The organism is Sanguibacter sp. TS_SC_8, assembly GCF_055361235.1.
In genome coordinates this window covers 3,201,528-3,258,252 of record NZ_CM143955.1, presented here as the reverse complement: position 1 = coordinate 3,258,252, position 56,725 = coordinate 3,201,528, and the positions used below count along the sequence as shown (strand labels likewise).

The window sequence follows — 56,725 nt, the reverse complement described above, 5'->3', positions numbered from 1 at the left end:
GCGATCAAGTCGCACAACGGCGCGTTGTCGACGAGCTTGAGCGCCTTGGGACGGCGGCGCTCCTGGAACGCCGTGCGATGGGCGACCGAGGCGTAGTAGACGCCGTCGGGGCTGGTGTTGCGCTTGACCTCCCGCCAGATCACCGACTTGTTGCGACCCGCGAGCCGGGCGATCTTGGCGTAGCTCCAGCCGTCATGCAGGCCCGCCTGGATCATGCCGCGCTCGGCCAGCGTCACCTCCCGGCCCCCAGGCTCAGCAGGAGGAACCGGACCAGCCAAACCACCAGTGGCACCACGCGAGATCTCCATGCCACCAGACTGAGCCCACCACCTCGAGCCACTGGCCGGATGAGCCCCGACACGCTGAGCAGCGACCTGAACGGACACCCCCGAACACACCAGATCCACGAACTTCGTCCGAGTCCCAGCAGGGAACAACTTGACCATCACACGCTCCATTCAGACGAGCGTTGCTCTGACCATATGACTTTGCCTGGCGAAAACGGGGCGGAAACCGTGCACCGAGCGGAGGGGACGGGGTGTGAGCGAGGCTCGGGGGGAGGTGGCAGGCTATGGACCATGACTTCGGGTTCTTCTTCCTTCGTGACCGCGCCGGATCTCCTGGCTCCCAACTCCGCTCCGACGGGCGCTCCGGCGGTCGCTCCGGGGAGGGAGCGGGTCGCGGCGATCGACTGCGGCACCAACTCGATCCGCCTGCTCGTGGCTGACCTCGACCCGGTCGCCGGGACCCTGACCGACGTCGTGCGGCTGATGGAGGTCGTGCGGCTGGGCCAAGGCGTGGACAAGACCGGCCGGCTCGCACCCGAGGCCCTCGCCCGGACGCTGGAAGCGACTGCCAGGTACGCCCAGATCTGCCGGGACCTGGGCGCTGCGCGGATCCGGTTCGTGGCGACGTCGGCCTCCCGGGACGCGGAGAACCGGCAGGACTTCGTCGACGGGGTCGTCGCCGCGATCGGCGTCGAGCCCGAGGTCGTCTCGGGGGAGGAGGAGGCTGCGTTGTCCTTCCGCGGGGCGACCAGCGTGCTCGGCAGCGAGCACGTCGGGCCGTTCCTCGTCGTCGACCTCGGCGGCGGCTCGACCGAGCTCGTGCTCGGTCAGGACCTCCCCGACCAGGCCCTGTCGATGAACGTCGGCTGCGTCCGGATGACCGAGCGGCACCTGGTCACCGACCCGCCCACCCCTGAGCAGGTCACCGCCGCGCGGGCCGACGTCCGCGCCGCTCTCGACGAGGCAGCCGCGGTGGTCCAGCTCGGGCAGGCCCGGACGCTCGTCGGGCTGGCCGGGTCCGTGACGACCGTCACCGCGCACGCGCTCGGCCTGGAGAAGTATGACCGCAACCGGATCAACGGGGCGGTGCTGACCGTCGAGGCGACCCTCGCCGCCTGCGAGGATCTGCTCGCCCGCACCCGCGACGAGCGGGCCTCCCTGGGGTTCATGCACCCTGGCCGGATCGACGTCATCGGCGCCGGGGCGCTCGTCTGGTCCGAGGTGGTCGCCCGGGCGCGCGACGACGTCGCCGCGGCCGGCGGGCAGCTCACCACCGTGGTCACGAGCGAGCACGACATACTCGACGGCATCGCGTGGTCGCTCGCCTGAGACCCGCACTCCCACCGTCGAGCGCACGGACCCCGGCAACCGGGGTCCGTGCGCTCCGTTGTTCCTGGACGAGCGGCGAACGGTGACCCGCGACCCACGAACGGCGATGCCTGACGCCCGGCGAACGGCCCCGGGCGGCCCACTCCACCCCAGGTCCTGCGCATCGCAAGGTACGACACGCCGCGCACTACTTCCCTCTAGCCACTAGTGCGGTGTGCGTAGTACCGTGTGGTGCGCGGATAGGCCGCGGCGTCGGGACGTCCGGATATCTGGACGTCGGACGCCGAACCGGCCCCCGCGCTCCGGTGCGCGGACCGTGCGCCGTCTCGGCTCAGGAGGGCAGATGGACACCACTCAGCTACTCAAAGGTGTGCTCGACGCCGCGGTCCTCGCGGTCCTCGACGACGCCGACGGCTACGGCTACGACGTCGTGCGCCGGCTGCGCGGGGCGGGCCTGGAGGAGGTCGGCGACGCGTCGGTCTACGGGACGCTCCGGCGCCTGTACTCCGCGGGTGTGCTCAGCAGCTACGTCGTCCCCTCGGACGAGGGCCCGCACCGCAAGTACTACGGCATCACCCCCCAGGGCCGAGCGATGCTCGAGACCCAGCGCAAGGAATGGCACATCTTCTCGGGTGCGATGAGCGCCCTCCTCATGAAGGGAGCAGCATGATGACCGCCGCCGTCCTGTCCGACCACGTCGCCGCCTACGCGGCCCAGGTGCGTGCGCACCTCGCCGACCTCAGCTTCGAGCAGATCGAGGACCTCACCGACGGCCTCGAGGCCGACCTCACCGAGGCGCTCGAGGACCCCGAGGCACGCCCGGTCACCGGTGAGATCCCGCTCGCGGGCTCCCGCGGGGCCGCCACCGCGACCGGCGCGGCGCCGGCGCCCGTGCCGGCCCTGCCCGACGCCGCAACGTCGATCATCAACCTCACCGAGCGCTTCGGCCCGCCACAGGCGTACGCGGAGGAGCTGCGGTCCGCGGCCGGGCTGCCCGCGCCGATCCCGGCCACGGCCGAGAAGCCTGTGCGGCCGTCGTTCGTCGACCGGACGCGGACGCGGCTGGCCGCACGCCGCGCGCAGCTCGTCGCGCAGGCGTGGTGGCCGGGAGTCCGCGCGACCGGAGAGGCCCTGCGACCGGTGTGGTGGGTGGCCCGCGGGTGGGTGCTCTACAACGTTGTCGTCACGATGGTCTCCGGCACGGCGAACGTGTACTTCGTCCCGGACAACCTCTTCGGGATCCTGCTGCTGCTCGGCGTCGTCGCGGCCAGCGTCCAGCACGGCCAGGGCCGGTGGACCCTCCAGGGCAAGGGGCGTACGGTCCTGACCGCGGTGAGCGTGGTGGCTGCAGTCGGGCTGTTCCCGACGCTCATGACGGCGACCGCGCACAGCACGCAGGTCGACTACATCAACAACGGGTACTACGAGTCACCCGAACCGGTCGCCGACGGCGTCTACGTCGACGGTCAGCCGGTGACGAACCTCTTCGTCTACGACGCCGACGGCCAGCTCGTCGACCAGGCCCAGGTCGTCGACGACAAGGGCCGACCCGTCCGGGTCGACCGTGACGGGGGTCTGTGGGACGAGAGCACCGGCACGAGCAGGTACTGGAGCCCGGCCGAGGACGCCTACGGCCGCGAGATCTGGAACGCCTTCCCGCTGCGGATGTGGAGCGACCAGGACGCCGAGTGGAGTGACGAGACCCAGGGCTGGGTCCTGCCCGACGGCGTGAGTCCGCCGGTCATGCCGCCTCCCTTCGCCCAGCTCGCCCCACTCGAGCGCGACGAGGGTGAGCCCGCGACCGAACCCGAGGTCGAGGGGTCGGCTGCGCCCGCCGACCCCACCGACCCGGCCGCACCCGCCGACCCCACCGACCCGGCCGCGCCCGCCGACCCGGCAGCCCCCGCCGCACCCACCGATCCGGCCACCGGCGTCGTCCCCGGAGACGGCCTCTGACCGGCTGTGACCGACTGCGACCGCGCGTGACGGGCACTGTGCCGGGGATCACGCGGTCGCGGCTTCGACGGATCTGACAGATCGCAATATGCTTGAGCCATGCCTCAGACTGACCAGAGCTCGGATTCGCCTGCCCAGAGTGCCTCCCCGGCAGCCACCGCGCCGCGCCCGCGCAAGGTCCCGCGCATCGTCGTGCTGGGTGGGGGATCGGTCGGTCTGTACTCCGCTCGCCGCCTGCGCAAGCGTCTGGGACGCCGCGAGGCCGCGATCGTCGTCGTCGACCCACGCCCGTACATGACCTACGCGCCGTTCCTGCCCGAGGTGGCTGCAGGGTCCATCTCCGACACCGACGCCGTCGCCCCGCACCGCCGTGCGCTCAAGCACGTGGACACGCTGCAGGGCAAGGTCACCAACATCAACCACGGCGGACGCAAGATCGAGATCACCCCCGAGGTGGGCGAGATCTACGAGATCACCTACGACCACCTCATCGTCGGTCTCGGGTCTGTCGCACGCACCCTCCCGATCCCGGGGCTGGCCGAGCAGGCCATCGGCTTCAAGCACGTCGAAGAGGCCGTTGCCGTCCGCAACCAGATCCTCAACCGGATCAACCTCGCCAGCTCCACCTGGGACCCGGGCCTGCGCAAGCGGATGCTCACCTTCACCTTCATCGGTGGTGGGTTCGCCGGCATCGAGGCACTCGCCGAGACCGAGGACATGGCCCGTGCGGCCGTCAAGAACCTCACCGGCGTCGAGCAGTCCGAGGTCCGCTTCGTCATGATCGAGGGCTCGGACCGCATCCTGCCCGAGCTCACCCTCGAGATGGCGAACTACGCCCTCTCGGAGATGAAGAAGCGTGGCATCGAGTTCCACCTCTCCACCTTCCTCAGCTCCTGCACGGACGGCCACGTCGTCACTTCGACCGGCGTCGAGTTCGACTCCGACACGATCGTGTGGACCGCCGGCGTCAAGGCCAACCCCGTCCTGGGGACCTCTGACCTGCCCCTCGACCGGATGGGTCGGCTCACGGTGCTGCCGACGCTGCAGGTCGTCGACGCCGAGGGCACCGTCGTCCCGGACGCCTGGGGCGCCGGCGACTGCGCCGCGGTCCCCGACCTGTTCAACCCGGGGGAGTTCTGCCCGCCGAACGCCCAGCACGCGATCCGCGAGGCCAAGGTGCTCGCAGACAACCTCTACGCGACCCTGAACAGCGGCGAGGTCAAGGAATACAGCCACAAGAACCTCGGCACCGTGGCCTCGCTCGGCCTGCACAAGGGCGTCGCGATCCTCTTCGGCAAGGTCAAGCTGCGCGGCTTCCCGGCCTGGGTCATGCACCGCATGTACCACGTGGCCGCCATGCCGACGGCGAGCCGCAAGATCCGCATCACGACCAACTGGGTCGGCACATGGCTGCTGCGCCGCGAGGTCGTCTCCCTCGGATCGATCCACGACCCGCGAGCGGAGTTCCGCGCGGCGTCCGCGCCCGCCAAGGCCAAGGACGCCCCCGCGGCTCCGGTCGCCGAGGCGAAGAGCGCAGCCGACACGACGCCCTGATCGAGCGTCGATGACGGGGCCACACCGCACGCGGTGTGGCCCCGTTGTTGTATCGTCCAGCGTGGCGCCTGCGCGCCGCCGGCCCCCATAGCCCAATTGGCAGAGGCAGCCGACTTAAAATCGGCACAGTGTGGGTTCGAGTCCCACTGGGGGTACCAGACGCCGCTCTGACCTGCGGATACGACCTGCGGATACGACCTGCGGATACGCAGACGGCTCGACGCCGCGGTCCGGGGAGCAGGATCAGGCGGCAGCCGCGAGCTCGCGGATCGTGATCCCCGAGAAGGTCGCCGTGCCCCCGTCTGAGTAGAACGAGATCCCGGTGTCGCCGTCGGCGAAGTGCACCTGCTGAGAGAGCACGGTGTGCCCGGCGTTGACGAACACCTCGACGCTCTGGGTGTCGACGAAGATGCGCAGATGGACAGACCGCGCGTTCTCATCGATCGGCGCGGCAGCTCGCGTGAACGGCGCGAGCGAGAAGCCGGCGAGGTTCGACGGTCCGCGGTCGACGTACAGCTCGTCGCCGTACTTGCCGATGTTCGTGTGACGAGAGCCGTCGGCCGAGCGGCCGACGGAGATGCCGACGTTCGTCGCGGAGCTCCACGAGATGTCCAGCTCGAGCTCGTAGGCGCGCCCGCTCCACGGCAGCACTGTGGCGCCGGTGACCACCTGGTCGGGGAGAGTGGTGGTCGCGGTGACGTAGTTCCGCAGCGCCTCCACGGGGCTGCTGAGCAGGCTGTACCTGCCGCCCGACTGATGCTCGAGCCTCAGCTCGCGCACGATCGAGTTCTGGCCGTTGTAGCCGTCGGTCGCGTCCGTGGGAACGTCACGCGCCGCGTACTTCCAGTTGTTCATCCAGGCGATCGCCAGGCGGCGCTCCTGCGGAGCGTCGACCGACGGCCAGGTCACTGCGGCGTACCAGTCCCAGCCCCAGTCGAGCCATTGCGGGGTGAGGTCGTCGGCGATGAACTGCTCCCCGTCCCACGTGCCCATCCAGTACGCATAGGTCATCGGCAGGCCGACGCCGTAGGCGTCCATGCTCGCGGCGAGCACCCAGTGCCGTGTGCCGTCGCCGGCGGTCATCTCGAACAGGTCGGGGCACTCGATCCCGCCGAGCGCGTGGTTGGGGAAGTCGAAGTTGCGCCGCAGCTGCCAGTCGCGCAGGTTCGGTGAGGTGTAGAAGCTCGCGTACCGGGCTCTCCCGATCACGCACACCCACTCGTTGCGGGTCGCGTCCCAGTGGATCTTGGGGTCGCGGCACCACTCGGCGTTGTCGATCTGTGCCTGCGTCGTCGCCGTCCGACCGTCGGTGTTGATGATCACCGGCTCGGGGAGCGCGGTGAAGGTGAATCCGCCGTCGGTCGAGGAGTAGAGGTACTGCTCCTGGTACTTGCGGATACCGTCGGTGGGCTGCGTCGCCAGAGCGATGACGGCTCCGGCGCCGAAGCCGGCCGTGTTGGCGGTGTCCACGACGGCGGACCCCGACCACACCGGGAAGTCGGGCTGCAGCGGCATGACGGTGCCGTGGTGGGTGAAGGCCACGCCGTCGCTCGTGGAGGCGTGGTCCCAGCCGCCCGGGCCGTTGTTCTGGCCGGAGTGGAGGTAGTACAGCTGGTAGGCGCCGTTGGTGTGGACGGGACGCTGCGGGTCGCACAGCCAGCCGGTCGGCGGCGTCATGTGGTAGCGGGCGCGCAGCGAGCCCTGGGCCTGTGCGGCGGCGACGGCGGCCGGCAGGGCACCGCTCATGAACAGTGCGAGCGCTCCTACGCTGGCCCCTTGCAGGATGCTGCGTCGTGAGATGGGATACGTCATCGTTGATGTCCTCTCAGAGCCGGCGGGCGCGACGGTGCGCCCGCCGGGGTGCGGCGGTGGTGGGAAATGCGGTGGTGGGTTGGGCGGTGGTGGGACAGGCGGTGGTGGGACAGGCGGCGGGATGCAGCTCAGGGGAGCAGCTCAGCACCGACGGCGAGAAGCTGCGCGGATGGTTCGTCCGGCGCCGGCACGTCGACCACGGTGACCGTGACAGGGCCGTGGTGCTCGGTGTCCAGAGCCGCGGTGATGGTCCCCGTGCCGAGCATGACGAGGTTCGACACGGTCGTCTCCCCGTCGCCGACGAAGATCTCCAGCAGCGGGCCGTCCAGGCTCAGCAGCAGGCGTCCTCGCTCCGCGCCGGTCACTGCGCCGGTCAGCGCGACCGTGGAGGTCGACGGGAAGTCGGGATGCACGACCTGCGCCGCGAGTCCCCCGCGAGTGACACGGAGCGTGCGTGAGGCAGGGAGGTGCTCGACCTCGACGTGCGCGTCGGCGTCACCGCGCAGACGCAGTCGAAGGGTGCCGGTGGCTGCGGGATCCCATCGGAGCTCGACGAGCGAGTGGCCGCTCAGGGTGAGCTGGGCCGGTTGGGCGGCGCCGGACAGCGTGGCCGGAGTCACCCGCGCGAGGTGCGCACGGACGAAGGTGGGGGGCTCCTGCACGAGGCACGGCGCGCCGTCGATCTGGCGCAGTCCGAGCCGGCGGGGGAGCGACATCGCTCCCCGCCACGGCGCTGACGGAACCGCGGACGCGTAGCGCCAGTTGTTCATCCAGCCGATCATGATCGCCTCGCCGGAGGGCGCGCTGTCGAAGGTGACACCCGCGTAGAAGTCCCGGCCGTGGTCGAGTCGCGTCAGGCCCTGCGCCTGCGAGGTGAAGGCAACTCCGTCGAAGTGTCCGACGACGTAGCTCATGGACGAGCCGCTGGGGTCCGCGTCGTCGCCGACCGGGTTCGTGCTGAGGAGCAGCACCCAGCGGACGTCCTCCGGATGGCCGTCGACGGCCAGCGGGACGATGTCCGGGCACTCCCAGACGACACCCTCGTCGCCGAGCGGGCCGAAGTCGCTCAGGTACTCCCACGACCGCAGGTCCTGGGAGGAGTAGAACAGCACGCGCCGTTCCTCGGCCTCGACCGCGAGCAGCACCCACCGGAATCCGCCGTGCGCGTCGACGACACGGATGACCTTCGGGTCACGGAAGGACCGGGTGCCGCGGTCGAGCACCGGGTTGCCCGCGTCGATGTCCCAGGTGAAGCCGCCGTCGTCGCTGGTCGCTCTCGACTGCGCCTGGTGGTCGTCGTCGTAGGCGCTCGTGTAGAGCGCGGTCAGACGCGCGTCGTCGGGCCCTGACACCACGACCGATCCTGAGTAGATCTGCTCGCCGTCCTGATACGGCAGTGCCACCGGATGCTCGGTCCACGCGTGCAGGTCGGGGCTCGTGGCATGGCCCCAGCTCATGTTGCCCCAGTCCGAGCCCTCCGGGTTGTACTGGAAGAACAGGTGCCACAGGCCGCGGTGGTGCACGAGCCCGTTGGGGTCGTTCATCCAGTTGCGCTGCGGTGTGAAGTGGAAGGTGGGTCTGGGCACCGGGCCGCTCGTAGTTCGCACGGGGTCTCCTCTCAGACCGAGAGTCGCTGGATCGGCGGGCAGGGGATGAGGTGCGGGTGGGGGTCCGCGTGCGTCTCGAGGCCGAGCAGCACGCGCACGCCCGCCGCGCCGAGCTCGTAGTGGGGGAGGGCGACCGTCGACAGGGGCGGGCGCAGGTGGGCGGCGATGACGTCCTGGTTGTCGAAGCCGATGACCGCGACGTCGTCCGGGATGCGGAGGCCGTGCTCGCGGAGCCCGTCGTAGAGGCCCATCGCCACCCGGTCGTTGTGGCAGAAGACCCCCGTCGCCCGTGAGGCGATGATGGCGGGCGTCGCCGCGTACCCGCCCTCCTGCCCGGGAGCAGCGGGGAAGACCAGCGACTCGTCGAACGCGATGTCTGCGGCGTCCAGCGCAGCGCGGTAGCCGGCCAGGCGCCCGGACTGCGCCGGTGAGGGCGTCGTCGTGTTGATGAACGCGATCCTGCGGTGACCGGCGCGGAGCAGCACCTCGGTCGCGGTGCGCCCGCCCTGGAGCTCGTCGGGGACGACGGCGGGGAGCCCGCTGCCGTCGGCGAAGCAGTCGACGAGCACGGTGTCGGTCTGGTAGAGCATCGGCGGGACGACGATCTCCCGGTGGTACCAGGTCGAGTAGAGGATGCCGTGCACCTGGTGCTCGAGCATCATGGCGATCGCGTCGTCCTCGACTGCTGTGTTGCCGTCGGTGTTGGCGACGAGCAGGACGTACCCGTGCTTCCACGCCTCGTCCTGTGCGCCGTGGATGATCTGGCCGGCGAACGGGGTCGTGGCGATCGCGTCGGCGACGAGCCCGATGAAGCGCGAGGTCCCTTGGGAGAGCGTCTTCGCGAGCGCGTTCGGTCGGTAGCCGAGCTGCACGACGGCCTCCTGCACCCGGTGCCGGGCACCTTCTCCGATGCGGGCACCGGGTTTGTCGTTCACGACGTGCGACACCGTCGCCACGGACACTCCCGCTGCCTTGGCGACGTCCCGCATCGTGACGGCGGAGGTGTTTCTTCCGCGCTCTGGACCGCTCATCCCTTTGTCGCTCCGCTCTCGAGACCCTTGATCATCGCTTTGTTCAGCACCAAGAACACCAGCAGAAGCGGTGTGACAGTGACGCACACGGCGGCGAACGTCGCTGTCCAGTCGGTGTTACCCATTGCGCCAATGTAGTTCTGCAGGCCGAGCGGGATCGTCTTCAACCCGTCGGACAGCACAAACGTGTTGGCGAAGATGAAGTCGTTCCAGATGAAGATGGAGTTCACCAGCACGACGGTGATGATCGTGTTCACCGACAACGGGAGGGTGATCTGGGAGAAGATCCGATAGGGACCGGCCCCGTCGAGAGACGCAGCCTCATACATCTCCCGGGGGATGTATTCATAGAACGAGGAGAACAGATAGACAGCCATGGGGAGGGCAAAGGCAGCCAGCGGGATGATCATCGACAGGTGCGTGTCGAGCAGCCCCACTCTCGAATAGTCGATGAACAGCGGGACGAGGGCGATCTGGACGGGCACGATGATCCCGAGCAGGAACAGCCCCCGGACGAACCCGCTGAACCGGAAGCCGAGCACCTGCAGCGCAAAGGCCGCCATCATGCCCGCCACGACGATGAGGGCACTCGCCCCGAGGGTGATGATGAGGCTGTTGAGGATGTTCAACCCGAGGTTGCCGGTGGCGAACGCCCGCGTGTAGTTGTCGAGGGTGTACTCCGACGGAAGCGCGAACGGGTTGCCGCCGGCGAAGTCTGCTGCCGTGCGAAAGCTCGTCAGCAGCAACCACAGGAGCGGGTACACCTGGACGACGACGATCGCCACGACCGTCACGGTGAGCAGCGTGCGCTGCACGCGGAGTCGAGGAGACCGGGCGGGGGCCCGGCGCAGGGTGGGCTGCGCCGGCGGTGTGGGCTGTGCGGTCGCGGTGAGCACGGGCGCGGTCACGAGTCGTCCCTTCGACGGAAGAGCAAGAAGATGATGCCGACGGCGACAAGGCACTCGGCGACGATGAAGACGGAGATCGCGCTGGCGTAGCCGTAGTCGGTGTGGACGAACGCGGTCTTGTACATGTACGTCGTGAGGAGCTCGGAGGACTGTCCGGGACCGCCGTTGGTGAGCAGGTACGGGATGTCGAAGCCGCGCAGCGCGAACGTCGTCGCCATGACCGTGGTGGTGATCCAGACGGGACGGATGTAGGGGAAGCGGATGCTCCAGAACACCTGCCACCACGATGCGCCGTCGAGCCGCGCAGCTTCCTCGAGCTCGCTGGGCACCGCGATGAGCGCGGCATAGATGATGAGCATGTACAGGCCGGTGAAGCGCCAGCCCTCGGGGATCGAGACGGCAGCAAGCACGGTGTCCACGTTGGAGAGCCACGCGGTCTGCAGGTTCTCCAGGCCGATCCAGGCGAGGATCTGGTTGAGCAGGCCGACCGGTTCCAGCGAGTAGATGCGCTGGAACAGGAGGGCGATCGCCACCGTGGAGATCACCGCGGGCAGCAGATAGAGCGTCTTGACGAGCTCGCGTGCCCGGGGGAGGGCCGTGAGCAGCCCGGCGACGACCAGTGCCCCACCGAGCTGGAGCACCAGGCAGATCACCAGGTATCCGAGCGCGTTGACGAACGACGTCCAGAAGACGTCATCGCGGGTGAGCATCTTGACGTAGTTGTCGAGACCGACGAACGACATGTCGGTGATGCCGTCCCACTTGAAGAGGCTCAGCACGAGCGACTGCCCGATCGGCAGCAGCACGGCGAAGCCGTACACCAGCAGCGGTGGGAGGAGGAACACGAGCACCGACAGACGCGAGCGGCGAGGAAGCATCGACGTCCGCACCGGCTTGCGCGCCGGCGGGTGGGCCGGCTTGCGCGCCGGCGTGCGTGCCCCCTGCCGGGGCAGGCGCGAGGAACCCGCGCCTGCCCCGGCTTGTTCGAGCTCAGTCATCGCAGGTTCTCCGCCAGAGCCGCGTCCATGGTCGCGATGAACGTGTCGGGGGTGATGTCGCCCTGCACCAGGAGGGTCAGCTCCTGCTGGAGTCGCGTGTTCGTCGCCGGGTCGAGCTGGGTGTCCCAGGGCATCGCGATCGCGGCGCCGACTTCGTCCGCCTGGGCCACGGACCGGGAGTACAGATCCGTCGCGCCGGCGGGGATCGTCGTCTCGGCGGTCGTCGTCGGTGACAGGGCGCCGGTGGACGCGTAGAGCTCGGGGTAGCGCTCGAGGGCGAAGGCGAGGAAGTCCCGCACGAGCGGGTCGTACGTCTGGGCGTTGACGGCCATGCCGATGCCCGACGGCGTGACGAACTCGTTGTCGGCGGTGACGGCGCCGTCGATGGTCGGCAGCGTGAAGTAGTCGATCGAGTCCCGCACGTCAGGGTTGAGCGCGTCCGTGGCGAGGTTGCTCAGCTCCCACGTGCCGATGTTGTAGACGGCGGCCTGACCCGAGGTGAACAGGGCCTGGGCGTCGGCGTACCCGGTCGAGGAGAATCCTTCCGCGAAGCAGCCTGCCTGGCCGAGGTCGTACAGCCACTGTGCGGCTGCCTGGCCGGCCGGGTCGGCGAAGGACGCGTCGCCGTTCTTGAGGTCCTGGATGTAGTCGGTGCCGGTCATGCGGAACGGGTAGTACGCCATGTACCGCTCCAGCGGCCACTGGTCCTGGCCGTCGAGGGCGATGGGGGTGATCCCCTCGGCGCGCAGAGCCGTGCACATCGCCGGGAAGTCGTCGAGCGTCGCCGGGATCTCCACGCCGGCCTGGTCGAGCAGCGCGGAGTTGTACCAGAAGACCTCCAGCTGGAACTCGAACGGCAGCATGTAGAGGGAGCCGTCGTCGAAGCGCTGGTAGTTCAGGGCTGCCTCGCGGTAGTCGTCGGCGATCCCGAGGTCGTCGAGCAGGACGTCGATGTCGACCATCCGGTCCTGGCCGGCGAGCTTCTGCGCGAAGGGCGTCGCGTCCGTGTCGAAGAACTCGGGCAGCTTGTTGGCGGCGGCCAGGGTCTCGTACTTCTGGATGTAGGAGGGGCGATCGGGAGTCGTGATGAGGTTGAGCGAGAAGCCGGGGTGGTCCTTCGCGTACTCGTCGGCGATCTGTTCCATCGCTGTGATGACCCCACCGTCCGCCGGGCGGGACAGCAGCCAGGAGATCTCGCGGGGGACGATCTCCCCTTCCGGGTTGACGTCGGTGGGGTCGGCGCTGGTCGATTCGCCCGCGCACGCGGAGAGCGCGAGGGTGGTGGCTGTGATTGCGGTGATGAATGCTGCTGTGCGTGTGGTCCTGGGCATGGTCGGAATCTCCTTTGATCTGACGCCAATGGGGTGTGCTGGGGTGGGGCTGCTCACGTCGCGGCCAGAGCGGCGGGTGCAGTCTCGTTCGGTGTGGTGCCGCCGTCGTCACGGGTGGAGACGGAGAACTGGGTGAGGGTCACGACGCCCTCGCCGACGAACGCGCCGAGGCGGCCGGTCGGCCGGTCGTACAGACGCGTGCTGAGCACGGTGGCATTGTCGACGGTGGCGACGCAGATGTCGCCGTCGACGATCACCTCGAGCTCGTGCTCACCGGGGCTGAGCACGCAGGGGCGCTCGAGCTCCACGGCGAAGGGGACGTCTCCGGAGATCTGCCACTGCTCCGTGCCGGTCGCGCGACGCGGCCAGCGGTCGAGGACGAGCCGCCCGCGCTTGGGCTCGAGGCGCAGGGCATACGCCTCGTCGCCGTCGGGGCTTGCGCGCAGGAGGACTCCGCACTCGGTGGTGTGCTCGCTGATGTCGAAGCGGGCGACGAGCCGGAAGCTCGCGGCAGCATCCACCGACGTCAGCACGTCCGCGTAGCTGTCCGGGGCGTACAGCGTCGTCCCTGCGGCGATCTCGTCGACCGGACGGGCGAACGTCTTGCGAAGCTCTGCGGTCGGGTGGAAGGCGAGAGTGCCGTCCTCGCGCTGCTCTGCTTCCAGGACGGAGAGGGTGCCGGCCCACTGCCAGGCCCCGTCGTCGCAGCTTCCCTCACGGGAGGCGATCCAGCCGAAGAAGAAGCGACGGCCGTCCCGCGCGGCGGACTTGGCGGCGTAGTACGCGCGCCCGTCGAGCGAGTCGTGCTCGGGGACGATCCAGGGGCCGTCGAGGCTGCGTGCCATCCGATAGCGCGTGGTGAACGCGTCGCTGAACTCGGAGTAGACGAGGTACCACCAGTCGCCCCACTGGAACACCTCGGGGCATTCGAGCGCGAGGTAGCGGCGCGGGTCCCAGAACGGCGCGGCCGGCTCCCAGCTGGTGAGGTCGCGGGAGGTGCACTGGGCGATCACGCCGCGTCGACGCGCCGGCCCCTCAGCGTGACGTGCGGTGATGAGCATCCGCCACAGCCGTGCGTCGGCGTCCCAGAAGACGAAGGGATCACGCCAGTCGGCGGTCTCGTAGCCGCTGGTCGCGCCGAAGGTGTCCGCCGGGTGGTGGTCCCACGAACGCATCCCGTCGTGGCTCGTCGCGTGCATGACCACCTGTAGCGCCAGACCGTCACCGCCCGTCTTGACGGGGTTCTGGCCGGTGAAGAACGCGTGGTGGGTCCCGTCGCCGTCGACCACGATGCTGCCGGTGTAGACGTTGAACCCGTCGGAGGCGGGACCGCCCGAGGCGAGGGCCTCGCCGGCTTCGTGGAAGTCGACCAGGTTGTCTGTCACGATGCGGTGCCACGGCATCCCCTCCTTGGGGACCTTGCGCGTCTCGTGCAGGTAGAAGAGGTGGAACTCCCCGTCTTCCTCCCAGGGGATGACATCCCCCACCCAGGCGCCCTCTGGCCTGTAGAACCCTCGTTGGTCCGTCATCGTCACCCCGTCGTTGGTGGTTAACCGCTTACGCATGACCCTAAGGGCGTCGATCCGGATTGGTCAAGCGGTTAAGCACGGGGTTATCAAGTTGTGATCAGCGGGCGAAAGTGACGGTCGACCACCGGGCCGGCCCGGTGTCGCCAGCGCAGGACGCCAGTCTGTGTCACCGTGATCTCGCGCACCGATCGTTGACCTCCGGAGGCACCCCATGGACACCACCTACGCGGACCTGCTGCCCGTCCTCGTCGTCGCCCTCCTCAGCCCGCTGCTCGTCGGTCTGCTCCCGGTCCGTGCGCGGGTCCCGCAGGTGGTCCTGCTGCTGGTCGGCGGCGTGGTCATCGGCCCCGAGGTGCTGGACCTGTCCTCCCCGGACTCCGTGGACCTGCTCTCCGACCTCGGCATGGGCTTCCTCTTCCTGCTGGCCGGGTACGAGCTCGACCCGACCCTCACGCGCCAGCGGACCGGGCGCCTCGCGCTCGGCGCATGGAGCACCTCGCTCGTCGTCGCCGTCGCCCTGGTCTTCGTGGTCACCGCACCGGACGGCGCCCATGCGCTGGCCGCCGGGTCGATCGCGCTGACCACGACCGCACTGGGCGTGCTCATGCCGGTCCTGCGCGACGCCGGCCAGCTCGGCACCCCCTTCGGCAAGACCGTCTTCGCGGTCGGAGCGGTGGGTGAGCTCGGCCCGATCGTGGCCATGGCTCTGCTGCTCGGGACCCGGCGCAGCGGCGCCGCGGCGGTCCTGCTCATCGCCTTCGCCGTGGTGGCGGTGCTGCTGGCGCTCCTGCCCGGGACGATCCGGTCGCCCCGGATCGCCAGGGTGCTGCTCCGGTCCGAGCACGGCACCGGTCAGACGACGGTGCGACTCACGCTCGTCCTGCTGGTCGCGCTGCTCGCGGTCGCGGCGAGCCTCGGCTTCGACGCTGTGCTGGGTGCGTTCCTGGCGGGGATGATCCTGCGCCGCTGGGCCCCGGGCGACGTCGCCCGGCTCGAGGAGAAGCTGGACGTCATCGCGTGGGGGGTGTTCATCCCGGTGTTCTTCGTCAGCTCGGGGATGGGCCTGGACATCGACTCGATCGCCGCGCAGCCGTGGATGCCGTTCGTGTTCCTCGCCCTGCTGCTCGTGGTGCGCGGGGTGCCGGTGTTCGCCTGGTTCCGCCGGGACCTGGTGCGTGGAGAACGGGTCCAGGTCGCCGTCTACAGCGCGACGGCGCTGCCGCTGCTCGTCGCGATCACCGGGCTGGCGGTCGCCGACGGTGCCATGTCGAGCGCGAGCGCCGCGGCCCTCGTCGGGGCCGGAGTGCTCTCGGTCCTCGTCTTCCCGATGGCTGCGCAGCGGCTGGGCAGCCGGGAGCGCGAATCGCTGGAGGTGCCCCCGGCGTGACCGGGGTGACCGGACGGGTCAGCCTGCGGCGTCGGACCAGTGCACGGGACGGTCCAGAGCGGGTGGGATGCGCGTCGCCGCGTCGCCGCGGGCAGCGGTGAGCTGGGGCTGGGTGAGGTAGAGCGCGTCGGTGAGGGTCGCGCCCCGCAGGTCCGCGTCACGCAGGTCCGCCCCGATGAGGTCGGCCCGGCGCAGGTCCGCGCCACGCAGGGAGGCGCCGATGAGGTACGCCCCGCGCAGGTTGGCCCCCCGCAGGTCCGCTCCGCTCAGCTTGGCGCCGATGAGGTCGGCGCCGCGGTGGTTCTTCGGCCGGCCGGGCGCGCCCGCGCGGACCAGCTCGCTCGCCCGGGTGAGCACGACGTTGACCTCCTGCCGGTGGGCGTCCACGTCGAGGGCGAGCAGCGCCTCCGGCCGGGCGGCCGCCAGCTCACGGGTGGTGGTCGACGCCGCGCGCAGGGCGTCGTGGACGGGTGCGGTGGCCACGCGGGAGAGGGCGTCGGTGAGGTACCAGATCAGCTCGTGGAGGTGGCGCACGACCGGGAAGACCTCGAACATCTCGGTCATGGTCGCGGGGGCCTCACGCCAGCTGACTCCCGCGTAGATCACCTGGGCGACCTGCTGCCCGGCGCCGAAGCAGTCGTAGACGGTGCAGCCGCGAAAGCCGCTCGGGCGCAGCCGCGCGTGGATCCCGCAGCCGAAGGCCGGCTCGAGGTTGGGGCACGGGGTCCCGGCAGCCTTGGTGATCGCGAAGTCCGAGGACCGCGCGAAGGGCAGGGCGACGCAGCACAGCCCGAAGCAGCTGCCGCAGTCCCCGCGGAGCTCACGGCGTGCCGCCTCCTCGTCAGTATCGGACATCGGGCTCCTCAGTCGTGGGCCGGAGCCCGTGGACCTCCATCCTCCCAGCCGCCGGAGGCGTCCTCGTGCATGGGCGGGCAGGTCTCGCCGCGCTCGACGACCGGTTCGAAGTGCCACAGCTCGTTCGCGTACGTCCGGCACAGCCCATAGTCCTGCGACCGCGCGTCCAGCCACAGCGCGCCCTCGGTCGGGCCGACGTCGATCGCCAGGCCCGCCACGTGGGCCGAGGCCTCGGGCGGCAGCACCCAGCGTCGGGCCGCCGCGGCCGACCCGTGGTGCTCCACGGCTGCGTCGACAAGCGTCTGCTGCTCGTCCGCGCTGCGCCACCCCGAGGTGAGGGTCAGGCTGACGCCGTCCCGCGCGGCGTCGGCCGCGGCCTCCTCGAAGGTCGCCTGGAGGTCGGCGTCGAGGCGCACGGCTGGCCCGGAGCTCGTCCCGGAGGCATCGCCGGCAGCCTGCTGGCTCGTGCCGGCCCCGGTTGGGGACGCGCCCGTCACCGTGCCGGTGAACAGGAGGACGGCAACGACGACGAGACCGACGACGAGGCCGACGACGAGGCCCGACAGGATCCAGTGTGCGTGGGGCGAGGCGCGACGGGGCGAGGTACCGGTCGAGGGTCGGCCGGGTGGGACGGGGCGGGACGAGGTGGCCATGAGGTTCATCCTGGTCTGCGCGCCTTGCCCCGCACATCGACCTCAGGGCTGAACCTACCGGCGCCTGGCCGCACTCGGCGATGTTCTGGCTGGTCAGGCAGTCCACCCGTGGGTGGACGGCCCCGGTCCGCCGGTCCTCCCTCGGGACGTCGCCACAGCGGGCCCAGACCCGTACGGTGGTCACCGTGACCGACTCCCCACCTGCGGCGGCGCCCCGGCAGGCACAGCCGCCGTGGGTGCGCGACGCGCTCGTCGCGGTCGGCGCGGGGGCGGTGTGGTTCCTCACCCTCCGCCTCGCCGACCAGAGCGGCTACTGGCACCCCCGATGGATCAGCATGTACTGGTGGGCCGGTGCCTGGATGATCTTCGCGCTCGCCGGCCGTCGCACGATCCCGTGGACGGTCTTCTGGCTGACGATGCTCTGCTACCCGCTCGGCTACCGCGCCGGGCTGCAGTCCGACTTCCATCTGCTGCCCCTCCTCATCGCAGCCTTCGGCGCCACCCACGCGGCGCAGGTCAGACCGGCAGTGGCGGTCGTGGTCGCTGGAGGCGCCGGGCTCCTGCTGCGGTTGTCCGGCGGCCCGGCGCTCCCCTCCGGGCGGGGCCTGTGGGTGCTCGGCTTCGACTTCAGGGGCCGTCCGTCCACGGTCCTGGTCGGGCTCGCCCTCACCACCGGGGCGGTGGCCCTCGGAGTGGTCATGCACCGGCTGGCGCTGAGCTCGCAGTCCCTGCGGGAGCAGAACGCCGAGCTCCAGCGGTTGCACGGGGTGGTCGCCGAGCAGGCTGTCTCGGCCGAGCGGCTGCGCATCGCCCGCGAGCTGCACGACGTCGTCGCGCACCACATGAGTGCCATCGTCATCCGGGCGCAGGCCGCGACCAGGGTCGCGCCCAACCAGCCCGACGCCCCGCTGCTGGCCACCGAGTGGATCGCGGGGGCGGGCAAGGACGCTCTCAAGGCGATGCGGACGATCGTCGACATGCTGCGGGAGACTCCCGGGGAGGGCGGGATGCTGACCCCCGCGCCCCGGCTGGACGACCTGCGCGGAGCCGCCGAGCGGATGGCGCAGGCCGGGCTCGACGTGACGGTCACGATCCCGGAGGTCGCTCTCCCGCTCGGGCCGGCCGCCGAGCTCGCCCTCGTGCGGATCGCCCAGGAGTCGCTCACCAACGTGCTGCTGCACTCGACCGCGACGACGGCGACGCTCTCGCTCAGCCGGCGCCCCCGGCACGTCGTGCTCACCGTCCACGACCCCGGTCCGGCGCGACCGCCCACGGATGCCGGCGCGGCCCGGGCCGGCAACGGTCTGCGCAACATGGGGGAGCGGGCCGTGACCTGCGGCGGGAGGTTCGTCGCCGGTCCCGACACCGGCGGCGGCTGGATCGTCCGCGTCCACCTGCCCAAGGAATCGTGACGCACGCACCGAGACTCGATCTGCACCCGAGATGGACGCCCCGAGACGCACCACCCGAGAGAAGGAGCCCAGATGACCCGAGGACCCGCGCGGGCAGCACGCCCGACCATCGTCAGCGAGGTGGCCACCCGCCCCAGTGTCCGTGTCGTGGTCGTCGACGATCAGCCGACCATCCGGCTCGGCCTGACGATGATCCTCGACAACGAGCTGGACATCACGGTGGTCGGGGAGGCCAAGGACGGGCAGGAAGCCCTCGACGTGGTCCGCGCGCTGCGTCCCGACGTCGTCCTCATGGACATCCGGATGCCCCGCCTGGACGGCGTCGAGGCCACCCGCCTGCTCACCGACGACCCCACCCTCGCCGGTGTCCGGACCATCGTGCTGACGACCTTCAACGACGAGGAGTACCTCTTCGGGGCACTGCGCGCCGGGGCCAGCGCGTTCCTGCTCAAGGACGTCGACCCGGCGACCCTGATCACCGCGATCCACCGGGTGCACGCGGGGGACTCCCTGCTCGACCCGTCGGTCACCCGGTCCATCATCGAGCGGTACGTCGAGCTCGTCAGCCGCGACTCGGGCTCCCGGCCACCGGTCTCACCCTCCGCCCGCGCGCCCGCGCACCCCTCCGGCCCGACGCCGATGGACAGCATCAGCCCCCGCGAACGCGATGTGCTGCTGGCCGTCGTGGCCGGCGGCAGCAACCGCGACATCGCCGCCAGCCTCTTCCTCACCGAGGCGACCGTCAAGAGCCATGTCCGGTCGCTGCTCACCAAGCTCGGCCTGACCAGCCGCGTGCAGCTCGTGGTCGCCGCCTATGAGAGCGGGCTGGTCAACCGGTCGTCCCCGGGCTGAGGTCCTCGAGCGGCGTGCCTGGATCGGTCAGGCGCGCCAGGTCGAGGCCGCGCCCGGAGGCGATGAGGGCCTCGATCGTGGGATTGACGTCCCACACGTTGACGTTCATGCCGGCGACCACGCGGCTCCCCGCTCCCTCAGGGATGACCCAGAACGCGATGAACTCCCCACCCGCCCTGTCCCCGCGGTAGACGAGCTCGGCACCGCGCATGAGGTCGCCGTAGCCGGAGAACTCCATCCCCAGATCGAACTGGTCGGAGTAGAAGTAGGGCACCCGGTCGTAGCTGACGGGCTGGTCGAGCATCGAGCGGGCGGCTGCCGCCCCCTGGTGCTCGGCGTTGGCCCAGTGCTCGATCCGCAGGTGCTTGCCCAGGACCGGGTGGAAGGCCCGGGCCACGTCACCCGCCGCCCACACGTCCAGCCCCGCGCGCAGGCTCGCGTCGACGACGATCCCGTCGTCCTCGACCAGGCCCACCCCACGGGCGAGGTCGGTGTTGGGCACCGCACCGATGCCGACCACCACGACGTCGGCAGGGATCTCGTCGCCGTCGCGCAGGAGCACCCCGGACACCGCGCCGTGCGCGGAGTGCGGGGCGTGGTGGACCCCCAGGTGAAGACCATTGTGGGTGCCGGTGAAACCGACCACGTCGACCCCCGTCCGCAGGTCGACCCCAGCGCGGGTGTGGACCTCGGCGACGTAGGAGCCGATTTCGGCGCCCAGGACGGGCTCGAGCGGAGTGGCCTCGCGGCCCAGCACCGTCACCGCGTTGCCGTAGCCCCGCGCCGCCGCGGCCACCTCGAGCCCGATCCAGCCCGCCCCGACCACGACGACGCGTCGCCCGCCGCCGGCCAGCTCGGCGCGCAGCTGCTCCGCGGAGGCCAGGGTGCGCAGGTAGTGCACCCCGGTGAAGGCAGGGAAGGACTCCGCCGGCAGCCGGCGCGGGGAGGACCCGGTCGCAAGGAGGACCCGGCTGTACGCGAGACGTGAGTGGTCGTCCAGCTCGACCACGTGCTCGGTGACATCGATCCTGGTGGCGGAGCACCCGCGGCGAAGCTCGACGTCGTGGTCGGCGTACCAGGACTCCGGCTCGACCCAGGTGTCCTTGCGCTCGGCCGCGCCGGCGAGGAGCTCCTTGGACAGCGGCGGGCGGATGTAGGGAACCTCGTCCTCGCCGGCGAGCAGCACGAGCCGACCGTCGAAGCCCTCCGCGCGCAGGGTCCGTGCCGCGCTCGCCCCGGCCAGCCCGCCCCCGACCACGAGGAATGTGTCGGAGGTGCGTCCCTCGGTGTTCATCTCTGGCTCCTGACCGTCGGTGTCCATCGTCGCAACACCTGTCCTGACCGCAACCTGACGATCTCGCCACGGGTGTCCGGTGAGCGGGCTGTGTGCCTAGGATCGGTCCATGGGTGACACAGGGGCGGGGCCGGTCGTCGTGGTGATCGAGGACGACGCCGACATCCGGGCGCTCGTCGGCTCGGTCCTGGTCCGAGGAGGCCACCAGGTGCACGTCGCCGGGTGCGGTCTCGAGGGCCTCGCCCTCGTGGCGGCGGTGCGGCCCGCTCTCGTCACCCTCGACCTCGGGCTGCCGGACATCGACGGCTACGAGGTGCTGCGCCGGCTGCGGGGCGACCCCGACACCGCTGACCTGCCGGTCCTGCTGCTGTCCGCGGCCGGCTCGGGAGTCGACCCGGGGGAGCCCTGCGCCTATCTCCCCAAGCCCTTCCGGTCCAGCGAGCTCCGAGCGGCGGTGGCGGGCATGATCAGGCGTCGTGGCGGGGGAGCGTGACCTGGATCGTCGTGCCCTCGCCGAGGACGCTCGTCAGGTCGATCGTGCCGTCGTGACCGTCGACGATCGCCTTGGAGATGACCAGACCGAGGCCGACGCCAGGAATCGCGTTGTCCCGGGCCGAGTCGGCCCGGAAGAACTTGGTGAAGAGCATGGACACGTCGTCTGCGCTGATACCGATCCCAGAGTCGGCCACAGTGACGACGCTCGCGGAGTCGGTCGCCTCGACCCGGACCTGGACGGTCCCCCCGGGAAGGGTGTACTTGATGGCGTTGGAGAGCAGGTTGTCGAAGACCTGGGACAGCCGGCCATGGTCCCCGGACTGGACGGGGGTGGGGTTGATCTCCAGCTTGAGGGTGACGTCGGCCGCGCTCGCCCGGGGCCGGAAGGACTCCAGCGCACGGGTGGTGAGCTGGTCGATGCGCACGTCGGTCATCCGGAACCGCAGCGACCCGGACTCGGCCTGAGCCGTGGTGAGCAGGTCGGAGACGAGCAGCAGCAGCTGTTCGGCGTTGCGGGAGATCACCGCCAGGTGCCTGACCACCTCGGGCGGCAGGTCGTAGTCGCCGTCCTCCTGCCCGTCGTCGATGAGTGAGAGGTAGCCGATGATCGACGTCAGCGGGGTGCGCAGCTCGTGGGAGACGGTCGCGACGAAGCTGTCCTTGGACCGCATCGCCGCGTGCATCTCGGTGACGTCCTGGAAGGCGATGACCGCTCCGTCCGGGGCGCCGTCCTCGTCGAGGATCGGGCGTGAGGTCACCGAGACGATGCGCCGCTGCAGCGGTTCCCGGCCCATCGCCACCTGGACGTCGGTGAGCATCTCGCCCTCGATCGTGCGGCGGACCGGGCGACGGGCAGGCGGGATCGGGACCGCGGTGTCGACGTCGTAGAGGAAGTGCCCGGCCTCGGTCCGGTCGACCGCGTCGTCGGGGGAGGCGAGGTCGTGGAACTGCAGCTGGCGACGGTTGTAGAGCACGTCGTTGCCGTGGGCGTCGATGGTCAACAGGCCGATGTCCACGGTGTCGATGATGGTCTCGAGCAGCTGGGACGCCCGGCTCGCGGACTTCGCGTTGGCCCGCAGCTCGGCCTGCTGGATCCGCCAGTACTCCGCCACCACCGCGACGGCAGCTCCGAGCATCATGAGGATGAAGGGCAGCAGCAGAACCCGGAACCAGTACCTCAGATCGAAAGGGTTGTCGGTGGCCAGCTCGGGTGTGACGAGCACGGCAACCGTCGCCACGGTCCCGATCAGGACACCTTTCCAGTGGAGCTGGTAGGACAACCACACGACCGGGAAGATGCACAGGAGCCCGAGCGACCCGATGGTCTCCACGGTGGGGCTGCGGGTCAGGCCGATGGCGAGGAAGTCGAGGATCGGGATCGCCAGGATCAGCAGGGCAGTCCGCCGCGGCCACGGCACGGCGACCGCGGTGACGGTCGCGGCGAGACCGACGGCCGCGCCGACGAGGAACTCCGGGGTCTCGAAGGCGGCGGGTGAGGTGAGCCGCACGAGCACGAGCACGACGAGGAAGGTGAAGGCGAACGGGAGCTGGTGGGCGATGACGGCTGACCGGGGGGAGCCGCTGAACGCGCGGTTGACGAATCGGGAGAGCGCTGAGACGTGTGGCACGGGCCTGAGCGCTTCGCTGGTCATCGCCTGAGTCTAGGTGCAGGCGCACCGGCAGCCCGGCGGGCCATCGGGCCCGCTGGCCCGAGCCTGGAGCCCTGCTACCCGGCGGCCGCCGCGCGACCGGCCTGGCGACCGGAGAAGAGGCACCCGCCGAGGAAGGTGCCCTCGAGCGAACGGTATCCGTGCATCCCGCCCCCACCGAACCCGGCCGCCTCCCCGGCCGCGAACAACCCCGGGACAGGGCCGCCGGCGTCGGACAGGACCCGGCCGGCCAGGTCGGTCTCCAGACCGCCGAGGGTCTTACGGGTGATGACGTGCAGCCGGACGGCGATCAGCGGCCCGGCCGCCGGGTCGAGGATCGGCCCGGGCGCGGCCACCCGGACGAGCCGGTCGCCGAGGTAGCTGCGAGCCCCGCGCACCGCGGTGATCTGCGCGTCCTTCGAGAAGGGGTTGACCAGCTCACGGTCGCGCGCCTCCACCACCGCGCGCAGGCCGGCCTCGGTGATGAGGGTGTCCCCGGTGACCGCGTTCATCCCCGCGGCCAGCTCAGCCAGGGTCTGCGCGACGACGAAGTCCTCGCCGTTGCGCTTGAACGCCTCGACCGGGGCGGGGGCGCCTTTCCTCAGGCGCCCGAGCACCCCCGCGACGCTGCGCCCGGTGAGGTCGGGGTTCTGCTCCGACCCGGAGAGCGCGAACTCCTTCTCGATGATGGTCTGGTTGAGCACGAACCAGCTGTAGTCGTGACCGGTCGTGCGCAGGTGCGCGAGCGTGCCGAGGGTGTCGAAGCCGGGGAAGAGCGGCACCGGCAGCCGGGCGCCGGTCGCGTCGAGCCACAGCGAGGACGGCCCGGGCAGGATCCGGATGCCGTGCCCGGGCCACACCGGGTCCCAGTTCGTGATCCCCTCGACGTAGTGCCACATGCGGTCCCGGTTGATCACCCGCCCGCCAGCCGCCTCGGTCAGGGCGAGCATCCGCCCGTCGACGTGGGCGGGAACGCCGGTGATCATGTGCGCGGGCGGGCTGCCCAGGCGGTCCGGCCAGGCCGCCCGCACGAGCGCCTGGTCGCCGCCGATGCCGCCGGAGCACACGACGACGGCCCCCGCGCGCAGCTCGAAGTCCCCGGTGACCTCCCGGCTCGAGGACTCCCCGCGCCTGGCCGTGGTGCGCGCGAGGCGCGCGCCGTGCACGCCGGTGACCACGCCGTCGTGCACGGTCAGGCCGTCCACGCGGTGGCGGAGCTTCACGGTGATGCGGCCGGTCTTGGCGTGGTCGAGCAGCCGGGCGACGAAGGGCTCGCAGATCCCTGGGCCGGTGCCCCAGGTGATGTGGAAGCGGGGGACGGAGTTGCCGTGCCCCTGCGCGGTGTAGCCGCCGCGCTCGGCCCAGCCGACCACGGGGAAGAAGCGCACGCCCAGGGCGTGCAGCCAGGCGCGCTTCTCCCCGGCGGCGAAGTCCACGTAGGCGCGGGCCCATTCCCGTGGCCAGTGGTCCTCGGGCCGGTCGAAGCCGGCCGACCCGGTCCAGTCCTGCCAGGCGAGGTCGACGGAGTCCTTGATGCCCATCCGGCGCTGCTCGGGGGAGTCGACGAGGAACAGCCCGCCGAAGGACCAGAAGGCCTGTCCGCCCAGGGACTGCGGTCCTTCCTGGTCGACGACGGTCACCGTGCGGCCTGCGTCGGCCGCCTCCGCGGCGGCGACGAGCCCGGCGAGACCTGCTCCGACGACGATGACGTCACTGGCATCCGACATGGCGCCCAGTAGATCGCGCGCGAGCCGATGTGGCAAGCGTTCGATCTGCTGGGCGCCTGACGGGCGGTGCTGGGTGCTGGGTGCTGCGGGGTGCTGCGGGGCGGGTCAGGCGTCGCGGCGCTTGATGAGCACCGCGGCGACGACGGTGGACACGACCGTCCAGGCCACGAGGATCGAGAAACCGGTCCAGGTGGAGTGCGTGCTCAGGCCGGGGGGAGAGAACGCAGAGTCCCCGACGTTGGGCAGGTACTTGACGAGCTCCTTGAGCGGGTTCCACGGGATGAGCGGCAGGAAGGTCGGCAGGATGAGCAGCAGCCCGACGACGATCGAGATCCCGGCGGCGGTGTTGCGCACGATCGCCCCGATCGCCAGGGAGAACATCGTCATGAAGGAGATGTAGAGCGCGGCGCCGAGGAGCATCCGCAGCACGTGCGGGTCACCCAGGCTCGCACCGAGGGTGGTCGAGGACAGGATCGCCTGGACCATGACGAAGGAGATCGCGATCGAGACGAGGGACACGAGGAAGGACGCGACGCCGAGCACGACCGTCTTGGCCAGCAGCGCGGGCACCCGGGTCGGTGCTGCGCTCAGGGTCGAGCGGATCATCCCGGTGGAGTACTCCGAGCCGATGCTGATGACACCGAGGACGACGTAGACGAGCTGGGCGAAGTAGATGCCGACGATCGGGGCCATGGCACCGACCGCGACGTCAGACCCGTCGAAGACGTTCTCGCTCTTGGAAGCGAAGGCCATGATCGCCGCGAAGCCGATGACGAGGACGGCCGCGACGGACATCGACCAGATGGTCGAGCGGACCGTGACGAGCTTGATCGACTCGCTGCGCAGCAGTCGGGGGAAGGTGACGGTGAACTTCGTGGTGGGACCCGCTGCCGGGCGGGCCAGGGTGGTGGAGCTCATCACTTTCCTCCGGTGAGGGTGGTGGTCGGGCGGGGGGCGGCAGGAGATCCCGCCGGGGTGGTGGGGGCCGAGTGGTACTCGACCGAGTCGGCGGTGAGCTCCATGTACGCGGCCTCCAGCGTGGACTCGACCGGGGTGAGCTCGTGCAGCACGACTCCGGAGGACGCGGCGAGCTCGCCGATGGCGGCGGCGTCGGCCCCGTTGACGTAGAGCAGGCCCGGCTCGCTGCTGGTGACCTGCGCTCCCGTGGGAGCGATGAGCTCGGCCAGCAGGGTGGCCTGCGGGCTGCGGACCCGCACCCCGTTGCCCGACGCCGCCGCGAGGATCTGGGAGACCGGGGCGTCCGCGAGGATCTTGCCGCGGCCGATGACCACGATGTGGTCGGCGGTCAGCGCCATCTCGCTCATCAGGTGGCTGGAGAGGAAGATCGTCCGACCCTCGCTCGCGAGCTGGCGGACAAGCTGGCGGACCCACACGACGCCCTCGGGGTCGAGCCCGTTGACCGGCTCGTCCAGGAGGAGGGTGCGCGGGTTCCCGAGCAGCGCGACGGCGATGCCCAGGCGTTGGCCCATGCCGAGGGAGAAGCCGCCGACCCGCTTCTTCGCCACGGACTGCAGGCCGGTCATCTCGATGACCTCGTGCACCCGGGACAGCGGGATCCCGTGGGTCGCGGCCATCGCGCGCAGGTGGTTGTAGGCGCTGCGGCCGGTGTGCACGGCCTTCGCGTCGAGCAGCGCACCGACCTCGGTGAGCGGTGACCGGTGTGCGGCGTACGGCTTGCCGTTGACGGTGACCGACCCGTGGGTGGGTCGGTCGAGCCCGACGATCATCCGCATGGTGGTCGACTTGCCGGCACCGTTAGGGCCGAGGAAGCCGGTCACGATCCCCGGCGCGACCGTGAAAGAGACCCCGTCCACGGCGGTCTTTGTCCCGTACCTCTTCGTGAGGTTCTGTACCTCGATCATTGGATCTCTCTCCCGTGTGTGGTGCTCCGCAGACGGAGCGGGGCGACAAGACCATCCTTCAAGGCGCAGGGCGGGGCCGCCACCGCCAAGCGGCCGAGCCTGAGTCGGTCATCTGGCCAGATCCGGGCACGGGAACGTTGGCACGGCATTGTTCGTTGACTACTCTTGAAGAGCACAAACATCCGGCCAGCGAGAATCCCTCGGCTGGCGCTACGGCGTCGGACCGGAACCGCGACCAGGAGGCACGAGTGGGAAATCCAGTCTTTGCTAACAGCGACGCGTTCGGCACGAAGTCGAACGGCACGACGCTCAACGGTGCGCCGCTGAACGGTTCACCGACCGGGCAGGCGCCCCAGTACGGGCAGTACGGAGCCGGATACGCGGCCACCGACGCCGCCACGCTCGGCACCATGTACGACGCGCCCTCGGCCACGACCGCCCAGACCGGACGGCTGACCTACGACGACGTCATCATCAAGACCGGCGGGCTGCTCGCGCTGCTCGTCGCCGTCGGTGCCGTCGCGTGGGTGATGTTCCCGGAGATGTGGTGGGCCGGCGCGATCGTCGGTCTGGTCCTCGGTCTGGTCAACGCCTTCAAGCGGGAGCCCAGCCCGGTCCTCATCGTCGGCTACACGATCGCCCAGGGTGTGTTCCTCGGTGGGATCAGCGCGATGTACGAGTCGCAGTGGGACGGCATCGTCCCCCAGGCCGTGCTCGCCACGGTCTGCACCTTCGCCGCCTGCCTCATGCTGTTCCGCTCCGGGCGCGTCCGCGTCACGCCGCGGTTCACCCGGTGGCTGCTGTTCGGCCTCGTCGGCTACCTGGTCTTCTCGATGGTGAACATCGTCCTCATGTTCGCGAACGTCGGCGGCGGCGAGTTCGGCCCGCTGCGCTCCGGCCCCATGGGCATCATCGTGGGCCTCATCGCGGTCGGCCTGGCCTCGGCCTCGCTCATCGTCGACTTCGACGCCATCCAGCGCGGGGTGCGCAACGGCGTCCCGGCGAAGTTCGCCTGGTCGGCCGCCTTCGGCCTCATGGTCACGCTGATCTGGCTGTACCTGGAGTTCCTGCGCCTGCTGGCGATCTTCCGCAACTGAGCCTCGCTCGGAGCTTGACCCCCCATCAACGAGAGGTACCGACACATGTCGATCGAACTTCCCCAGGCCACCGGTGGATTCGGCGAGAAGCCGCAGATCACCTTCCCCACCGGCGGTGCCCCTGAAGGCCTGCAGGTCAAGGTCCTCGTCCAGGGCGACGGCGCGGAGGTTGCCGCCGGAGACAACATCGTCGTGCACTACCTGGGTCAGTCCTGGGACGGCGCCGTCTTCGACAACTCCTACGATCGCGGGGCCACGATCGACTTCCCGATCGGCCTCGGCGCCGTGATCGGCGGCTGGGACCAGGGCCTCGTCGGCCAGCTCGTCGGCTCCCGCCTCCTGCTCTCGATCCCGCCCGAGCTCGGCTACGGCCAGCGCGGCGTCCCCCAGGCCGGCATCGGAGCGGGCGCCACGCTCGTCTTCGTCGTCGACATCGTCGGCGTCGGCTGACCCAGTCTCACCCGGCAGGTTCCCTGCCGACCGCATGCGGCCGTCCTCCCCTCCGGGAGGGCGGCCGCACGTCGTCGTGCGCGGTCTCACCGCGCGCCCCTGTCGGCGCGGTTCTCACCGCGCGCCCCGTCGACGCGCGCGCGTGCGCCTCCGCCGCGTCACCCTCCGCCGAGCTCGTGAGCCCCTCGCCGAACTCGTGAACCAGGCCCGCTTCACGCGTCGAGACGACCGTGGCTCACGAGTTCGGCGCCTGGCTCACGAGCTCGGCGGGGGCGGTCGGCGAGCCGGGGGGGCGCGGGCTCGGCGGGGCGGTCGGCGCGCGGGGCGCGGGGTCGGGGGCGGAGGGTCGACCGAAAGGCCGACCCGGCCGGTGAGATATCAGCCTGTGGTGTGATGCGGGGAGAGCATGCGATACGTCAGGCTGGACCGGTGAACAAGGCTCTGGGGGGATTTGTACGGGTGGCGACCGCCGTCGTCGTGCTCGCGATCGGTGCGACCGTGCTGGCTGGATGCGGTGAGGCCGCGCCGCTGGTGCGGCTCGACCCGGTGGCCGGCCCGCCGCCGGTGGTGCAGGCGCAGGCGCAGGCCGACCGGCTGGTGCTCATGCTGGCGGCGCTCGAAGACCGGTACATGGCCGCGCCGACTGTGGAGACCGTCGGCCTCGCCGACGACCCGAGCGAGGTAGCGCCCTTCCTCTCCGCCCGCGCCACCGCCGACGAGGCCCCGGTCGAGCTGTCGCGACACTTCAACCTCGCGAACCAGCCCTTGGGGCTGATCGAGGCCCACGCCGCCTTCCTCGAGGACCGCGCATCGGCCGGTCCGCGCCCGGTCACGGTCGACGTCGAGGCCACCGCGGTCGAGGTGGTCGGGACGAGTCCTGCCGAGGAGCCGGTGGCGCGCGTCGTGGTCGAGACCACCTACCGCTACCTCTCCGGTCCGGACACCGTCACCTCGGTCGAGTACGCGGTCGCCTGGGCACCGGCTGTCGGCGGCGGGGTCGACGCCCACGGCACAGCGGTCCGTGGCCCCTACTTCGACGGAGTGCGCCTCACCGAGATCCTCCCGCTGTACGACGACGCAGGTGCCCCCGCGCTCGACAGCGGGGTGGGCACCACCTCACCCACCAACACCGTCCACGGCTACGTCCGGGCGCTCACGCACGGGTCTGACGCGAACATCACCGACCTGGAAGGGCCGGTGCGCTCCTCGGACGACTTCCGGGTGATGCTCCGGGAGCGCCTCTTGTCCGTGGGTCGCTACTCCGTGATCGAGGTCCCCTGCGCCCGGATGGGAGCCGCCCACGTGATGTTCGTGATCCAGGACGGGGTGCCCGGCGCGCTCCGCCTCGACGTGACCATCGGACCGGACGGTCCCGTGGTGGTCCCGCAGCTGTGAGGGTGGATACCGTGGACGTATGAGATACGCGGAGCACATCAGTGAGCTGGTCGGCAACACCCCCTTGGTGAGACTGGGCGTCGTGACCGCGGGGCTGTCCGCGACCATCCTCGCCAAGGTCGAGTACGTCAACCCCGGTGGGTCGGTCAAGGACCGCATCGCGCTGAAGATGATCGAGGCCGCCGAGGCGAGCGGTGAGCTGCGCCCGGGCGGCACGATCGTCGAGCCGACGTCGGGGAACACCGGCGTCGGGCTGGCACTGGTGGCCCAGCGCAAGGGCTACCGGTGCGTCTTCGTCTGCCCCGACAAGGTCTCGGTCGACAAGCGCGACGTGCTCAAGGCCTACGGCGCCGAGGTCGTGGTCACCCCGACCTCCGTCGCCCCCGACCACCCCGACTCCTACTACTCCGTCTCCGACCGGCTGGTCGCCGAGATCGAGGGGGCCTGGAAGCCGGACCAGTACTCCAACCCGGCCGGCCCGGCCAGCCACTACGAGACCACCGGCCCGGAGATCTGGGCCGACACCGACGGCCGGGTGACGCACTTCGTCGCCGGGGTGGGCACCGGCGGGACGATCACCGGGACCGGGCGCTACCTGCGGGAGGTGTCCGCCGACCGCGACGCCGGTGAGGTCCACGTCGTGGGGGCCGACCCGGAGGGGTCGGTGTACTCCGGCGGCACCGGGCGTCCCTACCTCGTCGAGGGCGTCGGCGAGGACTTCTGGCCGGCCGCCTACGACCCGACCGTCCCGCACGAGATCATCGCCGTCTCCGACGCGGACTCCTTCACCATGACCCGGCGCCTGGCCCGGGAGGAGGGTCTGCTCGTCGGCGGCTCCTGCGGGATGGCGGTGGTCGCCGCGCTGCGCCTGGCGCGCCGGCTCGAGGACGAGGACCCCGTCGCCGCGGCCGCGGCGGTCGTCGTCGTGCTGCTCCCGGACTCCGGGCGCGGGTACATGTCGAAGATCTTCTCCGACGCCTGGATGCGGTCCTACGGGTTCATCGGCGCCGAGCAGGGCGTCACCGCAGGGGACATCCTGCGCGGCAAGTCGGGCGCGCTGCCCGACCTCGTCCACACCCACCCGACCGAGACCGTCCGCGACGCGATCGAGATCCTGCGCGAGTTCGGGGTCTCCCAGATACCCGTCGTGCTCGCCGAGCCCCCCGTGGTCATCGGCGAGGTCGCCGGCTCGGTGAGCGAGCGCGAGCTGCTCGACGCCGTGTTCTCCGGCGGGGCCCAGCTCACCGACACGGTCGGGGCGCACATGGCGGCCCGGCTCCCGCTCATCGGGTCGGGGGAGCCGGTGGACGCCGTCCGGGCCGCCCTGCAGACCGACGACGCCGTCATGGTCATCGACGGCGGCCTCCCGGTCGGCGTCCTCACCCGCCACGACCTCCTCGGCTTCCTCGCCCACTAGGGGGGTCGGGGATAGCCTGGGGGGGTGACTACCTCTCGCGAGCATGCTGACTGGTCCACCGCTGGGTTCGCCACCCGGGCTATTCACGCCGGGCAGGATCCTGACGCCTCGACGGGGGCCGTCGTGACCCCGATCTACCAGGTCTCCACGTACAAGCAGGACGGCGTCGGCGGGCTGCGCGGGGGGTATGAGTACTCCCGCTCGGGGAACCCGACCCGCACGGCCCTCGAGGACGCCCTCGCCGCGGTCGAGCTCGGGTCGCGGGCTTTCGCCTTCTCCTCGGGGCTGGCCGCCGAGGACACCCTGCTGCGCGCCGTGCTGCGCCCCGGCGGGCACCTGGTCATCCCCGACGACGCCTACGGCGGCACCTACCGGCTCGTCGCGCGGGTGCTCAGCGACTGGGGCATCGAGCACACCCCCGTCAACACCTCCGACCCGGCCGCCGTGGCCGCCGCCATCCGCCCCGGGAGGACCGCCGCGGTGTGGGTCGAGACGCCGTCCAACCCGCTCCTGGGCGTGAGCGACATCCCCGCGCTGGCCGACGTCGCGCACGCCGCCGGCGCGCTGCTCATCGTCGACAACACCTTCGCCACCCCCGCCCTGCAGCGCCCGCTCACCCTCGGGGCCGACGCCGTGGTGCACTCCACGACGAAGTACATCGGGGGGCACTCCGACGTCGTCGGCGGTGCGGTCGTCACCGCGGCAGGCACGGTGCTGCCCGGGGGAGCGACCGGCCCGACCGGCTCCCAGACCCTCGCCGACGCGGTCGGCTTCCTCCAGAACGCCGCCGGCGCGATCGCCGGCCCCTTCGACTCCTGGCTCACGCTGCGCGGGCTGAAGACGCTGGGCCTGCGGATGGAACGACACAGCCAGAACGCCGGGGAGATCGCCCTCTTCCTCGAGGCGCACCCCCACGTGCGGTCCGTGCTCTACCCGGGCCTGCCCAGCCACCCCCAGCACGCCCTCGCGGCCCGGCAGATGTCGGCCTTCGGCGGGATGATCTCCTTCCGCACCGGCTCCCTGGAGAGCGCGCTCGACGTCGTCTCCCGCACCACGGTGTTCACCCTCGCGGAGTCGCTCGGGGGGGTCGAGTCGCTCATCGAGCACCCCGCCAGGATGACCCACGCCTCGGTCGTCGGGTCGGCGCTCGAGGTGCCCGAGGACCTCGTGCGGGTCTCGGTCGGCATCGAGGACGTGGCTGACCTGCTCGCCGACCTCGAGCAAGCGTTGAGCCGGTGACCGCCGAGGTGGACGCCGTCGCGCAGGCGATCAGCCTGACGCTCGAGGCTCCCGCACCCAAGGCGCGCGTGAAAATTACCTACTGCACGCAGTGCAGGTGGCTGCTGCGGGCGGCGTGGATGGCGCAGGAACTGCTCACCACCTTCGCCGACGACCTCGCCGAGGTGGCGCTCGTACCCACCACCGGCGGGGTGTTCCGGATCGCCGTCGGCTCCGAGACCATCTGGAACCGCAAGGTCGACGGCGGGTTCCCCGAGATCACCGTGCTCAAGCAGCTCGTCCGGGACCGCGTCGCGCCCGGGCGCAGCCTGGGGCACTCCGACGCGCATGCCGCGGCTCCCGAGACGCCCGGGACTCCCGCGACTCCCGGGCCGGAACGCACGGACGGCTAGCTCCCCAGGGGGAGCCAGCCGTCCGGTCGTGCGGGTTGTGCTGTGCGTGCTGGGGTCAGGAGCGACCGGCAGAGCTGTTGGTGGCGCGGCGCTCGGCCTTGGCCGCGAGCTTCTCGTCACGTTCGCGGACGCGCTGCTCCTCGGCCAGGACCTCGAGCTGGACCTTGCGCTCGCGGACGAGCCAGTCCGGCTCGTCGTCGCGGATCTCGTTGATCTCGTCGGTGGTCAGCGCCTCGCTGACGCCGCTGCGAGCGAGTCCGGCGATCGAGACGCCGAGGCGCGCGGCGACCGTGGGACGCGGGTGCGGTCCGTTCTGGCGGAGCTCGACGAGCCACTCGGGCGGGTTGGCCTGCAAGACGTTCAGTTCTTCGCGGGAGATCACGGTCTCCTGGAACTCCTGGGGTGTCGCAGGCAGATACACGCCCAGCTTCTTGGCCGCAGTGGCGGGCTTCATGGTCTGGGGGGTCTTCTGGGACGTCATGGTCTAAGGGTATCGATCTTTCGGCGGGTAGCCTGACTGTGTGCACAACGACTCTCAGGACGGCCCGCTCGACCCGGCTCCCGACACCCAGGACCAGGATTCCCACGACGATCCCACGAGCTCTGCAGAGCCCTCGGCGGCGGCGTTCCGGCTGGCCATCGCCCCCGGAGTGACCCCGGCGAAGTGGGTCGGCGTCTGGCGCGAGCGCCTCGCGGACGTGCCGCTGCAGCTCGTCCCGGTCGACGTGCTGGACCGCGGCGCCGTGCTGCGGGCGGGGGACGTGGAGGCTGCGCTGCTCCGCCTCCCCATCGACCAGGAGGGCTTGGGGGTCATCCCCCTGTACACCGAGGTCCCCGTCGTCGTCGTGCCCCTCGACCACGCGATCGCGGCCTTCGACGAGGTGAGCGTGATCGACCTCGCCGACGAGGTGTTCCTGCACCCCCTCGACGACCTGCTCGAATGGGACACGACGCCGGGCCGGGCCGCCGCCGAGCGGCCAGCGACGACGGCCGCGGCGATCGAGCTGGTGGCTGCCGGGATCGGCGTCGTCGTCGTGCCGCAGTCGGTCGCGCGGGCCCACCACCGCAAGGACCTCACCTACCGCCCGGTGACCGGAGCCCCGTCCTCCCGGATCGGTTTCGCCTGGGTGGAGGAGAACATGACCGACCTGGTCGAGGAGTTCATCGGGATCGTGCGCGGCCGCACCGCGAACAGCTCACGGGGCCGCAGCGCCACCGTCGTCGAGCCCGTGGGTGAGTCCGGGGGGAAGGGGTCGAAGCCCAAGGTCCGGACGAAGGCCCAGGAGAAGGCGTCCGCGGCGCGTCAGGCCGCCGACCGCAAGGCGGCCGGAGCCCGCAAGGCCGCCGCCCGCGGCGGGAAGCTCACCGGCAAGCGGCTGGGCAAGCGCGGGAACCGGTAGCAGCGACGCACCGCGTCGGGCCGGCGTCAGGCGGACCGTGCGGTGTCGGCGGTGTCAGGCGACCTCACAGCCCGTCGGGGACCGTGCAGGCCACACCCGTCGAGTGCACCGGGCAGTAGCCGTTCGGGTTCTTGGCCAGGTACTGCTGGTGGGGGCCTTCCGCGTAGTAGAACGGGCCGGCGTCCTGCGCCGCCCGCAGGTCGGTGGTGACCTGCCCGAACCCGCGCGCGGCGAGGCTCGCCCCGAAGGCCTCGGCGGTGCGCCGCGCCGCGGACTCCTGCTCCGGCGTCGTCCAGTAGATCGCCGAGCGGTACTGGGTGCCGACGTCGTTGCCCTGCCGGAAACCCTGGGTGGGGTCGTGGGACTCCCAGAAGTGGCGCAGGATCTCCGCGTCGGAGACCACCGCGGGGTCGTAGGCGACGAGGATCGCCTCGGTGTGGCCGGTCATCGCCGTGCACACCTCCTCGTAGGTGGGGTGCGGGGTGAAGCCGCCCTGGTAGCCGGCGGCGGTGGTGACCACCCCGGGCAGCTGCCAGAACTCCTTCTCCGCGCCCCAGAAGCAACCCAGGGCGAGGTAGATCACACGGGTGCCGTCCGGCCACGGTCCGGCCAGCGGCGTACCGAGCACCGCGTGGGTCGCGGGCACGGGGTACGACGGCCCGGGTCGCCCGGAGAGAGCCCGCTCGGGGGTGACCATGGTCGTCTTGAGCGACGAGCCGAACAGGTTGCCGAACATGAGACCTCCGCGATAGTGACTCTGTTGGGGAGTTGTCCCCATGATCGCCAACACCCAGAGTGTTCGGGCTGTTCCCGGGTCGGCGGGGTCGTAGCCTTGCAGGTGCGCTCGTGCACGCCGCCGCAGCGCACGGTGGTCACACCGCTCTGGCACGAAGACTCGGACGAAAGGGCACGCACCCGATGGGCGTCGATCCGCAAGGCACCACCGACCCGCACCACGCCGGCACACCGGACGAGAAGGGCGCGGCCCCCGGGCCGGACGCGTCCGGCCACGCCGTCCGCATGACCTCCCAGACGCTGGGTGCGGCGACCGGCGCCAAGCCCCGGATCGGGACCGACGCCGTCGCGGGCAGCGTCCAGTCTGCGGCTGCCTGGTCCTGGCGCTTCCTCGCGATCGCCCTCGCCCTCGCGGTGGTCTTCTGGGTCATCGCCTACCTCAAGGTCATCGTCGTCCCGGTGGCGATCGCGCTGCTGCTCACTGTCCTCTTGCAGCCGGTTGCCGCGTTCCTGCGGGTGCGCCTGCGCTTCCCCGTCGGCCTCGCCGCAGCGACGGCCGTGATCGGGCTGATCGCCGGGGTCTCCGCGCTCGTCTTCGTCGCCGGGAGCGAGATCCTTCGCGGGTTCAGCGACCTCCAGGAGAAGGCGACCGAGGGACTGCAGCAGGTCCTGGACTGGCTCTCCACGGGTCCGTTCGGGTTGGACGGCGACGCGATCGAGGGGTACCTCGACGACGCGCTGGCCGCGATCGAGGAGAACTCCGCGTCGCTGCTCTCGGGTGCGCTGTCAGTGACGACCACGGTCGGCCAGGTCCTCGCCGGAGCGGTCATCGCGCTCTTCTGCACCCTCTTCTTCCTCATCGACGGACGGCGGATCTGGAGCTGGGTGGTCGGGCTGCTGCCGCGACACACTCGCGAACGGACGCACCAGGCGGGTCGCCGTGGCCTGGTCACCCTCGCGTCCTACGCCCGCACGCAGATCCTCGTGGCCTTCATCGACGCTGTCGGCATCGGCATCGGCGCGGCCATCATCGGGGTGCCGCTCGCGGTGCCGCTCGCGGTGCTCGTCTTCATTGGGTCGTTCGTGCCGTTCGTCGGCGCGATCGTCACCGGGGCGATGGCAGTGCTGGTGGCCCTGGTCGCGAACGGATGGGTGGCCGGGCTCATCATGCTCGGTGTCGTGCTGCTGGTCCAGCAGATCGAGTCCAACGTGCTGCAGCCGTGGCTCATGGGGCACGCCGTGTCGCTGCACCCCGTCGCGGTGCTGCTCGTCGTCACCGGAGGAACCCTCGTCGCCGGGATCCTCGGAGCCCTCTTCGCGGTGCCGATCGCCGCGGTGCTCAATACTGTCGTGCTGTACTTCCACGGCCACGACAAGTTCCCCGAGCTCGGGTTCGACGACCACGTGAACATGCGACCCTCCGGTCGTCGGGCCGTGATGATCACGAGCGCCGAGCGGCTCGTGGTCGAGACCGGCGCGCGCACGCCCACGGCGGGCCTCGGCCGGGCCACGCTCGAGAAGGTCCGTGGGAAGCTCCCGCAGGTGAGGCGGGGCGAGCCCTGATGACCGGGGTCGACCCGGGCGCGGCGCACCGGCCGCCGCTGCGGGTGGGTATCGAGGCGATCCGTGAGGCGGCCACCCTGCTCGAGGGCGTCGTCACGGTGACACCGGTCGAGCGCTCCAGCGCGCTGGCCGCGGTGGTCGGCGCCCCGGTGTTCCTCAAGTGCGAGAACCTGCAGCGCTCGGGGTCGTTCAAGCTGCGCGGGGCGTACGTGCGGATGGCGCGGTTGAGCGCCCAGGAGAAGGCCCGGGGCGTGGTCGCGGCCAGCGCCGGGAACCACGCGCAAGGTGTGGCGCTCGGCGCGCGGCTGCTGGGCATCCGCGCGGTCGTCTACATGCCCACCGACGCCGCCCTGCCCAAGATCGCGGCCACCCGCGAGTACGGCGCCGAGGTGCGCCTGGTGGGCACCACGGTCGACGACGTGCTGGACGCGGCGCACGAGGAGTCCCTGCGCAGCGGCGCGGTGCTCATCCACCCCTACGACCACGAGGACGTCGTGGCCGGTCAGGGGACCATCGCCCTGGAGATCCTCGACCAGGTGCCCGACGTCCGCACCGTGGTGGTGCCCGTGGGCGGTGGCGGGCTCGCGGCCGGGATCGTCGCCGCGATGGCCGAGATCGCCCCGCACGTCAAGGTGGTCGGGGTGCAGTCCGCGCGGGCCGGTGGGTACCTCGGTTCCCTCGCCGCCGGCGTGCCCACGCGGGCCATCACGTCGTCGACGATGGCCGACGGCATCGCCGTGAGCACTCCGGGTGCGGTGCCCTTCGAGATCATCCGGGACGGCGGCGCCCAGATCCGGACCGTCACCGAGGAGGACCTCTCCCGGGCCCTGCTGTTCATCGCCGAGCGGGCCAAGCTCGTCGTCGAGCCGGCCGGCGTCGCCGGTGTCGCAGCACTGATGGCCCACCCGGGGGAGTTCGAGGGTCCGGTCGTGGCGGTGCTCTCGGGCGGCAACATCGACCCGCTCGTCCTGCTGCGGGTGGTGCGGCACGGTCTCGCCTCGGCGGGCCGCTACCTCCAGCTCCGGGTGCGCCTGGTGGACCGGCCCGGTGCGCTCGCCGGGCTGCTCCAAGATCTGGCGACCTCGGGCGGGAACATCATGCACGTCGACCATGTGCGGACCGGTGTGGACCTCGCGATCGATGAGGTCGAAGTGACGATGCAGGTGGAGACGAAGGGGCCCGAGCACTGCGCGGCACTGCTCGACCACCTGCGGGTCGAGGGCTACAACCTCAGCTGACGACGACGGCGGGGCCGCACCGGATCATCCGGTGCGGCCCCGCCGTCGTGCATGTGTGGTGCCGCGCTCAGCCCTTGTAGGGCTTGGCGTTCGTGACCTCGACGTCGACCTGCGCGCCGTTGGGTGCGCTGAAGCTCGCCTTCTCGCCGATCTTCTTGCCGAGGATCGCTGCGCCGAGCGGGGAGCGGTCGGAGTAGACATCGATGTCTGCCGTGTCGGCGATCTCCCGGGACCCGAGGAGGAAGACCATCTCGTCGCCGCCGACGAGCGCGGTGACGACCATGCCCGGCTCGACGACACCGTCGTCGACGGGCGAGCCGATCCGCACCGCACGCAGCTTGTCGGTGAGTTCCTTGATGCGGGCCTCGTTCTTGCCCTGCTCCTCGCGTGCTGCGTGGTAGCCGCCGTTCTCCTTGAGGTCGCCCTCGTCCCGCGCCCTCGCGATGCGGTCGATGATCTCGTCGCGGCCCTTCCCAGTGAGGTGCGCGAGCTCAGCCTGGAGTCGGTCGTGTGCCTCCTGGGTCAGCCAGGTGACGTTCGTCTCGGTCACAGGTCGCTCCTTCCTTACCTAAGAACCTCAGACACGGTGTGTGTGTCCGTAGTGGATCGAGTGGATGGTGTCTTCGCGCGCGAGACCCGACCGGCGCACGTCAGCAGGAATGGAGCCGATCGCGCACTGGGTACGCCACGGCTCTGCCCCCGGCCTCAGTGCTCGTGCCGGAGACGTGCTGGGATCCGGCGCACGTGCGCGCCAGAAAGCCCACCGGGTCAGCGTCTGAATAGGCCAGTGTATCAATTGCGGTGGTCCCGGGGCCAGACCTGCCTCGGGAGCGTGTCACTCGACGAGTTCGCAGCCCTCGATCACCGCGGTCACGGCGAGCTCCGTGGTGGCGATCTGCGTCGTGAACCGGGCCTCGTCGACCTCGGACGGGCCGATCGTGACCTCCTTGGTCCCGACCTGGGCGTAGTTCGTGTTGAGGGCGTTGAGGGTGCAGACCACGGTCGCGTCCTGGGGTTTGGCGATGTTGAAGGTGATGTCGACCGCCTCAGGACCTTTCACCGAGAACCCGACCTCCTGGCCGCGCACCGTGGTGGCCGTGTTGCCGAAGGACAGGTACGCGGCGCCGGCGACCCCGACCGCGAGGCCGGTCACGGCGCCGGCGATCTTGAGCCGGCGGGAACGCGGGGTCGGCGCAGGGGCGTACCGCGTCCCGAGGTCGGTGCCGAGGCCACGGGCATCGGGGCCGGGGAGGGGGCTGGGGTCGATCTGCTCGGGCACGGCGTACGCCTTTCCGGCGGGGTCCAGTCCACCAGAGTGCAGACCGGGCGGTCTTCTGGGGGATCATTGGCTGTAGTCGATTATTGCCATGATCGCTGCGTAGCTGAAATCGACGGCATCGCGGGACCTGGCGCACTCATCACCATCCCTTGGAGGACACGTGACCACCACGCCCTTGCGGCTCATGGCCGTGCACGCCCACCCGGACGACGAGTCGAGCAAGGGGGCGGCGACCACCGCGCGCTACGCCAGCGAGGGCGTCGAGGTGCTCGTCGTCAGCTGCACGGGCGGGGAGCGGGGCAGCATCCTCAACCCCAGCTACGGCCGCGACATCACCGACGGCGACGAGATGCGCCTGGTGCGCACGGTCGAGATGGCCGAGGCCGCCAAGGCCCTCGGGGTCCAGCACCGTTGGTTGGGCTTCGTTGACTCCGGGCTCCCCGAGGGGGACCCGCTGCCGCCGCTGCCACCGGGGTGCTTCGCGCTGACCCCGCTCGAGGACGCCGCCGCGCCGCTCGTGGAGATCGTCCGGGCGTTCCGCCCGCACGTGATGACCACGTACGACCCGACCGGCGGGTACCCGCACCCGGACCACATCATGACCCACCGGGTCGCCAAGGAAGCGTTCCAGGCTGCCGGGGACGGGGACCGCTACCGCGACCGCGGACGGCCCTGGGAGCCGCTCAAGCTCTACTACAACCACGACTTCTCGATGAACCGCATCCGCGCCATGCACCAGGCCATGCTCGACGCCGGCCTCGAGTCGCCCTTCGGTGACTGGGTCGAGTCACGGTCCGCCCGGGAGATCCCCGAGCGTCAGGTGACCACCCGGATCCACTGCTCGGACCACTTCGGTGCACGCGACGCCGCGCTGCGGGCGCACGCGACCCAGATCGACCCGGACGGGTTCTTCTTCGCGATCCCCCGCTCGCTCGAGAGGGACATGTGGCCGGTCGAGGAGTACGAGCTCGCCGAGTCACGGGTCGCCACGACCCTGCCCGAGGACGACCTGTTCGCGGGCATCACCGGGAACGAAGGACAGAGCGCATGACCGCAACCACCACCACGCTCGTCTTCGCCGACCCGGGGGTGGCCGCTGCGCTGCACCTGGCCGACGTCACCCCGGAACCGACGACGACTCTCGAGCCCTCCGGGGTCCCGACCATGCGCCCCGACCTCGAGGTCACGGACGTCTCGCCGGGGCTCGGCGGGTTCCTCGCGATCTTCGTGGTCGCGATCGCGGTGATCTTCCTCATGCTGTCCATGACGAAGAAGCTCCGCAAGGTCAACCACCGCGCGGGCGCCGAGACGACCGCGTCAGCGACCTTCGGGGACGGGACCGAAGCCTCGGGCGGGACTGGTGGGTCCGCAGGGACCGGCGGTCCTGAGGGCTCCGGCGGTCCCGGCGGCTCCGGCGCGCAGCGTCCGGTGGGCGACGGGATCTAGGTGCGCGTCACGATCGCCCAGCTCGAGGTGAGCGCCGACCACGGCGCGAACCTCGTCGTCGTGCGCCGGGCGTGCGCGGAGGCGGCCCGGGTCTCGGCGGACCTGCTCGTGCTCCCCGAGTACGCGAGCGGCTACGACCCGCGCGGGGTGGGCATCGAGCACGCCGAATCTCTCACCGGACCGTTCGTCCAGCTGCTCCGGGAGCAGTCAGCCAGCACCGGGGTGACGATCCTCGCGGGGCTGGTCACGTTCCCCGAGGCGGCTGACAGTCCTGACGGCGCTGACGGCGCTGACGGCGCTGACGGCGCGGCCGCGCGCCGGGGGAGCAACGTCGTCGTCGTCGTGCGGGGGGGAGAGGTCGTGGGGACCTACCGCAAGGTTCACCTCTACGACGCCTTCGGTCACCGCGAGTCCGACCGGCTCGAGGCCGGCGACCCGGGCGCGCCGCCGCTCGTGGTCACCGTCGGCGACCTCGCTGTCGGCATCATGACCTGCTACGACCTGCGCTTCCCCGAGAGCGCCAGGCGCTTGGTCGACGCCGGTGCGCAGGTCCTCGTCGTCCCGGCGGCCTGGGCTGCGGGGCCGGGCAAGGTCGAGCAGTGGCGGGTGCTGGCGCGTGCCCGGGCGATCGAGAACACTTGTGCCGTGCTCGCCGTCGGGCAGGCTGGCAAGGGGGTCAGTGGGCACTCGCTGCTCGTCGGGCCGGACGGCGCGGTCGCCATCGAGCTGGCCGACCACGCGGCGGTCACCAGCGCCGACGTCGACGCGGCCGGGATCGCGGCCGAACGCGAGCAGAACCCGTCCCTCACCAACCGCCGCTACACGGTCGTCCCGGCGGGCGGGGGCCAGCAGGTCAGAGGGTGAGGGCGGCGACCATGACGGCTGCGTAGTGGCAGCCGAAGCCGATGACCGTGAGCACGTGGAAGATCTCGTGGAAGCCGAACCAGCCCGGGACCGGGTTGGGGCGCTTGAGCGCGTAGATCACCGCGCCGACCGTGTAGGCGAGGCCACCGACGGAGATGAGCCAGACGATGGTCGGGCCGCCATAGGTCCAGAACTGGGGCATGTACCCGACCGCCACCCAGCCCAGGGCGAGGTAGACCGGGACGTAGACCCAGCGGGGTGCACCGAGCCAGATGATCCGGGCGGCGAGCCCGAGCAGCGCACCGATCCAGACGATGACCAGCAGCGTCGTCGCCATGTCCTGGGGCAGGATGAGCACGGCCAGCGGTGTGTAGGTGCCGGCGATGATGAGGAAGATGTTGGAGTGGTCGGCCCGGCGCAGCGTGGCGGCGACCTTCGGTGACCAGGTGCCCAGGTGGTACACGGCGCTCGTGCCGAACAGGAGGATCGCGCTCAGCCCGAAGATCGCCGTGGAGACCTTCCCGGCGACCGGCTCGGCGATGGTGACGAGGATGATGCTCGCCACGACCGCGATCGGGAAGGTGGCTGCGTGGACCCAGCCGCGCAGACGAGGCTTCTCGCTCCGGGGCACCAGCCCGGCGTCGACGATCTCGTCGAGCGTCCCGGGGCTGGTGGCGGGCGAGGAGTCGGGCATGTCGGCCGGTGAGGTCGTGGCCATGGAGAGCTCCTGGTCGTATGGTTCCTTGAGTCAGGAACGACACTAACCTACGCCCACGTAGGTTACTGGACAGTAGCTCTGTGGAACCGGTGAAGATCGCCATATATGGGCCTTTTACGTGAAGGGCTGCGCTCCGGTACCGTGTGACCTTCTGCACTGATCACCTCGGAGGAACGCGCGTGCGAATGCCCCACCTGCTCTACGGGCTCTACGAGAAGCGCCTCGCCGCCTCCCTGGCACACGAGTCCTTCCCGCGTCACGTCGGCGTCATCCTCGACGGCAACCGGCGCTGGGCCAAGTCCTTCGGCGAACCCGCCGCGCACGGCCACCGCCGTGGGGCGGACAAGATCGAGGACTTCCTCGGGTGGAGTGAAGACCTCGGGATCGAGGTGGTGACGTTGTGGATGTTGTCCACCGACAACCTCTCCCGCGGGGCCGAGGAGCTCGACGCGTTGCTGACCATCATCGAGGACGCCGTCTGCAGCCTCGCCGCGAGCAAGCGGTGGCGGCTGCGCGTCGTCGGGCGGCTGGACCTGCTCCCGGAGCAATTCGCGGACCGGCTGCGCGCGGCGCAGGCCGAGACCGCGGAGATCGAAGGCCTCCACGTCAATGTCGCGATCGGCTACGGCGGGCGCCACGAGATCGCCGACGCCGTGCGCGACTTCCTGCGCGAGCGCGCCCAGGCGGGCGCCACGATCGCCGAGATCGCCGAGAGCATCGACGTCGACAACATCGCCGAGCACCTTTACACCAAGGGCCAGCCCGACCCCGAGCTCGTCATCCGCACCTCGGGCGAGCAGCGCCTGGGCGGGTTCCTGCTGTGGCAGAGCGCCCACTCGGAGTTCTACTTCTGCGAGGCGTACTGGCCCGACTTCCGCCGCGTCGACTACCTGCGCGCCCTGCGCTCCTACGCCGCCCGAGAACGCCGCCTAGGCCGCTGACCCACCCACCCCTCCGCTGAGTGCTGGATCGTACGGCGACACGCCCGGCGTGTCGCCGTACGATCCCGCACTCAGCGGAGGGGGAGGGGTTAGTCGGTGACCTTCAGGAGGCCGTGGGCTCCGCGTTCGGCGTCGACCATGGTGTGGGTGACGAAGGGGTAGCTGCCCGCCTCGGGGAGCTCGAGCTCGACGAAGCCGCCCTGGGCGGTGGTCAGGCCCAGAGCCTGCGCGCCGCCGCCCGCGGCCGCGCTCTCCGTCCCCGGCCGCAGCGTGTAGGCGCCCTCGTGGAACACGGTGTCGAACTGGCCACCGACCACGTGGAAGGACGTGCCGCGGCTCGGTCCGGCAGCCAGCACCCAGATGCGCACCCGTTCGCCGACCCGCGCCGGGAGCGGGTCGTGGTCGTACTGGTTGGCGTACCCGTTGAAGGCCACGATGTCGGGCGTCTCGGCCGCGATCTTCGCCGTGTCGACCTCCCCGCCCTGGGGCCCGAGGTAGAGCTCGGACTGGACGAGCACGTACTCCCGGTCCACCGGCGCGAGCCCGACCGGGTCGATGATCACCGCGCCGAACATCCCGTTGGCGATGTGCGCGCTCATCGGCATGGTCGAGCAGTGGTACATCCAGATCCCGGCGCGGGTCGCGGTGAACCGGTACGTCAACGACTCCCCGGGCGCGATGGTCCGCATCGGCTGGTCAGGAGCCAGCGCCCCGGCATGGAAGTCGATCGAGTGCCCGATCGTCCCGTCGTTGACCAGCGTCACGTCGAAGGTGTCACCGATCGTCCCGTGCAGCGTCGGGCCGGGTGCGGTGCCGCCGAAGGTCCACAGCGTCTGGGTGACGCCGGGCGCCACCTCGGTCTCGGTCTCGGCGACCGTGAGGGTGATCGCGTGCGTCGCGGGCACGTCCGGATCGGCGCCGTCATCGCGGGCCGGGGCGAGCACGGCGTCGCGGGCCTCGAAACCGGCCGCCGGGGCGCGCATGAAGTCGAGGTCGTCGGCGGCGCTCGCGGTGGTCTCCCCGCCGGGCATCGCCGCGTGGTCCATCTCGCCGTCCGCTTCCGCGTCCGTGCCCGACGACGTGCCCGCGTCGCCGTCGCTCTCGCCGCCGGCCAGGGGCGCACCGTCCGCGCCGACGACGTTCACGGTGAAGACCATGCCCATCTGGCGGTGCCCGACGACCGTGCACCAGCCGTCGACCGACCGCCCGATGACCCCGGCCTCGATCCGGACGCTCGCCCCGGGGGAGAGCCGCCCGCTGGTCACACCGGTGTCCAGGGCGAGGTCGTGGACCTGGGAGTCGGTGTTCGTCAGCTCGATGACCAGGGTGTTGCCGGCCGGGACGTCGACCGAGTCGGGGAAGAACCGCATGTCGCGGGCCTCGACCTGGACGGTCGTGGTCTCCCCCGTCGGTGCCACGGCGCCAGCGGCGGACGTCCCGATGCCGAGGGCGGCCGGGTCGAGGCTGACCCCGGCCACGACGGCGAGCACGAGGGCGCCGACCGCCACGCCGACCAGACCCGTGCGGCGGGCGGGTGGCGGTGCGGCTACCACGGGCACGACCGTCGGGGTCGCATCCGTGGACAGGGTGGTAGGCGCGGTGGTGGAGGTGGTGCGCGCCGGCGCACCGGCGCCCGCCCGCCTGCGGTGCAGGCGCAGCGCGACGACCACGCACCCGACGAACCCGGCGAACCCGGCCAGCACGAGCATCGAGGCGAGCACCCGGACGAGGCTGGGCACCGGCAGCATGCACAGCACGAGGCCGCCGTTGATGACGATCAGCCGCAATGGCGCCGCCCGGTCCATCGCGGCCGACGTCGCGCGCACGGCCGCCGGGCCGCCGCCCAGGACGACCGGCAGCAGGTAGGACAGTGCCCCGAAGAGCACCTGCGCGGCGAAACCGGCGACCAGGGCCGCGGTGACCAGGCCGACCCGCGCTGCGGCGTCGGACCAGGTGGGGCCGATCGCGGCGACGACGACGAGGGTGAGCAGGGACCCGAGCAGCCAGGTCACGCCGGCGGCCACGGACCACGCGGCGTAGGACGCCGGCGGCTTGGCGCGGGCGGCACGGACGAGCGGGATGCTCGTGATGACGAGCCCGGCCGCGTACCCCAGGACCGCCGCTCCGGCGACGAGGTGCTGGCCGGTGAGCGTCCCGACGAGCAGGACCGCCAGGGAGGCGAGCAGCACGAGCAGGCCGCGACGGGCGGCGCGCTCGGCGCCGTCGACGATCTTGGTGCGCAGGATGGTCGGCCACAGCGTCATGAGGGTGCCGGTCACGGTCAGCCCGACGAAGCCGAGCAGGTTGAGGGTGACGTGGGCGAAGACGACGCGGTTGTGCCAGCGCTCGTCCAGGCCGGCCGAGAGCAGCGCCCCCAGGCCCGCGCCGACCGGCAGCAGCGCGCAGGCGGCGACGTAGTACGTGATCGTCGAGGTGAACCGGGAGGGCAGGGCGCGCCGGGACTGCAGCCCGAGCACCGCGCCGTGCGCGGCCACGGCCGCGCCGACCCCGGTCGCACCGACCGCGCTGACCTGCCAGGTCGCGGTGAGCACCCCGGTGATGACGACGAGGATGCTCGCGTTGAGCAGGGCGAGCCGGATCACCTGCCAGCGCCGCGACGCGACGGTGACCGGGCGGTGCAGGAGGGCGTCGGCGAAGTGCGCCGACCACACGAGGATCGCGTTGGTCACCGCTCCGAGCATGAGCATGTGCACGAGCAGCCAGCCGCCCTCGGGCACGAACCTGTGCCCGAGCGCCACGGCGAACGTCGCCAGCAGCCAGAACGCGGTCGGCAGGTTGGCGCGCAGGTGCCAGGCCGCGCGGGAGCCGGTGGGTGGCGGGCTGGTCGGGCGGAGCCCGATCGAGGCGGGGCGGGGGCCGGAGGGTGGGGGAGCGCCCTGGCTGGGCGTGGTCGGGGGTGTGGTCTGGGGCGTGGTCACGGAGCCACCGTTCGGGACGTCGGGACGGTGGGGGACGCGCTGGGGGTGGGGGACATTGTGGCGCGGGGGCGCGGGGCGCTGCGGGAGGCGAGCACGATCGAGGTCACCGTGATCACGACGAAGAGCAGCAGCGCCGTGATGTTGAGGACCCCGCCGACCTGGCGCGCCCACTCGACCTGGCGGGCGTCGCCGACCAGGACCCGCAGGGCGAGGGAGGCGTGCAGCAGGGCCGCCGGGACGATCATCACCGGGTGGTAGGGCAGCCGGACCCGGAGCACCGCGGGCAGGATGACCGGGGCGTGGGCGAAGATCATCGACAGCGTGAAGCCGAGGAACACCGAGTGGATCACCGCGTCGTAGGCGAAGCCCTCGGCCGTGCGCCCGTGCAGCAGCCACACCCCGCCGGCCACCGCGAGCCACGCGTACCCCGCGAGCAGGCAGCCGGCCATGAACTGCGGCAGCCCGGTCGCGCGGATGGTGCGCCGCGCGACGTCGTGCACGGCGAGCCAGGCGACGAGCGCGAGGAGGGTCGCGCCGAGCAGGACGTAGCCGGGGCCGGGCCATAGCAGCGTCGCGGTGACCGCGGCCATGAGGCTCGCCACGAGGGCGAGGAGCTGGGTGACGGTGCGCGGGGCGAGGCGGACCACGCGGGCCAGCTCGAGGCGTTCGCCGACGATCGTGGTGACGATGAACCCGGTCAGCCAGGGCAGGACGTCGGGCATGGGGACCCCGGCCGTCCACAGCACGGCTCCGCCGAGGGCGAGGACCGCGCCGAGCGCCTGGATCATCACCGAGTCGTCGTGGGAGCGGCGGAAGAGTGGGACGTAGACGCCGATGAGGGCGGCGCAGCCGGCGACCAGCAGGAGCTGGCCGACGCGCATCGGCGCCGGGCTGAGCAGGACGAGGGCGCCGATCCCGAGGAGTGCGGGGGCCGCGAAGCCGGCCCGCGACCGCAGTGCGACCGCGCGTTCGAGGGCGATGACGGTCCCGACGAAGCCGAGGACGAGGAGCATCCCGTGGACGGCAGGCAGGCGGTCGGTGGTCAGCGGTGCGGGCAGGCCGAGCAGCAGCAGCGCCGCGTCCAGCCCGGCGAGCATGGCCAGCCCCGCGGGCAGCAGGAACACCAAGCGGCGGATCACTCCGACACAGCCGTGAGGTGCAGCCGGCACGCTCCCCGTTCGACGAAGGGGAGCAGCGCGAGGCCCTCGGAGGCGGCGCCCAGCTCGGCCAGCGCGCCCTGGGCGACGCCGAGGTGCACGCCACAGACGACCTCCGGATACACGTGGGCCGCGGCGAGCAGCGGGCAGCGGCGCAGGCGGACGACCGAGGCGTCGTCGTCGGCCTCGGGGGAGAAGCCGAGCTCGTCGAAGAGGTCGACGACGCGGCGTCGTGCGCGGAGCGCGGCGTCGGCGGGGGTGGGGACGGGAGGGGGGGTGGTGGCGTCGGTGGCGATGGCGGAGACGATGTCGGCGTCGGCGTCGTCCTCGTCATAGTCGCCGGCCGCCACCGCGGTGCGGATGAGGTCCCGTCCCCACTCCATGCCGGCGGCGTCGGCGTCGGCCGCGGGGTCGGCGCTGGTGCGGGCGATGTGCCCGGCGAGGGCGGAGGCCAGGCTCGCGTACTCCCGGGCGTCCTCGCTGAGCCGGGACTCCGTCGTGGCCTCGTAGAGCCACGCCGGCCGGCCGCGCCCCGCCGAGGGTGCCGGGGTGCGGGTCGCGGTGCCGGCGGCCACGAGGGCGTCGAGGTGCTCGCGCACGGTGTTGGGGTGCTGGTGCATCATCCCGGCGAGCGCGGTCACGGTGCACGGCTCGGGCTGGTCGGCCAGGTGGTCGAGGATTACCGACTGGGCGGGGGTGAGACGCGGTCGTCGGCGCCGGGCGCGTGCTGGCTGGGGACCGTACTGCGCCTCGGTGCCGTTCCGAAAGATTTTCACGGTTTCCAGTGTAATAAAGTCTTGACCAGTCCCGTCTAGGGCTTTGTCCCTATCTTCGTCGCGGGTGGTTGCTCCGGAGGTCCTTGCCATGTCTGTCGCCCCGAACACCCTCGTCATCGCCTCGAGCGCCGCGGACGCGGCCGCCGTCGAAGCCGTCGTGAGCCATCACGCCGAGCTCGCCGGTGCCCTCGAGGCGCACGTCCAGAAGGTCTTCTCGGCGGTGGTGAACAACGACGTCCGCGGCGCTGAGCACCAGCGCGCCGCCCTCGTGGCCTGGTGCGGTGCCGAGCTGCTGCCGCACTCCCTGGCCGAGGAGGCGACCATGTACCCCATCGCGCACGCAGACCCGCGTGGGCGGCTGCTCATCGACGCGATGATCGCCGAGAACGTCGTGCTCACCGACCTCGTCGAGGCGATCCGCAAGGCCGTCAACCCGGTGGTCGTGGCGGCCAACGCGCACGCGCTCCGGGTCGTCTTCGCGAGCCACCTGGCCAAGGAGAACGAGCTCATCCTGCCGCTGCTCGCCGCGTCCCCCGACGTGTCGCTGGCCGTGGTGCTCGAGGAGATGCACGCCGCGTCGAGCGGCGCCGAGGCCGACGCCGGATCTGGTGCCGACTCCGCCGGCGGTGCTGTGACCGGAACGGCCGCGGGTGCCGGGGCGCCGGCCGCGGGCGGGTCCTGCGGCTGCGGCGGGCACGACGACGCGGGCTTCCCCGAGCTGGACGCGACGACCATCCCGCACGCGATCCGGCACGCGACGATCTTCGGCGCCCTCGAGGCGGTCGGCGACGGCGGCGGCCTGGTGCTCCTCGCCCCGCACGCCCCGCTCCCGCTGCTGCGTCAGATCGAGGACCGCTGGCCCGGCCGCTTCGAGGTCAGCTACCTCCAGGAAGGCCCGGAGATCTGGAAGGTCCAGTTCCTCGCGGTGTGACCCTGCCCCCTCGGCGTCCTCGCCGAACTCCTCGCCGAACTCGTGAACGGCCCGCCGAGCTCGTGAGCCACACCGGTTCGTGACCCGTCGTCTCGCCTGGTTCACGAGCTCGGCGGCCGGCTCACGAGGTCGGCGGGCTCGAGCCGGTGGCTCACGAACTCGGCGGACGCGGGCCGGCGGGGTTCAGTCGGTGATGGCGAAGGCGTCGATCTCGACGAGCATCTCCTCGCGCGGCAGGCCGGTGAAGACCGTGGTGCGGGCCGGGAGAACCCCGCGCGGTGAGTTCGCGGAGACGAACACGCCGTAGGCCTCGTTCATGACGGCGAAGTCCTCACGCTTGGTGAGGTAGACGCGGATCATGACGACGTCGTCGAAGGTCGCCCCGGCCGCCTCGACGATCGCCTTGACGTTCTCCAGGGTGCGGGTGGTCTGGGCGGCCACGTCACCGGGGAAGAGGTACTCGCCCGTGGCGGGGGCGACCGGGCCCTGACCGGAGACCTGGACGAAGGGCCCCTTGCGGATGCCCTGGTGGAAGGTGTGCGCGGGGGCCGGTGCGTGCGGGGTGGCGACAGCGATCTTGGTCATGTGAGTCCTTCGTGAGAGGTGGGGTGGAGGCGGTCAGAAGTCGGTCGTGACGATCTCGACGACCCGGTCGGCGGCGTCGACGACGACCGCCACCCGCCACTTGTCGAGGAGCGTGCACGGGTGGGAGATCCCGAAGCCGACGACGTCGCCGGGCGCCAGGCCCGACTCCTCCGTCACGCTCAGGTAGAGGTGCTGGTCGTTGAGCGCGGTGACCTGCGCCCCGGTCAGGTCGGTGACCGGCCCCGGGGTCCCGTCGGCGCGCGCGCGGCGCACGGTCCGGGCGACCGGGAGGTCGATGTCGTAGGAGACGTCACGGCGTCCGACGCCGCAGATCGCCAGCCCGGGCTCGGGCACCGACAGCACCTGCCCCCACACGGTGGCGGCGGCGCGCATCGGCTCGGCGCCGGGGAGCCGGGTCCATGGGTCCATCCGTGCACAGAACCCGTGGTCGTGGATGAGGTAGGCCCCCGAACGCACGACGACGCGCACCGGCCACTCGGCCGGCACCGCGGCTGGCCCAGCGGCTGGCCCAGCGGCTGGCCCAGCTGCCGGCCCCGCGTCACGCCCCGCGTCCGATCCGGTGCGCAGGTCTCCCGCCAGCTCCGCGAGCACGACGTCGAGGAAGGAGCTGCCACCTGCCGAGACGACGACCGCTCGCCCCGCCGGGACGAGCCCCGCGGCGCAGATCCCCGCAGCGACCGCGCGCAGGTCGCGGCAGAACGACGCCACCGTGGCCAGGTCCGCCGGGGAGGTGCCGGACGCGGCGGACCCCTCGTAGCCGGCGACGCCGACCAGGGTGAGTCCGGCGCCGGCCACGGCGCGCGCCAGCTCGACCGCAGCCGGGACCCCGCGCACCCCGGTGCGCCCACCGGGCACCCCGAGCTCGACGAGGACCCCGAGGCGCGCGCGCACCTCGGCGGCCGCCCCGGCGAACCCGCGGGAGAGGAGGTCGAGACCGGTGGCGGAGTCCACGTAGAGCCAGATCTCCGCAGCGCCGTCCATCTGCGCAGCGACTTCCCCAGCGCTCTCACCGGCGCTCTCACCGGCGACCGCCCGCGTCAGCTCGGCGCGGAGCCACGCGATCTCCCGCGGGTCGCACAGCTCGTTCGCCAGGAACACCCGCTCGACGCCCCAGTCCCGCACGGTCCGCAGCTGGGCGGCGGTGGCCACGGTCGCCCCCCACACCCCGTGCGCCTGCTGGCGGGCGAAGAGCTCGGCGGACATGGCCGTCTTCACGTGCGGCGCGTGCTCGACGCCGGCCTCTGCGCACAGCCGCGCCATGAGCGCGAGGTTGTGCTCGACGGCGTCGGCGTCGAGGGTGAGCAACGGCCAGGAGAACGCTCCGTCGGTGACGAGCGGCCGCGAGGAAGTCACCGCGTCGACGGTGGCCGGGCCGGTCAGCGCCAACCCCTTGGACCGCGGGCCCAGCGAGGCGGTCATGCCCGTGCTCCAGTCATGCCTGTGCTCCAGGGATACCGGGGCGCTGCGGCGCTCGGTCGCAGCGCCCGCCCCGGCGTCTGCCCGGTCAGTGCGCCCCCCACCAGCACCGGGACCCCGGCGACGAGCACGTCGTCGATCCCGCTCGCCAGCCGGCGCGGGGACTCGTACGTCGCCTCGTCGGTGACCCGGGCGGGGTCGACGAGCGCGACGTCGGCCATCATGCCGGGCAGCAGCCGGCCGCGGTCAGCAAAGCCGAACCGGCGCGCGGCCGCGGTGGAGAGGTGCACCTGGGCGTCGGCCCACGTCCAGTCGCCGAGCTCGCGGACGTGCTCGGCGAGGAACCGCGCGAAGGCCCCCCAGCCGCGCGGGTGCGGGCGCCCGCCCGCGTAGATCGCGTCGGACCCGCCCATCTGGGCGTCGTGGCGGAGCAGCGCCCGGACCGAGGCGGGGGAGTTGGTGGGCGGCTGGGCGAACACGCACCCGGCCCGCAGGCCCGTGCTGACCAGCAGCTCGACCGCGGCGTCCGCGGGGGACAGGCCCAGGCGAGCGGCGACGTCGGGCACGGTCATGCCCTCGGTCCAGGCCAGCCCGCCGGGCACGGCGGCCATCGTCACCCGGCCCCAGAGGTCGGTCAGGGCGGGGAAGTGCTCGGTGCGCAGGCGGGCGAGCACGGCCTCGTCGCGGAGCAGCGCCACGGTCCGGGCCGGGTCGGCGATCGGCAGCCAGGTGGGCAGGGCCACCATCGACAGGATGGAGCAGCCGCGCAGGTAGGGGTAGGAGTCGAAGGTGACGTCGAGGCCCTCGGCCAACGCCGCGTCGACGTATCCGGCCAGCTCGGCGGCGGGTCCGTGGTAGTGCGAGACGTGGGTCGCCGCCCCCGTGGTCCGGGCGAGGTCCATGAGCTCGGCCATCGCCGCCCCGGCCTTGTCCTCGTAGCCGCGCATGTGGCTCACGTGCGGGAGCCCGCGTGCGGCCAGCACGCCGGTGAGGGCGAGCAGCTCGGCGCGCCCGGCGGAGGAGGCGGGCGCGTACTCGAGGCCCGTCGACATGCCGCAGGCGCCCTCGTCGAGCCCGCGGGCCAGAGCAGCTGCCATGGCCGTGACCTCGGCCTGCGTGGCCGGACGGGCCGCGCCGCCGAGCACGCCGTAGCGCAGCGTGCCGTGCGGCACGAGGTAGGCGACGTTGAGCGGGGTGGTGCGCTCGTAGGTGGCGAGCAGCTCCGCGACGGAGCCGCCGCGGAAGGTCGGGTGCTCGCCGTTGATCGCGGAGAAGTAGCCCGTCGCCCAGGCGAAGGCGTCGGGGGAGGGCACACCGGCGTCGGGCAGGCCGGCGCTGGGGGACGGCGCGTAGGAGACCCCGTCCTGCCCGACGACGATGCTCGTCACCCCCTGGCGCAGCATGGCGTGCTGGACGTCGGGGTCCAGGACGGCTGCCTCGCCGTGGACGTGGGAGTCGATGAACCCGGGGAAGGCGATCCGGCCGTCGGCGTCGATGACGTGGCCCTCGCCGGTGGGGCGGGCCCCGGCCGGGGTGACCGCCAGGATCGTCTCGTCCAGGTGCAGGTCGACCGGGCGGCTGAGCCCGTCGGGGCTCTGGGCGTGGGGGATGCGCGCGCCGTGGATGATCGTCACGGGTGCGCTCCCTGCTCCGCGCCGTCAGTGCCGTCGGTGCCGTCGGTGTGGTCGGTGCCCTCGTGCCAGCCGCCCGCGCCGGCCCAGCCGGCCTGGGCCATCTCTGCCTCCAGGTCGCGGGTGAACCCTTCGGCGCCCGGGCGCGACTGCCAGGGCAGGGGCCCGGCCAGCGGGCGGTACTCGACCCCCGCGGCGTCCAGGCGCGGCAGGTGCGCCGAGGCCAGGCGCGCCAGGAACTCCGTCGCGGCGGGGGAACCGGGGGACCGGTCGGCCGGTGGGCTCCACACGACCTCGGCGAAGGCCGCCAGCCGGGGGAAGGTGAGGTAGTCGATGCGGCGGGCGGACTCGAGGTGCTCGGTCCACACCTGGGCCTGCGCGCCGAGGAGCGACCCGGCGGCGGAGTCGAGGTGGTGGCTCCGGTGGACCTCCGCGGGGACGGTCTCGAAGGCGAGCACGTCCTCGACGGTGCGCAGGAACCCCACCGGGGTCGGTTCCCCCGGTCCCTCACCGGACCGGTGGTCGAGGTAGACGACCTGCTCGGGGGCCATGACGACGTCGTGCCCGGCCACCATGGCCTCGGCGCCGACGGTGATGCCGCGCCAGGCGGTGACGATCGTCTGCGGGGGCAGGGCCGGCCCGAAGGCCTCGTCCCAGACGACGGGGCGGCGTCCGGCGGCCAGGACGTGCTCGCTGAGCCGGGCGACGAACCAGCCGTGCAGCTCACGGACGTGGTCGAGGCCGAGGGTCGCCGCGCGGGCCACGATCTCGGGGTGGTCCAGCCACAGCGTCGTCGGCACCTCGTCCCCGCCCAGCCCGATCCAGGGGGAGTCGAAGACGTCGAGGACCTCGTCGAGCACGCCCCGGAAGAACTCCAGCGACTCCTCGGACGGGTCGAGCACCTCAGTGCTGACCCCCCACGTGGTGCGCACGGCGTGCGGCTGCTTGCGGGTGCCGAGCTCGGGATAGGCGGCGACGGCCGCCTCGACGTGCCCGGGGACGTCGATCTCGGGGAGGACGGTCACCCCGCGCTCGCGGGCGAAGGCCACGATCTCACGGAGGTCGTCCTGGGTGTAGAAGCCGCCGTGCGGCTGGCCGTCGGTGAGCCCGGTGCGCCAGGTGCCGACGCCGGTCTCGGCCCGCCACGCCCCGACCTCGGTGAGCCGGGGGTAGCGGTGGATCTGCATCCGCCAGCCCTGGTCGTCGGTCAGGTGCAGCTGGAGCACGTTGAGCCGGTGCGCGGCGGCCAGGTCGATGAAGCGCAGCACGTCGTGCTTGGGCAGGAAGTGGCGCGCGACGTCGAGCAGCACCCCACGCCACGGGTAGCGCGGGTGGTCGGCGACGGCGATGTGGGGGAGCGGGACGGGCGTGAGGGCGCCGGACCGGCGGAAGGCGCGCGGCCCGGCGAGCTGGCGCAGGGTCTGCGCGGCGCTGTGGGCGCCGTCGGGCCCGCCCGCCTGCACGACGACGCCGGCCGCGTCGATCCGCACGCGGTAGCCGGCCGCGGGGAGGGTCGCGTCGAGGTCGAAGCACACGGCCGCGGTGGGGGTCGCGGTGGGAGCCGCGCCCTCGAGGATCTGAAGGTCGAGGTCGAGGCCGAAGGCCTCCTCGGTGACCTTCCGCCACCACCGAGCCCCTGCGCGCAGCGCGGGGTGGGCGGTGACGCGGGCGCCGTCGTCGAGCATGAAGGAGGTGCTCTCACCGCCCGCGGGGGTCTCGACGTGGACAGGGGCAGGGAGGAGACCGTGCGGCGCCGCGGAGTGAGTCACCTGATCGAGCCTAGCCGGAGAACCGAGTTTGTAAACAGTACTGACAAACGTGGCGTCGCAGGTTGCGCTGGCGAGGGGACCTTGGGCCCAGACGGGCAGGACGCCAGCAGCCTACGGTTCAGTAAGTTACGCACCCGTAGGTATCCCAGGGGGACACTCATGACAACGCTCTCGATGTTGCCCGGCCCCACCTTCGACCGATCCCTGCCACGGGTGATCCAGGGCGGGATGGGCATCGCCGTGTCGTCCTGGCGCCTCGCTTCCTCGGTCGCCCGCTCGGGCCAGCTCGGCGTCGTCTCCGGGACGGCGCTCGACCTCGTCCTGGCGCGCCGGCTGCAGGACGGTGACGCGGACGGCGCCGTGCGGCGGGCGCTCGCCGCCTTCCCCGTGCCCGCCTTCGCCCACCGGGTGCTCAAGCGATACTTCCGCGACGGAGGCCGCGCACCCCGCGAGCCCTATGCCCCGATCCCGCGGCTGGCGCTGCGCCAGACCCGGCTCGCCCAGGAGCTCATGATCCTCGGGAGCTTCGTCGAGGTGTGGCTGGCCAAGGAGGGGCACACCGGCACGGTGGGCATCAACTTCCTCGAGAAGGTCCAGATGGCCACCCCGACCGCGGCCTACGGCTCGATGCTCGCCGGCGCCGACTACGTCGTCATGGGCGCCGGGATCCCTCGGGACATCCCCCGCCTGCTCGACCGGCTGTCCGGGCACGAGGCTGTGGACCTGCCGGTCGAGGTCTCCGGCGCCCCCGCCGGCTACTCCGTCCACCTGGATCCGGCCACGCTGCTCGCCACCGACCTGCCGCCGTTGAAGCGCCCGACCTTCCTCGCGATCGTCTCCGCCCACGCGCTCGCCGCCTATCTCGCCCGGGACGAGCACATCCGCCCGGACGGCTTCGTCGTGGAGGGGTCCCCGGCGGGCGGGCACAATGCCCCACCGCGAGGCCGGCTCGTCCTCGACGACCTCGGCCAGCCGGTGTTCGGTCCACGCGACGAGGCGGACATCGACAAGGTCGCCGCGATCGGCCTGCCGTTCTGGCTGGCCGGTTCGTACGGGACTCCCGAGGCGCTCACCGCCGCCCGGGCGGCCGGGGCCGCCGGTGTCCAGGTGGGGACCGTGTTCGCCCTCTCGCAGGAGTCCGGGCTCGACCCGGACCTGCGCGCGGACCTGCTCACCCGGCTGCGGGCCGGCACCCTCGACATCCGGACCGACGCCTTCGCCTCACCGACCGGCTTCCCGTTCAAGGTCGCTCAGGTCCCCGGGACGCTCTCGGACCCCGAGGTCCTGGCGGCCCGCCCCCGGCTGTGCGACCTCGGCTACCTGCGCACGCCTTTCCTGCGGGAGACGGGCGCGGTCGGCTACCGCTGCCCCGCGGAACCGGTCCACCTCTACGAACGCAAGGGCGGTGACGTCCAGGACACCGTCGGACGGGCCTGCCTGTGCAACGCGCTCACCGCGGACGTCGGGCTGGGTCAGCAGCGCGCGGACGGGTACACCGAGCTCGGGCTGCTCACCCTCGGGGTGGACGTCGACGGCGCCAAGCGGCTCGCCGAGCTCCACCCGGACGACTGGACGGCCCGGCAGGCGCTCGACTGGCTGCTCGGCGCTGCGGCCTGAGGGCTCTCCCCTCGAGACCCTGAGGGCTGCGCCGTCACGGTGGCCGCCACGGTAGCCGTCACGGTGGCCGTCAAGATGACAGGGCGTCCGTTCAAGGTCACAACCCGCGGCGCGGGCCCGCTGTGGGACACGGGGGGAAGCGATGGGATGATGGCTGACATGGCCATCGAGACCTCTGCCGCGCCCGAACCCACCTCTGACGGGTCGCGCCCCTCCCCGCTCCCCTACGACGCACTCCTGCTGTACTCCTTCGGCGGACCGAACAAGCCGGCCGACGTCGTGCCGTTCCTGCGCAACGTCACCGCCGGCAAGGGGATCCCCGATGCCCGCCTCGAAGAGGTCGGCGAGCACTACTACGGTTTCGGCGGCAAGAGCCCGATCAACGGCCAGAACCTCGCGCTCAAGGCCGCGCTCGAGGCCGAGCTCGCCGCGCGCGGCATCGACCTGCCGGTCGTGTGGGGCAACCGCAACTGGGAGCCCTACACCCGCGACGCCGTCGCCGAGCTGGCCGAGCGGGGCGCCCAGCGCGCCGTCGCCCTCGTGACGAGCGCCTACTCCTCCTACTCGGGGTGCCGCCAGTACCGCGAGGATCTCGCACTGACCTTCGAGGCCCGCGACGAGCTGGGCCCGGACGGGCCCACGAGCATCCAGTTCGACAAGGTGCGCTCCTACTTCAACCACCCCGGCTTCGCCCAGGCGAACATCGACGCGGTCGTCGAGGCGTACCGCGAGCTGGCGGGCCGCGGTGCCGGTGAGAGCGCCGACGCCGTCGACGGTGCCGACTCCGCCGCGCTGGCCGCGGAGGCCCGCCTGGTCTTCGTCACGCACTCCATCCCTCTCACGATGGAGGCCGCCTCCGCGGTGTCCGGGGCGACCTACTCCGCCCAGCACCTCGACCTCGCGGGCGTCGTCGCCGAGCAGGTCGCCGCCGAACTTGGCCACCCGGTGAGCTGGACGCTCGCGTACTGCTCACGCTCGGGCCCGCCGAGCCAGCCGTGGCTCGAGCCGGACGTCAACGACCTGCTCGGCGAGCTCGCCGAGAGCGGGGTGCGCGCCGTCGTGCTCTCCCCGATCGGCTTCATCTCCGACCACATGGAGGTCGCCTACGACCTCGACACCGAGGCCCTCGCCACCGCGCGGGACCTCGGCCTGGCGGCGGT

General features: G+C 71.7%; 51 protein-coding genes and 1 tRNA gene (2 of these 52 only partly in view). 25 read left to right on the top strand and 27 right to left on the bottom strand.

Annotated features, from left to right (window positions below):
- Positions 1-308, bottom strand: partial view of an IS30 family transposase gene (locus ACWA15_RS14745; protein WP_464056145.1) — the 5' portion only. It extends 397 nt beyond the left edge of the window; 308 of the gene's 705 nt are visible here — the first part of the coding sequence; its start codon is at positions 306-308; its stop codon lies beyond the left edge, outside the window.
- A gap of 270 nt (positions 309-578) precedes the next feature.
- Here ACWA15_RS14745 and ACWA15_RS14740 point away from each other — a divergent pair, with 270 nt between their 5' ends.
- The 5 genes from ACWA15_RS14740 to ACWA15_RS14720 all read left to right on the top strand — a co-directional run bounded on the left by ACWA15_RS14740 (position 579) and on the right by ACWA15_RS14720 (position 5,284).
- Positions 579-1,616, top strand: a complete 1,038-nt coding sequence (locus ACWA15_RS14740) for a Ppx/GppA phosphatase family protein (protein WP_464056144.1) — start codon at positions 579-581, stop codon at positions 1,614-1,616.
- A 343-nt stretch (positions 1,617-1,959) separates the two neighbouring features.
- Complete coding sequence (locus tag ACWA15_RS14735; protein WP_464056143.1) at positions 1,960-2,286, top strand: PadR family transcriptional regulator; 327 nt, start codon at positions 1,960-1,962, stop codon at positions 2,284-2,286.
- Positions 2,283-3,572, top strand: a complete 1,290-nt coding sequence (locus ACWA15_RS14730; protein WP_464056142.1) for a hypothetical protein — start codon at positions 2,283-2,285, stop codon at positions 3,570-3,572. The genes ACWA15_RS14735 and ACWA15_RS14730 overlap by 4 nt, the downstream gene beginning before the upstream one ends.
- 99 nt (positions 3,573-3,671) lie before the next feature.
- Positions 3,672-5,126 carry an NAD(P)/FAD-dependent oxidoreductase gene (locus tag ACWA15_RS14725; RefSeq protein WP_464056141.1) on the top strand — a complete coding sequence of 485 codons (1,455 nt, stop codon included), beginning with the start codon at positions 3,672-3,674 and terminating at the stop codon, positions 5,124-5,126.
- Between the two features lie 81 nt (positions 5,127-5,207).
- Positions 5,208-5,284: transfer RNA gene (locus tag ACWA15_RS14720), tRNA-Leu, on the top strand.
- A gap of 85 nt (positions 5,285-5,369) precedes the next feature.
- Here ACWA15_RS14720 and ACWA15_RS14715 read toward each other — a convergent pair.
- The 7 genes from ACWA15_RS14715 to ACWA15_RS14685 form a co-directional block, all read right to left on the bottom strand.
- Positions 5,370-6,938, bottom strand: a complete 1,569-nt coding sequence (locus tag ACWA15_RS14715; protein WP_464056140.1) for a glycoside hydrolase family 32 protein — start codon at positions 6,936-6,938, stop codon at positions 5,370-5,372.
- 128 nt (positions 6,939-7,066) lie between these two features.
- Positions 7,067-8,545 (bottom strand): glycoside hydrolase family 32 protein, encoded by a 1,479-nt coding sequence (locus tag ACWA15_RS14710; RefSeq protein WP_464056139.1) that lies wholly within the window; start codon positions 8,543-8,545, stop codon positions 7,067-7,069.
- 11 nt (positions 8,546-8,556) lie between these two features.
- Positions 8,557-9,576, bottom strand: a complete 1,020-nt coding sequence (locus ACWA15_RS14705; protein WP_464056137.1) for a LacI family DNA-binding transcriptional regulator — start codon at positions 9,574-9,576, stop codon at positions 8,557-8,559.
- Positions 9,573-10,472, bottom strand: coding sequence for a carbohydrate ABC transporter permease (locus ACWA15_RS14700; protein WP_464059531.1), 900 nt, complete (start codon positions 10,470-10,472; stop codon positions 9,573-9,575). Before ACWA15_RS14700 ends, ACWA15_RS14705 begins: the two co-directional genes overlap by 4 nt.
- Before the next feature lie 8 nt (positions 10,473-10,480).
- Complete coding sequence (locus tag ACWA15_RS14695) at positions 10,481-11,362, bottom strand: carbohydrate ABC transporter permease (RefSeq protein WP_464059529.1); 882 nt, start codon at positions 11,360-11,362, stop codon at positions 10,481-10,483.
- Between the two features lie 116 nt (positions 11,363-11,478).
- Positions 11,479-12,813 (bottom strand): ABC transporter substrate-binding protein, encoded by a 1,335-nt coding sequence (locus ACWA15_RS14690; protein ID WP_464056136.1) that lies wholly within the window; start codon positions 12,811-12,813, stop codon positions 11,479-11,481.
- 53 nt (positions 12,814-12,866) lie between these two features.
- Complete coding sequence (locus ACWA15_RS14685) at positions 12,867-14,342, bottom strand: glycoside hydrolase (protein ID WP_464056134.1); 1,476 nt, start codon at positions 14,340-14,342, stop codon at positions 12,867-12,869.
- 211 nt (positions 14,343-14,553) lie between these two features.
- Between ACWA15_RS14685 and ACWA15_RS14680 the strand changes: the two genes are divergently transcribed.
- Positions 14,554-15,729: a cation:proton antiporter gene (locus ACWA15_RS14680; protein ID WP_464056132.1), complete on the top strand. Its 1,176-nt coding sequence runs from the start codon at positions 14,554-14,556 to the stop codon at positions 15,727-15,729.
- 18 nt (positions 15,730-15,747) lie between these two features.
- On the opposite strand, the gene ACWA15_RS14675 is transcribed toward ACWA15_RS14680, so the two are convergent.
- Both ACWA15_RS14675 and ACWA15_RS14670 read right to left on the bottom strand, forming a co-directional pair.
- Positions 15,748-16,584 (bottom strand): pentapeptide repeat-containing protein, encoded by an 837-nt coding sequence (locus ACWA15_RS14675; RefSeq protein WP_464056131.1) that lies wholly within the window; start codon positions 16,582-16,584, stop codon positions 15,748-15,750.
- A gap of 8 nt (positions 16,585-16,592) precedes the next feature.
- On the bottom strand, positions 16,593-17,237 hold the full coding sequence (locus tag ACWA15_RS14670; RefSeq protein WP_464056129.1) for a M15 family metallopeptidase: 645 nt from the start codon (positions 17,235-17,237) through the stop codon (positions 16,593-16,595).
- A 185-nt stretch (positions 17,238-17,422) separates the two neighbouring features.
- Here ACWA15_RS14670 and ACWA15_RS14665 point away from each other — a divergent pair, with 185 nt between their 5' ends.
- Both ACWA15_RS14665 and ACWA15_RS14660 read left to right on the top strand, forming a co-directional pair.
- The gene (locus ACWA15_RS14665) at positions 17,423-18,649 is read left to right on the top strand and encodes a sensor histidine kinase (RefSeq protein WP_464056128.1); all 1,227 of its coding nucleotides are present in this window, start codon (positions 17,423-17,425) and stop codon (positions 18,647-18,649) included.
- A gap of 72 nt (positions 18,650-18,721) precedes the next feature.
- Positions 18,722-19,501, top strand: coding sequence for a response regulator transcription factor (locus ACWA15_RS14660; RefSeq protein ID WP_464056126.1), 780 nt, complete (start codon positions 18,722-18,724; stop codon positions 19,499-19,501).
- On the opposite strand, the gene ACWA15_RS14655 is transcribed toward ACWA15_RS14660, so the two are convergent.
- Positions 19,479-20,795: an NAD(P)/FAD-dependent oxidoreductase gene (locus tag ACWA15_RS14655; RefSeq protein ID WP_464056125.1), complete on the bottom strand. Its 1,317-nt coding sequence runs from the start codon at positions 20,793-20,795 to the stop codon at positions 19,479-19,481. The two genes, ACWA15_RS14660 and ACWA15_RS14655, sit on opposite strands and share 23 nt — an antisense overlap.
- 109 nt (positions 20,796-20,904) lie before the next feature.
- On the opposite strand from ACWA15_RS14655, the gene ACWA15_RS14650 reads away from it, so the two are divergent.
- On the top strand, positions 20,905-21,288 hold the full coding sequence (locus tag ACWA15_RS14650; RefSeq protein WP_464056123.1) for a response regulator transcription factor: 384 nt from the start codon (positions 20,905-20,907) through the stop codon (positions 21,286-21,288).
- On the opposite strand, the gene ACWA15_RS14645 is transcribed toward ACWA15_RS14650, so the two are convergent.
- The 4 genes from ACWA15_RS14645 to ACWA15_RS14630 form a co-directional block, all read right to left on the bottom strand.
- On the bottom strand, positions 21,263-22,942 hold the full coding sequence (locus ACWA15_RS14645; protein ID WP_464056121.1) for a sensor histidine kinase: 1,680 nt from the start codon (positions 22,940-22,942) through the stop codon (positions 21,263-21,265). The two genes, ACWA15_RS14650 and ACWA15_RS14645, sit on opposite strands and share 26 nt — an antisense overlap.
- 74 nt (positions 22,943-23,016) lie before the next feature.
- Positions 23,017-24,666, bottom strand: coding sequence for an FAD-binding dehydrogenase (locus ACWA15_RS14640; RefSeq protein WP_464056120.1), 1,650 nt, complete (start codon positions 24,664-24,666; stop codon positions 23,017-23,019).
- A gap of 105 nt (positions 24,667-24,771) precedes the next feature.
- Complete coding sequence (locus tag ACWA15_RS14635) at positions 24,772-25,584, bottom strand: ABC transporter permease subunit (protein WP_464056119.1); 813 nt, start codon at positions 25,582-25,584, stop codon at positions 24,772-24,774.
- A complete protein-coding gene (locus tag ACWA15_RS14630) occupies positions 25,584-26,549 on the bottom strand; it encodes an ABC transporter ATP-binding protein (RefSeq protein ID WP_464056117.1) in 966 nt (321 codons plus the stop codon). The genes ACWA15_RS14635 and ACWA15_RS14630 overlap by 1 nt, the downstream gene beginning before the upstream one ends.
- A 248-nt stretch (positions 26,550-26,797) precedes the next feature.
- On the opposite strand from ACWA15_RS14630, the gene ACWA15_RS14625 reads away from it, so the two are divergent.
- From ACWA15_RS14625 to ACWA15_RS14600, 6 genes are all read left to right on the top strand, one after another.
- Positions 26,798-27,646, top strand: a complete 849-nt coding sequence (locus tag ACWA15_RS14625; RefSeq protein ID WP_464056116.1) for a Bax inhibitor-1/YccA family protein — start codon at positions 26,798-26,800, stop codon at positions 27,644-27,646.
- A 45-nt stretch (positions 27,647-27,691) separates the two neighbouring features.
- Complete coding sequence (locus ACWA15_RS14620) at positions 27,692-28,096, top strand: FKBP-type peptidyl-prolyl cis-trans isomerase (protein ID WP_464056115.1); 405 nt, start codon at positions 27,692-27,694, stop codon at positions 28,094-28,096.
- Between the two features lie 429 nt (positions 28,097-28,525).
- Positions 28,526-29,491: a hypothetical protein gene (locus tag ACWA15_RS14615; RefSeq protein WP_464056114.1), complete on the top strand. Its 966-nt coding sequence runs from the start codon at positions 28,526-28,528 to the stop codon at positions 29,489-29,491.
- A gap of 19 nt (positions 29,492-29,510) precedes the next feature.
- Positions 29,511-30,908 (top strand): cystathionine beta-synthase, encoded by a 1,398-nt coding sequence (locus ACWA15_RS14610; protein WP_464056112.1) that lies wholly within the window; start codon positions 29,511-29,513, stop codon positions 30,906-30,908.
- A gap of 24 nt (positions 30,909-30,932) precedes the next feature.
- Complete coding sequence (locus ACWA15_RS14605; protein ID WP_464056111.1) at positions 30,933-32,147, top strand: cystathionine gamma-synthase; 1,215 nt, start codon at positions 30,933-30,935, stop codon at positions 32,145-32,147.
- A complete protein-coding gene (locus tag ACWA15_RS14600) occupies positions 32,144-32,539 on the top strand; it encodes an Rdx family protein (RefSeq protein ID WP_464056110.1) in 396 nt (131 codons plus the stop codon). The genes ACWA15_RS14605 and ACWA15_RS14600 overlap by 4 nt, the downstream gene beginning before the upstream one ends.
- Positions 32,540-32,594: 55 nt before the next feature.
- Here the strand turns inward: ACWA15_RS14600 and ACWA15_RS14595 are convergent, their stop codons facing one another.
- The gene (locus ACWA15_RS14595; protein ID WP_464056109.1) at positions 32,595-33,020 is read right to left on the bottom strand and encodes a DUF5997 family protein; all 426 of its coding nucleotides are present in this window, start codon (positions 33,018-33,020) and stop codon (positions 32,595-32,597) included.
- 40 nt (positions 33,021-33,060) lie between these two features.
- On the opposite strand from ACWA15_RS14595, the gene ACWA15_RS14590 reads away from it, so the two are divergent.
- Positions 33,061-33,939, top strand: a complete 879-nt coding sequence (locus tag ACWA15_RS14590) for a LysR substrate-binding domain-containing protein (protein WP_464056108.1) — start codon at positions 33,061-33,063, stop codon at positions 33,937-33,939.
- Between the two features lie 64 nt (positions 33,940-34,003).
- On the opposite strand, the gene msrA is transcribed toward ACWA15_RS14590, so the two are convergent.
- Positions 34,004-34,675: a peptide-methionine (S)-S-oxide reductase MsrA gene (gene msrA, locus ACWA15_RS14585; RefSeq protein WP_464056107.1), complete on the bottom strand. Its 672-nt coding sequence runs from the start codon at positions 34,673-34,675 to the stop codon at positions 34,004-34,006.
- 182 nt (positions 34,676-34,857) lie between these two features.
- On the opposite strand from msrA, the gene ACWA15_RS14580 reads away from it, so the two are divergent.
- Positions 34,858-36,237, top strand: coding sequence for an AI-2E family transporter (locus ACWA15_RS14580; protein ID WP_464056106.1), 1,380 nt, complete (start codon positions 34,858-34,860; stop codon positions 36,235-36,237).
- A complete protein-coding gene (gene ilvA, locus ACWA15_RS14575) occupies positions 36,237-37,475 on the top strand; it encodes a threonine ammonia-lyase (RefSeq protein WP_464056104.1) in 1,239 nt (412 codons plus the stop codon). The genes ACWA15_RS14580 and ilvA overlap by 1 nt, the downstream gene beginning before the upstream one ends.
- Positions 37,476-37,542: 67 nt before the next feature.
- Here the strand turns inward: ilvA and greA are convergent, their stop codons facing one another.
- Together greA and ACWA15_RS14565 are read right to left on the bottom strand one after the other, a co-directional pair.
- Complete coding sequence (gene greA / locus ACWA15_RS14570; RefSeq protein WP_464056103.1) at positions 37,543-38,025, bottom strand: transcription elongation factor GreA; 483 nt, start codon at positions 38,023-38,025, stop codon at positions 37,543-37,545.
- 285 nt (positions 38,026-38,310) lie between these two features.
- Positions 38,311-38,754 carry a DUF4307 domain-containing protein gene (locus ACWA15_RS14565; protein WP_464056101.1) on the bottom strand — a complete coding sequence of 148 codons (444 nt, stop codon included), beginning with the start codon at positions 38,752-38,754 and terminating at the stop codon, positions 38,311-38,313.
- Positions 38,755-38,914: 160 nt separating this feature from the next.
- On the opposite strand from ACWA15_RS14565, the gene mca reads away from it, so the two are divergent.
- Genes mca through ACWA15_RS14550 form a run of 3 tightly spaced genes read left to right on the top strand, consistent with a single transcriptional unit; the run spans position 38,915 to position 41,064 of the window.
- Entirely contained in the window at positions 38,915-39,805 is an 891-nt protein-coding gene (mca, locus tag ACWA15_RS14560; RefSeq protein ID WP_464056100.1) for a mycothiol conjugate amidase Mca, read from the top strand.
- Positions 39,802-40,200, top strand: coding sequence for a hypothetical protein (locus ACWA15_RS14555; RefSeq protein WP_464056099.1), 399 nt, complete (start codon positions 39,802-39,804; stop codon positions 40,198-40,200). The genes mca and ACWA15_RS14555 overlap by 4 nt, the downstream gene beginning before the upstream one ends.
- Complete coding sequence (locus tag ACWA15_RS14550) at positions 40,201-41,064, top strand: carbon-nitrogen hydrolase family protein (RefSeq protein WP_464056098.1); 864 nt, start codon at positions 40,201-40,203, stop codon at positions 41,062-41,064.
- Here the strand turns inward: ACWA15_RS14550 and trhA are convergent.
- A complete protein-coding gene (gene trhA, locus ACWA15_RS14545; RefSeq protein ID WP_464056096.1) occupies positions 41,054-41,782 on the bottom strand; it encodes a PAQR family membrane homeostasis protein TrhA in 729 nt (242 codons plus the stop codon). The genes ACWA15_RS14550 and trhA overlap by 11 nt on opposite strands.
- A 179-nt stretch (positions 41,783-41,961) precedes the next feature.
- Between trhA and ACWA15_RS14540 the strand changes: the two genes are divergently transcribed.
- Positions 41,962-42,723, top strand: a complete 762-nt coding sequence (locus tag ACWA15_RS14540) for an isoprenyl transferase (RefSeq protein ID WP_464056095.1) — start codon at positions 41,962-41,964, stop codon at positions 42,721-42,723.
- An 89-nt stretch (positions 42,724-42,812) separates the two neighbouring features.
- Here the strand turns inward: ACWA15_RS14540 and ACWA15_RS14535 are convergent, their stop codons facing one another.
- The 3 genes from ACWA15_RS14535 to ACWA15_RS14525 are packed head-to-tail and all read right to left on the bottom strand — an operon-like array spanning position 42,813 to position 47,595.
- Positions 42,813-45,662 carry a multicopper oxidase domain-containing protein gene (locus tag ACWA15_RS14535; protein ID WP_464056093.1) on the bottom strand — a complete coding sequence of 950 codons (2,850 nt, stop codon included), beginning with the start codon at positions 45,660-45,662 and terminating at the stop codon, positions 42,813-42,815.
- A complete protein-coding gene (locus tag ACWA15_RS14530; protein WP_464056092.1) occupies positions 45,659-46,801 on the bottom strand; it encodes a hypothetical protein in 1,143 nt (380 codons plus the stop codon). Before ACWA15_RS14530 ends, ACWA15_RS14535 begins: the two co-directional genes overlap by 4 nt.
- A complete protein-coding gene (locus tag ACWA15_RS14525) occupies positions 46,798-47,595 on the bottom strand; it encodes a helix-turn-helix transcriptional regulator (RefSeq protein WP_464056091.1) in 798 nt (265 codons plus the stop codon). Before ACWA15_RS14525 ends, ACWA15_RS14530 begins: the two co-directional genes overlap by 4 nt.
- An 88-nt stretch (positions 47,596-47,683) precedes the next feature.
- Here ACWA15_RS14525 and ACWA15_RS14520 point away from each other — a divergent pair, with 88 nt between their 5' ends.
- On the top strand, positions 47,684-48,526 hold the full coding sequence (locus ACWA15_RS14520) for a DUF2249 domain-containing protein (protein WP_464056089.1): 843 nt from the start codon (positions 47,684-47,686) through the stop codon (positions 48,524-48,526).
- A 183-nt stretch (positions 48,527-48,709) separates the two neighbouring features.
- Here the strand turns inward: ACWA15_RS14520 and ACWA15_RS14515 are convergent, their stop codons facing one another.
- From ACWA15_RS14515 to ACWA15_RS14500, 4 genes are read right to left on the bottom strand one after another with little or no spacing between them, the layout of a single operon-like run.
- Positions 48,710-49,111: a RidA family protein gene (locus ACWA15_RS14515; protein ID WP_464056088.1), complete on the bottom strand. Its 402-nt coding sequence runs from the start codon at positions 49,109-49,111 to the stop codon at positions 48,710-48,712.
- Between the two features lie 33 nt (positions 49,112-49,144).
- Positions 49,145-50,551 (bottom strand): alanine racemase, encoded by a 1,407-nt coding sequence (locus ACWA15_RS14510; RefSeq protein WP_464056087.1) that lies wholly within the window; start codon positions 50,549-50,551, stop codon positions 49,145-49,147.
- Entirely contained in the window at positions 50,548-52,182 is a 1,635-nt protein-coding gene (locus tag ACWA15_RS14505; RefSeq protein WP_464056086.1) for an N-acyl-D-amino-acid deacylase family protein, read from the bottom strand. Before ACWA15_RS14505 ends, ACWA15_RS14510 begins: the two co-directional genes overlap by 4 nt.
- Positions 52,179-53,948 (bottom strand): beta-N-acetylhexosaminidase, encoded by a 1,770-nt coding sequence (locus ACWA15_RS14500; protein ID WP_464056085.1) that lies wholly within the window; start codon positions 53,946-53,948, stop codon positions 52,179-52,181. The genes ACWA15_RS14505 and ACWA15_RS14500 overlap by 4 nt, the downstream gene beginning before the upstream one ends.
- Positions 53,949-54,107: 159 nt before the next feature.
- Between ACWA15_RS14500 and ACWA15_RS14495 the strand changes: the two genes are divergently transcribed.
- Both ACWA15_RS14495 and ACWA15_RS14490 read left to right on the top strand, forming a co-directional pair.
- Positions 54,108-55,565, top strand: coding sequence for a nitronate monooxygenase (locus ACWA15_RS14495; protein WP_464056084.1), 1,458 nt, complete (start codon positions 54,108-54,110; stop codon positions 55,563-55,565).
- Between the two features lie 159 nt (positions 55,566-55,724).
- A protein-coding gene (locus ACWA15_RS14490; RefSeq protein ID WP_464056083.1) for a ferrochelatase crosses the window boundary here: on the top strand, positions 55,725-56,725 show its 5' portion. It continues 217 nt past the right edge of the window; the window shows 1,001 of its 1,218 coding nt (coding positions 1-1,001); its start codon is at positions 55,725-55,727; the stop codon falls past the right edge of the window.

Excerpts from the sequence above, each read along its gene's own strand:
- ACWA15_RS14740 (WP_464056144.1), top strand. The coding sequence starts at position 579 with ATGACTTCGGGTTCTTCTTCCTTCGTGACCGCGCCGGATCTCCTGGCT.
- ACWA15_RS14735 (WP_464056143.1), top strand. The coding sequence starts at position 1,960 with ATGGACACCACTCAGCTACTCAAAGGTGTGCTCGACGCCGCGGTCCTC.
- ACWA15_RS14730 (WP_464056142.1), top strand. The coding sequence starts at position 2,283 with ATGATGACCGCCGCCGTCCTGTCCGACCACGTCGCCGCCTACGCGGCC.
- ACWA15_RS14725 (WP_464056141.1), top strand. The coding sequence starts at position 3,672 with ATGCCTCAGACTGACCAGAGCTCGGATTCGCCTGCCCAGAGTGCCTCC.
- ACWA15_RS14715 (WP_464056140.1), bottom strand. The coding sequence starts at position 6,938 with ATGACGTATCCCATCTCACGACGCAGCATCCTGCAAGGGGCCAGCGTA.
- ACWA15_RS14705 (WP_464056137.1), bottom strand. The coding sequence starts at position 9,576 with ATGAGCGGTCCAGAGCGCGGAAGAAACACCTCCGCCGTCACGATGCGG.
- ACWA15_RS14695 (WP_464059529.1), bottom strand. The coding sequence starts at position 11,362 with ATGCTTCCTCGCCGCTCGCGTCTGTCGGTGCTCGTGTTCCTCCTCCCA.
- ACWA15_RS14690 (WP_464056136.1), bottom strand. The coding sequence starts at position 12,813 with ATGCCCAGGACCACACGCACAGCAGCATTCATCACCGCAATCACAGCC.
- ACWA15_RS14685 (WP_464056134.1), bottom strand. The coding sequence starts at position 14,342 with ATGACGGACCAACGAGGGTTCTACAGGCCAGAGGGCGCCTGGGTGGGG.
- ACWA15_RS14680 (WP_464056132.1), top strand. The coding sequence starts at position 14,554 with ATGGACACCACCTACGCGGACCTGCTGCCCGTCCTCGTCGTCGCCCTC.
- ACWA15_RS14675 (WP_464056131.1), bottom strand. The coding sequence starts at position 16,584 with ATGTCCGATACTGACGAGGAGGCGGCACGCCGTGAGCTCCGCGGGGAC.
- ACWA15_RS14670 (WP_464056129.1), bottom strand. The coding sequence starts at position 17,237 with ATGGCCACCTCGTCCCGCCCCGTCCCACCCGGCCGACCCTCGACCGGT.
- ACWA15_RS14660 (WP_464056126.1), top strand. The coding sequence starts at position 18,722 with ATGACCCGAGGACCCGCGCGGGCAGCACGCCCGACCATCGTCAGCGAG.
- ACWA15_RS14655 (WP_464056125.1), bottom strand. The coding sequence starts at position 20,795 with ATGAACACCGAGGGACGCACCTCCGACACATTCCTCGTGGTCGGGGGC.
- ACWA15_RS14650 (WP_464056123.1), top strand. The coding sequence starts at position 20,905 with ATGGGTGACACAGGGGCGGGGCCGGTCGTCGTGGTGATCGAGGACGAC.
- ACWA15_RS14645 (WP_464056121.1), bottom strand. The coding sequence starts at position 22,942 with ATGACCAGCGAAGCGCTCAGGCCCGTGCCACACGTCTCAGCGCTCTCC.
- ACWA15_RS14640 (WP_464056120.1), bottom strand. The coding sequence starts at position 24,666 with ATGTCGGATGCCAGTGACGTCATCGTCGTCGGAGCAGGTCTCGCCGGG.
- ACWA15_RS14635 (WP_464056119.1), bottom strand. The coding sequence starts at position 25,584 with ATGAGCTCCACCACCCTGGCCCGCCCGGCAGCGGGTCCCACCACGAAG.
- ACWA15_RS14630 (WP_464056117.1), bottom strand. The coding sequence starts at position 26,549 with ATGATCGAGGTACAGAACCTCACGAAGAGGTACGGGACAAAGACCGCC.
- ACWA15_RS14620 (WP_464056115.1), top strand. The coding sequence starts at position 27,692 with ATGTCGATCGAACTTCCCCAGGCCACCGGTGGATTCGGCGAGAAGCCG.
- ACWA15_RS14610 (WP_464056112.1), top strand. The coding sequence starts at position 29,511 with ATGAGATACGCGGAGCACATCAGTGAGCTGGTCGGCAACACCCCCTTG.
- ACWA15_RS14595 (WP_464056109.1), bottom strand. The coding sequence starts at position 33,020 with ATGACGTCCCAGAAGACCCCCCAGACCATGAAGCCCGCCACTGCGGCC.
- msrA (WP_464056107.1), bottom strand. The coding sequence starts at position 34,675 with ATGTTCGGCAACCTGTTCGGCTCGTCGCTCAAGACGACCATGGTCACC.
- ACWA15_RS14580 (WP_464056106.1), top strand. The coding sequence starts at position 34,858 with ATGGGCGTCGATCCGCAAGGCACCACCGACCCGCACCACGCCGGCACA.
- ilvA (WP_464056104.1), top strand. The coding sequence starts at position 36,237 with ATGACCGGGGTCGACCCGGGCGCGGCGCACCGGCCGCCGCTGCGGGTG.
- ACWA15_RS14555 (WP_464056099.1), top strand. The coding sequence starts at position 39,802 with ATGACCGCAACCACCACCACGCTCGTCTTCGCCGACCCGGGGGTGGCC.
- trhA (WP_464056096.1), bottom strand. The coding sequence starts at position 41,782 with ATGGCCACGACCTCACCGGCCGACATGCCCGACTCCTCGCCCGCCACC.
- ACWA15_RS14520 (WP_464056089.1), top strand. The coding sequence starts at position 47,684 with ATGTCTGTCGCCCCGAACACCCTCGTCATCGCCTCGAGCGCCGCGGAC.
- ACWA15_RS14515 (WP_464056088.1), bottom strand. The coding sequence starts at position 49,111 with ATGACCAAGATCGCTGTCGCCACCCCGCACGCACCGGCCCCCGCGCAC.
- ACWA15_RS14510 (WP_464056087.1), bottom strand. The coding sequence starts at position 50,551 with ATGACCGCCTCGCTGGGCCCGCGGTCCAAGGGGTTGGCGCTGACCGGC.
- ACWA15_RS14495 (WP_464056084.1), top strand. The coding sequence starts at position 54,108 with ATGACAACGCTCTCGATGTTGCCCGGCCCCACCTTCGACCGATCCCTG.